Origin of the sequence: Candidatus Brocadia sinica JPN1 (genome assembly GCF_000949635.1) — a bacterium.
GTDB lineage: Bacteria > Planctomycetota > Brocadiia > Brocadiales > Brocadiaceae > Brocadia > Brocadia sinica.
Map to the genome: position 1 here is coordinate 2,479,220 of NZ_BAFN01000001.1, position 57,671 is coordinate 2,536,890.

The 57,671-nt window shown below is 41.7% G+C and carries 53 protein-coding genes, 1 tRNA gene and 1 pseudogene (2 of these 55 running past the window's edge); 17 read left to right on the plus strand and 38 right to left on the minus strand.

Annotation, left to right across the window (positions count from 1 at the left end):
* The 4 genes from BROSI_RS20525 to BROSI_RS11255 form a co-directional block, all read right to left on the minus strand.
* Window positions 1-369: the 5' portion of a DNA methyltransferase gene (locus BROSI_RS20525; RefSeq protein ID WP_052563894.1), read on the minus strand. It extends 558 nt beyond the left edge of the window; only the first 369 of its 927 coding nucleotides appear in the window; it begins with the start codon at window positions 367-369; the stop codon falls past the left edge of the window.
* Window positions 370-696: 327 nt separating this feature from the next.
* Window positions 697-1,956, minus strand: coding sequence for a response regulator (locus BROSI_RS11245; protein WP_162183241.1), 1,260 nt, complete (start codon window positions 1,954-1,956; stop codon window positions 697-699).
* 57 nt (window positions 1,957-2,013) lie between these two features.
* Window positions 2,014-2,454 (minus strand): GatB/YqeY domain-containing protein, encoded by a 441-nt coding sequence (locus BROSI_RS11250; RefSeq protein WP_052563896.1) that lies wholly within the window; start codon window positions 2,452-2,454, stop codon window positions 2,014-2,016.
* Between the two features lie 3 nt (window positions 2,455-2,457).
* Complete coding sequence (locus tag BROSI_RS11255) at window positions 2,458-2,742, minus strand: hypothetical protein (RefSeq protein WP_052563897.1); 285 nt, start codon at window positions 2,740-2,742, stop codon at window positions 2,458-2,460.
* Between the two features lie 201 nt (window positions 2,743-2,943).
* Here BROSI_RS11255 and BROSI_RS11260 point away from each other — a divergent pair, with 201 nt between their 5' ends.
* Window positions 2,944-3,135, plus strand: a complete 192-nt coding sequence (locus tag BROSI_RS11260) for a thioredoxin domain-containing protein (protein ID WP_052563898.1) — start codon at window positions 2,944-2,946, stop codon at window positions 3,133-3,135.
* 83 nt (window positions 3,136-3,218) lie between these two features.
* Here BROSI_RS11260 and BROSI_RS11265 read toward each other — a convergent pair whose 3' ends face one another.
* From BROSI_RS11265 to BROSI_RS11330, 14 genes are all read right to left on the minus strand, one after another.
* On the minus strand, window positions 3,219-3,977 hold the full coding sequence (locus BROSI_RS11265) for an ABC transporter permease (RefSeq protein WP_052563899.1): 759 nt from the start codon (window positions 3,975-3,977) through the stop codon (window positions 3,219-3,221).
* Window positions 3,978-3,980: 3 nt separating this feature from the next.
* The gene (locus BROSI_RS11270; RefSeq protein ID WP_082059181.1) at window positions 3,981-4,925 is read right to left on the minus strand and encodes an ABC transporter ATP-binding protein; all 945 of its coding nucleotides are present in this window, start codon (window positions 4,923-4,925) and stop codon (window positions 3,981-3,983) included.
* Window positions 4,926-4,951: 26 nt separating this feature from the next.
* A complete protein-coding gene (locus BROSI_RS11275; RefSeq protein ID WP_052563900.1) occupies window positions 4,952-5,998 on the minus strand; it encodes an ABC transporter substrate-binding protein in 1,047 nt (348 codons plus the stop codon).
* A gap of 69 nt (window positions 5,999-6,067) precedes the next feature.
* A complete protein-coding gene (locus BROSI_RS11280; protein ID WP_052563901.1) occupies window positions 6,068-6,526 on the minus strand; it encodes an RrF2 family transcriptional regulator in 459 nt (152 codons plus the stop codon).
* Window positions 6,527-6,621: 95 nt separating this feature from the next.
* Complete coding sequence (locus BROSI_RS11285) at window positions 6,622-8,277, minus strand: phosphoenolpyruvate carboxykinase (protein WP_052563902.1); 1,656 nt, start codon at window positions 8,275-8,277, stop codon at window positions 6,622-6,624.
* A gap of 269 nt (window positions 8,278-8,546) precedes the next feature.
* Window positions 8,547-10,778 carry a diguanylate cyclase gene (locus BROSI_RS11290; protein ID WP_162183242.1) on the minus strand — a complete coding sequence of 744 codons (2,232 nt, stop codon included), beginning with the start codon at window positions 10,776-10,778 and terminating at the stop codon, window positions 8,547-8,549.
* A 209-nt stretch (window positions 10,779-10,987) separates the two neighbouring features.
* Entirely contained in the window at window positions 10,988-12,697 is a 1,710-nt protein-coding gene (gene yvcK, locus BROSI_RS11295) for a YvcK family protein (RefSeq protein ID WP_052563904.1), read from the minus strand.
* A 146-nt stretch (window positions 12,698-12,843) separates the two neighbouring features.
* Entirely contained in the window at window positions 12,844-13,563 is a 720-nt protein-coding gene (nfi, locus tag BROSI_RS11300) for a deoxyribonuclease V (protein WP_052563905.1), read from the minus strand.
* Between the two features lie 128 nt (window positions 13,564-13,691).
* Window positions 13,692-14,219: an SMC-Scp complex subunit ScpB gene (gene scpB / locus BROSI_RS11305; RefSeq protein WP_052563906.1), complete on the minus strand. Its 528-nt coding sequence runs from the start codon at window positions 14,217-14,219 to the stop codon at window positions 13,692-13,694.
* A 28-nt stretch (window positions 14,220-14,247) separates the two neighbouring features.
* A complete protein-coding gene (locus BROSI_RS11310) occupies window positions 14,248-14,976 on the minus strand; it encodes an RnfABCDGE type electron transport complex subunit G (RefSeq protein ID WP_052563907.1) in 729 nt (242 codons plus the stop codon).
* 1 nt (window position 14,977) lies between these two features.
* Window positions 14,978-16,009, minus strand: a complete 1,032-nt coding sequence (locus BROSI_RS11315; RefSeq protein WP_052563908.1) for an RnfABCDGE type electron transport complex subunit D — start codon at window positions 16,007-16,009, stop codon at window positions 14,978-14,980.
* A gap of 175 nt (window positions 16,010-16,184) precedes the next feature.
* Window positions 16,185-17,525, minus strand: a complete 1,341-nt coding sequence (rsxC, locus tag BROSI_RS11320; RefSeq protein WP_052563909.1) for an electron transport complex subunit RsxC — start codon at window positions 17,523-17,525, stop codon at window positions 16,185-16,187.
* A gap of 11 nt (window positions 17,526-17,536) precedes the next feature.
* On the minus strand, window positions 17,537-18,724 hold the full coding sequence (locus tag BROSI_RS11325) for an aminotransferase class I/II-fold pyridoxal phosphate-dependent enzyme (protein WP_052563910.1): 1,188 nt from the start codon (window positions 18,722-18,724) through the stop codon (window positions 17,537-17,539).
* A gap of 92 nt (window positions 18,725-18,816) precedes the next feature.
* Window positions 18,817-19,773: a peptidylprolyl isomerase gene (locus tag BROSI_RS11330; RefSeq protein ID WP_052563911.1), complete on the minus strand. Its 957-nt coding sequence runs from the start codon at window positions 19,771-19,773 to the stop codon at window positions 18,817-18,819.
* A 129-nt stretch (window positions 19,774-19,902) separates the two neighbouring features.
* On the opposite strand from BROSI_RS11330, the gene mobA reads away from it, so the two are divergent.
* From mobA to BROSI_RS11345, 3 genes are all read left to right on the plus strand, one after another.
* Window positions 19,903-20,499, plus strand: coding sequence for a molybdenum cofactor guanylyltransferase (gene mobA / locus BROSI_RS11335; protein WP_052563912.1), 597 nt, complete (start codon window positions 19,903-19,905; stop codon window positions 20,497-20,499).
* A gap of 2 nt (window positions 20,500-20,501) precedes the next feature.
* Window positions 20,502-21,770 (plus strand): imidazolonepropionase, encoded by a 1,269-nt coding sequence (gene hutI / locus BROSI_RS11340; protein ID WP_052563913.1) that lies wholly within the window; start codon window positions 20,502-20,504, stop codon window positions 21,768-21,770.
* A 381-nt stretch (window positions 21,771-22,151) separates the two neighbouring features.
* On the plus strand, window positions 22,152-22,310 hold the full coding sequence (locus tag BROSI_RS11345; RefSeq protein WP_157842496.1) for a hypothetical protein: 159 nt from the start codon (window positions 22,152-22,154) through the stop codon (window positions 22,308-22,310).
* A gap of 115 nt (window positions 22,311-22,425) precedes the next feature.
* Here the strand turns inward: BROSI_RS11345 and BROSI_RS11350 are convergent, their stop codons facing one another.
* Window positions 22,426-23,262 (minus strand): tetratricopeptide repeat protein, encoded by an 837-nt coding sequence (locus BROSI_RS11350; RefSeq protein WP_052563915.1) that lies wholly within the window; start codon window positions 23,260-23,262, stop codon window positions 22,426-22,428.
* 360 nt (window positions 23,263-23,622) lie between these two features.
* Here BROSI_RS11350 and BROSI_RS11355 point away from each other — a divergent pair, with 360 nt between their 5' ends.
* The 3 genes from BROSI_RS11355 (at window position 23,623) to lspA (ending at window position 25,268) form a co-directional block, all read left to right on the plus strand.
* Window positions 23,623-23,817, plus strand: a complete 195-nt coding sequence (locus tag BROSI_RS11355; protein ID WP_052563916.1) for a hypothetical protein — start codon at window positions 23,623-23,625, stop codon at window positions 23,815-23,817.
* A gap of 588 nt (window positions 23,818-24,405) precedes the next feature.
* The gene (locus BROSI_RS11365) at window positions 24,406-24,786 is read left to right on the plus strand and encodes a TraR/DksA family transcriptional regulator (RefSeq protein WP_052563918.1); all 381 of its coding nucleotides are present in this window, start codon (window positions 24,406-24,408) and stop codon (window positions 24,784-24,786) included.
* A gap of 5 nt (window positions 24,787-24,791) precedes the next feature.
* On the plus strand, window positions 24,792-25,268 hold the full coding sequence (gene lspA, locus BROSI_RS11370; protein WP_052563919.1) for a signal peptidase II: 477 nt from the start codon (window positions 24,792-24,794) through the stop codon (window positions 25,266-25,268).
* Here lspA and ilvE read toward each other — a convergent pair.
* The gene (gene ilvE, locus BROSI_RS11375; RefSeq protein WP_052563920.1) at window positions 25,265-26,128 is read right to left on the minus strand and encodes a branched-chain-amino-acid transaminase; all 864 of its coding nucleotides are present in this window, start codon (window positions 26,126-26,128) and stop codon (window positions 25,265-25,267) included. The two genes, lspA and ilvE, sit on opposite strands and share 4 nt — an antisense overlap.
* A 30-nt stretch (window positions 26,129-26,158) precedes the next feature.
* Entirely contained in the window at window positions 26,159-26,860 is a 702-nt protein-coding gene (locus BROSI_RS11380; RefSeq protein ID WP_052563921.1) for an ABC transporter ATP-binding protein, read from the minus strand.
* A gap of 284 nt (window positions 26,861-27,144) precedes the next feature.
* Between BROSI_RS11380 and BROSI_RS11385 the strand changes: the two genes are divergently transcribed.
* The 4 genes from BROSI_RS11385 (at window position 27,145) to BROSI_RS11400 (ending at window position 29,351) form a co-directional block, all read left to right on the plus strand.
* Entirely contained in the window at window positions 27,145-27,609 is a 465-nt protein-coding gene (locus BROSI_RS11385) for a hypothetical protein (RefSeq protein ID WP_052563922.1), read from the plus strand.
* Window positions 27,610-27,915: 306 nt separating this feature from the next.
* Window positions 27,916-28,122: a type II toxin-antitoxin system VapB family antitoxin gene (locus BROSI_RS11390; protein ID WP_052563923.1), complete on the plus strand. Its 207-nt coding sequence runs from the start codon at window positions 27,916-27,918 to the stop codon at window positions 28,120-28,122.
* A complete protein-coding gene (vapC, locus tag BROSI_RS11395; RefSeq protein WP_052563924.1) occupies window positions 28,112-28,531 on the plus strand; it encodes a type II toxin-antitoxin system VapC family toxin in 420 nt (139 codons plus the stop codon). The genes BROSI_RS11390 and vapC overlap by 11 nt, the downstream gene beginning before the upstream one ends.
* 304 nt (window positions 28,532-28,835) lie before the next feature.
* Window positions 28,836-29,351 carry a hypothetical protein gene (locus BROSI_RS11400; protein WP_157842497.1) on the plus strand — a complete coding sequence of 172 codons (516 nt, stop codon included), beginning with the start codon at window positions 28,836-28,838 and terminating at the stop codon, window positions 29,349-29,351.
* A 168-nt stretch (window positions 29,352-29,519) separates the two neighbouring features.
* On the opposite strand, the gene BROSI_RS11405 is transcribed toward BROSI_RS11400, so the two are convergent.
* Entirely contained in the window at window positions 29,520-30,620 is a 1,101-nt protein-coding gene (locus BROSI_RS11405; protein ID WP_052563926.1) for an IS1380 family transposase, read from the minus strand.
* 107 nt (window positions 30,621-30,727) lie between these two features.
* On the opposite strand from BROSI_RS11405, the gene BROSI_RS11410 reads away from it, so the two are divergent.
* Window positions 30,728-31,621, plus strand: a complete 894-nt coding sequence (locus BROSI_RS11410; protein WP_052563927.1) for a tyrosine-type recombinase/integrase — start codon at window positions 30,728-30,730, stop codon at window positions 31,619-31,621.
* A 94-nt stretch (window positions 31,622-31,715) separates the two neighbouring features.
* On the opposite strand, the gene BROSI_RS11415 is transcribed toward BROSI_RS11410, so the two are convergent.
* From BROSI_RS11415 to BROSI_RS11455, 10 genes and pseudogenes are all read right to left on the minus strand, one after another.
* Window positions 31,716-32,690, minus strand: coding sequence for a tetratricopeptide repeat protein (locus BROSI_RS11415; protein ID WP_157842499.1), 975 nt, complete (start codon window positions 32,688-32,690; stop codon window positions 31,716-31,718).
* A gap of 130 nt (window positions 32,691-32,820) precedes the next feature.
* Window positions 32,821-33,687 carry a metal ABC transporter permease gene (locus BROSI_RS11420; RefSeq protein WP_052563929.1) on the minus strand — a complete coding sequence of 289 codons (867 nt, stop codon included), beginning with the start codon at window positions 33,685-33,687 and terminating at the stop codon, window positions 32,821-32,823.
* A 13-nt stretch (window positions 33,688-33,700) separates the two neighbouring features.
* Window positions 33,701-34,402 (minus strand): metal ABC transporter ATP-binding protein, encoded by a 702-nt coding sequence (locus tag BROSI_RS11425; protein ID WP_052563930.1) that lies wholly within the window; start codon window positions 34,400-34,402, stop codon window positions 33,701-33,703.
* A 6-nt stretch (window positions 34,403-34,408) separates the two neighbouring features.
* Window positions 34,409-35,329, minus strand: a complete 921-nt coding sequence (locus tag BROSI_RS11430) for a metal ABC transporter substrate-binding protein (protein ID WP_052563931.1) — start codon at window positions 35,327-35,329, stop codon at window positions 34,409-34,411.
* Window positions 35,330-35,542: 213 nt separating this feature from the next.
* Window positions 35,543-37,213 (minus strand): TonB-dependent receptor, encoded by a 1,671-nt coding sequence (locus BROSI_RS11435; RefSeq protein ID WP_052563932.1) that lies wholly within the window; start codon window positions 37,211-37,213, stop codon window positions 35,543-35,545.
* Window positions 37,214-37,950: 737 nt separating this feature from the next.
* A pseudogene (locus BROSI_RS21405) lies at window positions 37,951-38,968 on the minus strand (NAD(P)/FAD-dependent oxidoreductase).
* A gap of 231 nt (window positions 38,969-39,199) precedes the next feature.
* The gene (locus BROSI_RS11445; RefSeq protein WP_052563933.1) at window positions 39,200-39,739 is read right to left on the minus strand and encodes an ABC transporter permease; all 540 of its coding nucleotides are present in this window, start codon (window positions 39,737-39,739) and stop codon (window positions 39,200-39,202) included.
* Window positions 39,700-39,891 carry an AAA family ATPase gene (locus BROSI_RS21410; RefSeq protein WP_200891813.1) on the minus strand — a complete coding sequence of 64 codons (192 nt, stop codon included), beginning with the start codon at window positions 39,889-39,891 and terminating at the stop codon, window positions 39,700-39,702. The genes BROSI_RS11445 and BROSI_RS21410 overlap by 40 nt, the downstream gene beginning before the upstream one ends.
* Window positions 39,891-40,043, minus strand: coding sequence for an ATP-binding cassette domain-containing protein (locus BROSI_RS20535; RefSeq protein WP_082059374.1), 153 nt, complete (start codon window positions 40,041-40,043; stop codon window positions 39,891-39,893). Before BROSI_RS20535 ends, BROSI_RS21410 begins: the two co-directional genes overlap by 1 nt.
* A 278-nt stretch (window positions 40,044-40,321) precedes the next feature.
* Entirely contained in the window at window positions 40,322-41,542 is a 1,221-nt protein-coding gene (locus BROSI_RS11455) for an IS4 family transposase (RefSeq protein ID WP_052563935.1), read from the minus strand.
* Between the two features lie 666 nt (window positions 41,543-42,208).
* On the opposite strand from BROSI_RS11455, the gene BROSI_RS11465 reads away from it, so the two are divergent.
* The 3 genes from BROSI_RS11465 (at window position 42,209) to BROSI_RS20540 (ending at window position 45,265) form a co-directional block, all read left to right on the plus strand.
* Entirely contained in the window at window positions 42,209-42,679 is a 471-nt protein-coding gene (locus tag BROSI_RS11465) for a cytochrome c (protein WP_052563937.1), read from the plus strand.
* A 143-nt stretch (window positions 42,680-42,822) separates the two neighbouring features.
* On the plus strand, window positions 42,823-43,137 hold the full coding sequence (locus BROSI_RS11470; protein WP_052563938.1) for a hypothetical protein: 315 nt from the start codon (window positions 42,823-42,825) through the stop codon (window positions 43,135-43,137).
* A 553-nt stretch (window positions 43,138-43,690) separates the two neighbouring features.
* The gene (locus BROSI_RS20540; protein WP_200891738.1) at window positions 43,691-45,265 is read left to right on the plus strand and encodes a hypothetical protein; all 1,575 of its coding nucleotides are present in this window, start codon (window positions 43,691-43,693) and stop codon (window positions 45,263-45,265) included.
* Window positions 45,266-45,582: 317 nt separating this feature from the next.
* Here BROSI_RS20540 and BROSI_RS11480 read toward each other — a convergent pair whose 3' ends face one another.
* From BROSI_RS11480 to polA, 5 genes are all read right to left on the minus strand, one after another.
* Window positions 45,583-46,932 carry an MATE family efflux transporter gene (locus BROSI_RS11480; RefSeq protein WP_052563939.1) on the minus strand — a complete coding sequence of 450 codons (1,350 nt, stop codon included), beginning with the start codon at window positions 46,930-46,932 and terminating at the stop codon, window positions 45,583-45,585.
* A gap of 192 nt (window positions 46,933-47,124) precedes the next feature.
* Window positions 47,125-48,369 carry a glucose-1-phosphate adenylyltransferase gene (gene glgC / locus BROSI_RS11485; RefSeq protein ID WP_320408754.1) on the minus strand — a complete coding sequence of 415 codons (1,245 nt, stop codon included), beginning with the start codon at window positions 48,367-48,369 and terminating at the stop codon, window positions 47,125-47,127.
* A 13-nt stretch (window positions 48,370-48,382) separates the two neighbouring features.
* Window positions 48,383-49,717 (minus strand): transcription termination factor Rho, encoded by a 1,335-nt coding sequence (rho, locus tag BROSI_RS11490; RefSeq protein WP_052563941.1) that lies wholly within the window; start codon window positions 49,715-49,717, stop codon window positions 48,383-48,385.
* Window positions 49,718-49,743: 26 nt separating this feature from the next.
* Entirely contained in the window at window positions 49,744-50,355 is a 612-nt protein-coding gene (gene coaE / locus BROSI_RS11495) for a dephospho-CoA kinase (protein ID WP_052563942.1), read from the minus strand.
* The gene (polA, locus tag BROSI_RS11500) at window positions 50,352-53,018 is read right to left on the minus strand and encodes a DNA polymerase I (protein ID WP_052563943.1); all 2,667 of its coding nucleotides are present in this window, start codon (window positions 53,016-53,018) and stop codon (window positions 50,352-50,354) included. Before polA ends, coaE begins: the two co-directional genes overlap by 4 nt.
* A 573-nt stretch (window positions 53,019-53,591) precedes the next feature.
* On the opposite strand from polA, the gene BROSI_RS11505 reads away from it, so the two are divergent.
* Window positions 53,592-53,667 (plus strand) — tRNA-Met (locus BROSI_RS11505).
* Window positions 53,668-53,920: 253 nt separating this feature from the next.
* The gene (locus tag BROSI_RS11510) at window positions 53,921-54,493 is read left to right on the plus strand and encodes a peptidylprolyl isomerase (RefSeq protein ID WP_082059184.1); all 573 of its coding nucleotides are present in this window, start codon (window positions 53,921-53,923) and stop codon (window positions 54,491-54,493) included.
* Between the two features lie 170 nt (window positions 54,494-54,663).
* Here BROSI_RS11510 and BROSI_RS11515 read toward each other — a convergent pair whose 3' ends face one another.
* A protein-coding gene (locus tag BROSI_RS11515; protein WP_082059185.1) for an efflux RND transporter permease subunit crosses the window boundary here: on the minus strand, window positions 54,664-57,671 show its 3' portion. It continues 145 nt past the right edge of the window; 3,008 of the gene's 3,153 nt are visible here — the last part of the coding sequence; its start codon lies off the right edge, out of view; it ends in the stop codon at window positions 54,664-54,666.

Here is a 57,671-nt window from a genome sequence, read left to right on the forward strand (position 1 = left end):
CTTGCCACCCATGCCTTCTTTTTCTAACAAAGAATTTATCACGAGCAGGCTATCGCCCGTAATCAGGCGATTGCTCCAGCCTTCCTTGTGTTTGTAAAATTCAATGGCTTCCCGCAGGGGTTTCTTGTGCTCTTCAAACAAACTCAGTTGCCTCCACCCCCTGCCCCCGCCAGCGGGGGACATTTTTACGGTTTCAATTATTCGCTTCGGATCAATGCGTTCGTGCACATGCAGGCTTACGGTGGGCACTTCAAAGTTGGTATGTTCTGCCTTGCCCGCCCATTGCAGTTGCGGGTCAAGATGGGGGTCGTATTGGTATTTTTTCTTCTTTTGCCCGCCATTATCGGCGTGTGCATCCACCAGGCCCACGGGTGGATATTGAGCCTTTCTTTATCTTTGTGTTCGTATTGTTCGATAGGTTTCGAATTTGATCCTGTATTCTTTTTTCTTGTCATAGATTTCCCGGAGATTACTGTTTCGTATTCTTCAGATTGGTCTGTACTGCATAAAATTCAATGTGCTATGGAAGAACATGTGAAATAAACAACAAGAGTAAGGGGGCAAGTTAAGGGGAAAATGCGTCGTAAAGTATTGATAAGTCATAAGTCAGATCGAAATCGACTTATGACCTAAAGTTTTTTTATCACGTATTTTTTTCACAAAATAATGCCGTGCTGTGCAGAGCGGCAGGCACCGTCAACTTACGAGTGCGAGTATTTCTTTCATGGCAATCGGCTCAGCAAAAAAATTGTCAGCGCCATTTATCAAAAAATCACACCGTTCCTGAAGGTTTTTAGAAGCTACAGCGGTCACGATGTTGGGAAATTTCTTTTTTATGTCCATAAGGAATCGACATCCATCTAAACCCCCAACCTCAGTATCCACAAGGATAAAATCAATTTTATATCTCTTCAAAGCAGCAGTTGCGTGCCCTGTGGAATTAACAAAAAACAATCTTAAGCCCTTTCCTTTGGATACATTACAGAGAAGTTTCTTAAAAATCTCATTCCCGCTCACTACCAATACATTCTGGTTGGCCTGTTGCCTCTTTCTGAGGTGACTGCCGAACATACTTTTGTATAATAATTTTTTCTGTACCGACTCAATGATAATATTCAATTCCCTGTCACTGAAATTTTTTGTCAGGTAATCGCTTACCCCGAAAGACAAAATATGCATCCAATCTTCAATAGTTTCTATTTCAACAATTGATCCCATATCAGGAAACTCATCCCGAATGTCTTTTAATAACTCAAATTCATTAATCCTCACGGTGTCTAAGTCCGAGACAACAATATCACATTTGTTCTTTCGCAATAATGCAATAGCCTGTTGCTTTTTGTTGGCCTCATAAACAATGTATCCCTGTCTTTGCAACAAGTCCTCCAGATATTTGGATCGTGCCTCTTTCATGGACACAATTACTATCTTTACGTCACCCTTCGCGGCCAATTGCTTGTTTATGAGGGTATACTTCTCCCTCTCTTTAATTAACTCGATGACTCTCTCACTTTCAACAGATTGAGCGCCAATCTCATATTTAACACCCGTAGATGTCAGGGACTCAAATACCCTCCTTACTTCAACATAAATTTTCTTCTGAGGATTTTTATAAAGCTGTCCCGAAGTCTTTATCGATGACAGATAAAATTTTATTGTTAAAATATCGCCTGGCGTTAAGGGCCTGTCGATAACAAATCGAATCCCGTGTTTGGAAATATCCTTTATACGAATCGGTATCTCCGGAAATATTTCAGACACCCCTCTTTCCATAACGGAACAAACCCCTTCGATCTCTATATCAAATCGCTTTTCGGCGCGGCGATCATCAATATTGATATTCTTCTCAGGTGGAAATATTATAATCGGTTCTGTCTTTGACTCCTGTAGCACCTCCAATGTCTGAATTAATTCCGAGATAAAACTCTGTGCTGTTTTAAGTTCATCAACTGACAATTCTAAAAGGGGTTCCTTCCAGGGTTCGTTGTACATGGCATTTTATGAATAATTTCATCAACCTTTCAGATTCTCTTTTAAGTACATTTGTACCTTTTTCCCATCTACTGAACTGCCATATTTGCTCATAATCAGCTTCATTGCAGCACCTATCTCTTTCGCAGTAAATTTATTCGTTTCAATGACTTCATTGACAATTTTTTTAATTTCATCATCTGGCAATTGTTTTGGCAAGTATTCCTCAACAATTGCAATCTCTCCATCCAACTCCTTTACTTTATCCGGCAGATGGAGTTTTTCATATTCTTCGCGGGTCTTCTTGAGTTTCTTATAATACCCGCGAACGACCTCAACATAGTCGATCTGGTCCTTTGGTTTACCGGATGTATCTGCAATCTTGATATCGGCAAGCACCATACGCAGCACCGATGTCCGTAATTTATCTTGTGCCTTCATAGCACATTTTAATTCTTCCGTTACCCGTTCTTTTACATTCATGGCTTATTCCTCTTTAAATGAATACCCGCCCACTTTGTGCCCGCAATTAGGGCAATATAAAGGCGTACCCTCGTAATATTTCCCGCAGTACTTACACGGTGTTAAGATTTCTACCTGCTTGGTTTGCCTTGTCCTCATAATCAAATATATCGGTAAAAAGACAATCATCAGCAAAAAAACACCCATCATCCAGCCGGTGGCTGCAAGTGTCTTGTAACCTCTTTTTTTTGCATCCGTGTACACCCAAACGGCTACTCCCGCCGCAATAAGTAATCCGATAAATCGCATACATGTATCCTTTCGAAATTTTTTGTGAAATATAACACATAAGATTTATCCAGTCAAACAATTATCTCAAAAACGTTTGTCTCTGAATGACAAGGAAACCTGAAAAAATTACTCTTGAAAGAATCGTCTCTTTTAGTAAAATAGCAACACTGATTTTTTGCTTTCAGTAATAATTTTGTTGTCCTTTATGGAGAATATTGAATGAAATATATATACACGGCGCCGGACTGTCCAAAATGTGAGTCTTTAAAGAAGAAATACAGGGCTGAAGGAATACAGTTTGTTGAAAGAAATGCAGACCGGATAAAGCAGCCAGAGGACGGAATCGACCAGGAAGCTTTAGTCCTGGCTTCAATGCAAAATATGGAACTACCCGTTGAGGTTAATATCTAATTGAGGTATCGATGCTAAACCTTTCTTTACACCTCGGCTCCGCCCAGTATAACTGCATTCTGAGCAGAGCCGAAAGATTTAACTTATGACTTAACCAATCCCCAACGTTCACGGATGCGCCTTTCCACCTTCATGAAAAACAGCCGGTCGACCAGGATACCGATCATAATAATTACCAGCATTACGGCAATGACCTGACTCATGTCATTTAATTCTCTTCCAATCATCAAAAGGTGTCCCAATCCCAGGCATACGATTAATAATTCACCAGCCATTAACGAACGCCAGGCAAAAGACCAACCCTGCTTCATCCCTATAAGGATATTCGGGAGGGCGGCCGGAATAATTACCTCAAGATACAGTTTCCATCTTCTTGCACCCATAGTCTTTGCAGCACGAATATAAAGCGGAGGCACATTTTTAACCCCGGAATCCGTCCCGGTAGCAATAGAAAGCACCGCACCCATAAAAACCAAAAATATAATCGCCCTATCGTTCAAACCAAACCAAAGCAGGGAGAGGGGTAACCAACAAATGGTCGGCAATGTTTGCAGACCGGAAATCAAAGAACCGAGTGTCTCTTCAAAAATTCGGAATCTGCCGATAAGTAATCCTACAAGAACACCGATACCAATAGAAATTCCGTAACCAATGGCGATTCTTTTCATACTTATTGCTACTCCAATCAGAAGGCTTTGATCATGGAATCCCCGAGCCAATGTCTTACATACGGAAACAGGAGAAGGAAGGATATATTCTGGCCATATCCCCCACAAAAATAATAGTTCCCAAAGGCCTATAAGGAGAAGAAAGAATATCACCCTTTTCAGTATACTATACATTTCTCAAATCCCTCCGCCAATATCTGTCTTTGCAGGCGCTTCCGTTGTGCATTTTATATCACACTCAATACACGAATCTGTATCCATCTCATGTTTCACCACCTTATCAATTTCGGCTTTTAGTTCTTTCATGATCTTCGTGGAATATTCTGCCACGTTTACATCGTTGTCATCCCGTGGCCGTGGTAAATCAACAAAAAACTCTTTCTTGATTCTTCCAGGAGAAGTAGAAAGGATAAAGATACGATCCGCCAAACATACCGCCTCACGGATATTATGCGTAACAAACAGGATCGTCTTCTTCGTCTTCATCCATATATTCTGCAATTCGAAGTGGAGTATCCATCTCGTCTGCGCATCCAATGCAGAAAAGGGCTCATCCATTAAAAGCATCTCCGGATTCATCGCCAGCGCCCTTGCTATTGCTACTCGTTGTTTCATACCGCCGGACAGTTCATGTACATGAGCATTCTGAAATTTTGTCAAATGCACCATCTTGAGATATTCAAGGGCAATATTCCTGCGCTCCTTACCATTTATACCTTTTAGTTTTAAACCGAATTCAACATTTTTTACCACATTGAGCCAGGGGAAAAGGGCTGCTTCCTGAAATATTACAACCCGATCCGGCCCGGCGCAATTAACTCTGCGACCATTGGCCCATACTTCCCCCGAATCAGCCTTTTCAAGGCCTGCAACGATATTCATAAGCGTGGTTTTTCCACATCCGGAAGGCCCAACAAGGCAGACAAATTCCCCTTGTTTAATTTCCAGATTTATATCTTCCAATACATACACACTTCCATTTTTTGATTGAAACGATTTAGACACATGCCGAATGCATAAATCTGATCTTACAACATTATTCACTTGAGATGTTGCCAGTTCGCTATCAACTTTTTCATGATCCAATTCTATCAAATTCTCAATTCCTACGCTTTCCGACATTGTTTACCACCTCCAAATAGCCTCAATTATTTATTATTCACTTTTACCAGGGGCAATGATCTCTCTTTGAGCACCTCGTTGAGTAACCTCAAGTCAACCAACCCGGACAAATCGGGCATTTGATTTCCCAAAAACTTTGCATGATATGCCATTTCTGCATAAGAGAACAGTGACGGGATGATAGGATCGTAGGTAGCCTCCAGTCGTGAGAATGCATCATCAATAACTTCTTTTGGGAGGGACACACCCGAAAGAGCCTTAATCTGGTTACAAACATTCCTCTTTGCCTTTTTTGGGTGTTGATTGATCCAACGGGTTATTTTGACATGAGCTGCCAACCACCGTTTGACCAAATCAGGGTGTTTTTCCAAAAAATTCGTTCCAACAATCATGAGCGCAGAACTAAACCGACCGTCTTTCCATAAAGTTTTTTCATCAAGAAAAACCTCGCCACCCGCCTCTTTAATGAGCCTTGTTCCCCACGGTTCCGGCACCCAGGCGCCATCGATTTGTTTTCGCATAAAAAGATTTAAAATATCAGGATTGCGTAACGGGAGGATATCGACTGTTCCGCCTTTTTCTCTTGGTTTCAGGCCACAATTTCTGATATATCCCCGAAGGGCAATATCCTGTGTGTTCCCGAGCTGAGGCGTTGCGATCCTCTTCCCGGAAAGATCAGCAGCTTTTTTTACCCTGGAATCAGGCCTTACTATAAACAACGACCCACCACTTGCCACACCCGCAATTACCCTTAACGCTTTTCCACCTGACCGCACATATCCGTTGATAACAGGACTCGGGCCGACATATGCAATGTCTATATCCCCAGAAAATACCGCCTCGATAATAGAAGGACCCGCATTAAACAGAGTTGACTTTATCTTGATCTGAGGTCCCAGATATGCCGCAAAGGTACCATCGGCCATCCCAATAACAGCCTGCGCATGGGTGATATTTGGAAAATATCCTACCCGAACAGAGGTATCCGTAATCTTCCGTGAACAGGCATTACCGGTAACAATGAAAAAAAACAAGAGCAACAAACTAACCCGGATTCTCAAAATAGTAACCATATTTCTGAGGTCTTAACAAAGTACAACAAATTCTACCGTCTTAATAGATATTTAACCAAAAAAAATTTATTATATTGAATACGTTAACACGTCATTCGTTCTTTTTTCCAGTGACTCCTTAACACGCTTACACATATCGGCGAAAGTCATTGTATCCAGCACATCTGCAATTGCGTTCCGAATGTCCATCATCACACCTCGTATGACACAGGTTACTTCTTCTGAACATGGCTTGTAAGATATTTTACTCACACAGTCCACCGGTGCAATAGCGCCATCAAGCGCACGGATCACTTCCCCTAATGTAATCAAATCAGGCGACCTTGCCAGTTCATAACCGCCTTTAAGACCTATCTTGCTATTGAGTATGCCTACTTTTCTGAGGGTAAGAAGAATATTTTCTAAAAATTTTTGCGGAATCTTCTCTTTTGCAGAAATTTCCTTGATCTGTACAGCGCCATTTTTATAATTCATGGAAAGATAGATCATCGCCCGTAAGGCATAATCACTTTTTTTAGATAGTTTCATAAATCTTGTCCATCCACAATAACAATATATATAGAAGTTGTAGACATTTTAACAAAACAAAAAAGAATGTCAACTACTTTTTTACACCTGTTTTCTCACATTATTTCTGCCGCCTTAATAATGACTTTGTCCAGCGTGTTAAATTTTTCTATATAAGCAACACGTTCACACCGTAAATCAGATACCTGATTGATAATGCTATCCACTTCATAGAATTTTTCGACATTGTATCTGGACAAATCCATACCTTCAACGAATGCAGGCACTTCAAGATTCCAGTATTTATCTTTAACCCATTTGTTAGTACCCCGCACAATACCCCGGATAATAGCTGACATCTCCGGGATCTCTACCCGTTGCACCTTACGTTTAAAAACTTTAACACCGTTTGGATGGTTTTCAATAATCTCCCCAAGACCTCCTGTATTTAACTGGTAGCATTGAACCTTGCCTTCGTGCCGCTTCACAAAATCATAGAACCAATTTCCTTCATATGATTTGTCCCCTATAATAAACGGATTAGTACCCACCTCCCTGATAGATTCTCCTGCGCGCCTTGGATCACCTGCAGACGTCTCAATGGATTCACCCAGCATGAAGGCGGCTGCCGCCTGTTCCGGTGTGAGTCTGGCGGCAAGGGGTACCACAGTATGGCGGCGAGTAATAAAGGCAACAATTAACTCATCCAGGACATCAACAGGAGGCAGATTGATGTCGTTCGAAATATATGGACTAAGATCCTCCCGGATCATAATTCCCCGTCCGTTGCTGGTCAACGTATCGTTTTCAAAATAGAGATTCCCTTCGTAATCGATCATCACATTTTCAAAGATTGCATCGCGGGATGTTGCAGCCTTGTAAATGACCGGCTGAGTTACAGGGTCGAGACCTTCAGTCTTTAAATAGAACCCACGCTCAGAACCATAGGCGGTACCATCTTTCTTGAGAAAGACCACGTCATCCTGAAGTATTTCAATTCCTTCGTCCTTGTCGTTTAATCCATGGGTATGACAGGTATGTGTTGTTTTCCCGGTGCCACTCATCCCAAAGATAAGCATTCCGTATCTTCTCAGACGCCCATCCGGCCCCTTCGCCTTCAAAATCTTTGAACCCGCATGAAGACCCAGCATCCCCCGCTGTTTGGCATTCCACATGGCCATCCTCAGGAATCCCTTTTTGGATTCACCATAATAATCAGTCCCCAAAACAACCGTCGTGCTTATCTCCGGAAAGACCAGAATTTGTCGTTCACCCTCCTGCCATTCAGGAATATAAAGAATATGCTGTTTCGGTTCGCCATGAGGTTTGACTGGAAAAAGTGTCGCCCATGTCATATAGGCAAGACGGATCATCTCAGGCCTCTGGATGGAAACAAAAATGGTACAATTTGGTGAAAATTCATCATTATTTCCCATGGTTCGATTTATCCGTACAATAGGCGCCAGTTTGACGTATTCTTCAAGAGAACATAATGTTTTAGAAAGATTGTCCATGATCTCCGTTTGCTGCGGATTAAGCGTCTTCTGACGAACAGCATCGCTCCCCACATAAACAGTTACTTTTGCGCTACGGTTCTTGACGGTAGAATGGACAGCCACATTCCCAAATTTGGTAAATGATGCACACCGTTCAGCACTGCGACGCAATGTCCAATCAGTAGAGTTAATAACATTCGGAGCACCTTTTAAATATTCTATAATCCAATTCACTACCTGAAACTCTTTTACGGACGATGGCGTAGGTGATGACATTTCGAATCCCCTTATCAGCCTGTAATGTAATTATTAAATCAAACCTTCGGCAGCTTTTGTGCATCTGCAGGGGTGAGGTTACCGCGCCCCTACAGCCACATTGATTTTTCTAATATTAAAACACAAATTTACCTTCAAAAAGGCTCTGAATCCAACTTAAAATTTTCCCATTATAGTAAATTAAACGAATTATGCAAAGAAAAAACGGGGATCAGTACTATAGGTATATATTTTTCATTTCTAAAATAAACAATACCTAGGATTCAATCTCATTGAGAAGATTTGCAACAGCAGACCTTGTTTCGGCCGGTTCTCTTTGCTGCATATAACGCTTCATCTGCCCTTTTTACAAGGTCTTCTGCATTATTCGCATCTTGAGGAAAGCATGCAACACCAATACTGACTGACAATTGGGACCTCATCCCGTCATGTTTAAACGGGTATGCATAAATGGTAGAACGTATTCGTTCGGAGAGGGTAACCGCAGGGAGTATATCTGTCTCCCTCAATAGTACGGCAAATTCCTCCCCTCCATAACGGGCACAGACGTCGACGACCCGAACGTGCGCCTTGATTAGATCGCCAACGGTCTTCAAAACCTGATCACCTGTCTGGTGCCCGTATGTGTCGTTAAAATGCTTAAAATGGTCTATATCGATCATTAAAAGCGAAACCGGATACTGGTAACGTTTCGAACCTTCAGTGTTTTCATCCAGCCTCCTGTGGAATTCCTTATGATTTACTAAATTAGTAAGTCCGTCGGTAATCGCAAGCTGTTGGACTTCTCCGTACAGTTTTGCATTTTCTATTGCAACAGCCGCTTGATAAGCCAGGGTAAAGAGAATTTCTTCATCCTCCAGGGTAAATCGCTCATCGTTGACCTTATTTGCCAGGAACAACCCGCCTATGACCGTATGGTTCATTTTAATCGGCACACCCAAAAGCGTATCGATAGGAGGATGATTTACCGGCAAACTTGCATGATATTGGTCATTTGCCACATTATCCAGCCGCAGGGACATACCTTTCGATAGCACCCTCTCCAAAAACCCACAAGACCGCACCATGGCTTTAGCGCCCTCGCTTAGAGCTTTCGACAGCGCCATCCCTCCAAACCCACCCTTCGATTGACCTTCACCACAAACCGCTTCCGATGGATTCGGCAGAGAAACCTTGAAATGTTTTATCTCTTCACCGCCCTCATCTGACAAAAGAAGAGCACTCATTTCGGCATTAATCAGCCTTTTGGCAATATTGGCAATGTCCTGCAATAATCGATCAATCTCAATATGGGAATGTACCTCTATCGCCACATCATTAAGATACTTGAGCTGTTCAATCTTCCGCTTAATAGAGGCAATCATGACATTAAAGGTTCTTCCTAACTGTCCAATCTCATCACCATGCGTAAAAGGGACTTCTTTGGTAAAATCACCCCTGGCGATCTCTTTCGATATTGAGGTAAAAACATTGATACGTTTTGTTCCCAATCGTCCAACGGCGATAGACACTCCCGCAACGACACAGGCTATAACACCAGCAATACTTAAAACATAAGACATATGGCTTTTCACAGGCTCAAGAAAGGTCGCTTCGGGTATCGTGCCAATAATCCGCCATCCGTTACTTGTAACCCTGAGCACCGAATGATAGGTAGACGTTCCCACTACCAGCCGATGCTGGAAATAATGGGGAGGTGACACCTTAGTTACCGCATCCATTACCTCTGGTATATCAGTAGAGATTATCTCTTTTATATCAATTCCATATCGGTCTCCCCTCAGGATCTGTTCTTTGGCTTCTGGCTTTATAGGCGCCCATGATTGAAAAACCAAATCCCTTTTTGCGGAATGGGCAATACGCACCCCATCCGAATTTGACAGCATTACCATATTTCCTACACCTATCCGTCCATTCTCATGTTCAACAATCTCCCATAATTCCTCAGCCCTGCACTGTAGCGCCAGAACTCCGGATATTTTATCTTTATCATAGATGGGTACGCTAAAATAAATACTGGGCACTCCCCCATCCATGCATGGCGCCGAAACATAGTTTGTTCCATTCATGGCCTCACAGAAAAAGGGTCTCGCAGCGTAGTTCACGCCCGTCATATTGTTTGTATTCAACACTACATGCCCCTCACTATCGAAAAGCAAGGCGGCTAAAAAATCAGGGTCGATACGTAATCTGGCCCGGAAAAAAGCGGTGGTTTGAAAAAAGAGATGTGGCTGTTTCTCTCTGGATGCCTTCAGGATGCGAATCAACTGAGGTATCTTGAAAAGCCCATTAATATGCTTGAACTTAAAGTTTATGAAGTTATGAATGGCCGCCGAAGTGTTTTTTGTTTGGACATCAAGGAGGTGGATCGTCTGTTCCGTCAACTTGATTTTCGCTGACCGATAAAACCCGTATGTTACGGTAAGAAGCGGCAGGATAGATACCAGCAGAAGAACGATAAGAAGTTTTGTACCAATGGGTAGATTTTTGAATAGATTCATGTATAGGTAAACATGTATCACACCTCTAATCCCCCCCCCGGCCATAAGTATCAACTTAGGACTTCGGCAAATTGGGGCTTTTACAATATACTGTGCCCTTTTCTGTGTGATTGCAAGATGAGGGATATTTTCTGTATGAGGGAGTGAACACTGATGAAGTATTGTAATATACTGATTCCAAAATACTCTGTGCAAAAGGCTAGCAAATCCTATACCTGACTGGCGCCTGTCGTTAATAACGGCAAATTTGCATATACCCTGCAAATTGAATCGGCGAGCTTGTCTGGATCATGCCTGAGCAAATCTTGTTTTTCCCAGAGGATACGCTTCTGGCTAATGTCTTCGACCAAGTCTGCTTTTTTGACATTAACGTTCAAATTATAAACACCATCGTCCATAAAAACCACCCCCGCTCCTTCTTTTTGGTATCTATTCAGGATGTCCTTGCGGGGAATATTATTATTCACAATAACATAATCCAGTACGCCTTCCCCAAGGTATTTTATAATAGCATTAATGTGATGAGAAACTTTATAGTGATCAGTTTGGCCTGGTTGGGTAACAATATTACACACGTAAATCTTGGTAGCCTTACTGTTCCGAATGGCATTTCGAATGCCTGAAACTAAAAGATTCGTTATAATACTCGTATAAAGACTGCCCGGGCCTATTACAATGATATCGGCTTTCAGAATTTCTTCTACGGCTTCGGATGGAGACGCCACATTGTTATCTTTTAAAAAGACGTCCTTAATTGGCGGCTTTCCTACTGCACGCACATTAAATTCTTCTTCTACATAGGTTCCATCTTCCAGTTGTGCACAAATGTGAGTATTGTCCAGGGTCGAGGGGAGCACCTTTCCCCGAATGTTTAATATCTTACTGGCTTTTTTAATGGCTTCTTCGAAACTGCCCGTTATATCCGTTAATGCAGTCATCAGTAAATTCCCAAGACTCATACCCTCCAGTGAACCCCTATTAAACCTGTACTGAAACAACTGGTATAGTTCCCGTTCTTGTTCTTCCGTTTCAGAAAGCGCTACCAGGCAATTTCTTGCATCGCCTGGCGGGAGTATTCCGAATTCCTCTCTCAAAACGCCAGAACTTCGCCCTGAATCGGTGACTGTTACCACAGCGGTGAGATGTTTACTGTACGTTTTTGAACCTTCGAGCATAATAGGAAGCCCCGTGCCTCCTCCGATAGCAACAATCTTCAGTCTTTCAGGCGTTTTTCCCATATTGTTGAGTTGGAGAATGGTAGGAATCTGGAAAATGCGTTTGACCTTATAGTCTGGCTTGTCACACTCATTTACCACAGGCTCACACTTAAATCTTCCATGTAACATCTGGATGGTGGTCATCCCAAGCAATTTGGCAATCCGTAGCTCATCCCGCGCCCTGTCACCCACCATGATGGTCTCCCTTGGATTAATATTATACCTTCCGATAAGGTCACGAATGCAATCGTCCATGAGAAGGCCGATTTCCTGATCATTGATTACAATTTCATCAAAGTATGGTTTTAATCCAAGGATGTTTATCTTTTTTTCCTGTCGTTCATGGACACCAACGGATAGCAGAAAAAGTTTATAGCCTTTATCCCTCATTTCCTTCAGCGTAGGAATAACATCTGGAAACGGTTTAATCTCAGAGACTTCGCTACTATTGTATGCCTTATAGGCAATGCTGACTAATTTGTCATCGGCATGATATCTGTTCACGATTTCGTTAAATACGAGATAGTACGGACCGTGCCTGTCGGTAAGCTCCTTTTGTAACTGATAGACATCTTCTTCGGTGCAAGGCAGTCCAGCCTCGACCATTGCCCTGGCAGCGCGCCGCCTGGATGCATCAATAAGTGAACCAGTACAATCGTACAATGTATCGTCCAAATCAAAGATCACAGCCTTTATTTTCATATATAATACCCTCGATTAAGTAAATACTTTTATACTGTTCAGTCAATTGAAGCTAAGTGAGCTTTGCCCATAACAGAGATATTAAAACAACCTGCATTCATGCTTGTGTGTTAGCATTATACATTGTACATTTTCTTTTAAATCATTCAATTATATTGTTCATTTACAGGAGCAGCTGGCACATGTATTGCGAGTTTCCTCCTCACTTTATTTACCAGCAAATGGGCATGCCGTATTGGTTCGGGGATACGATATCCACGGCAGGTCTTCAAAGCAATACGGATTGCAAACGGCAGATCTGCCTTGTGGCCAGGGGATACAAAGATTGGATTGGTGTTTGCTTTCGTCCTCAGTACAGCGCCAACGACTTTGTTCTTATAGAAGAGTTTCGAATATTCACCCGCAATATTTTTGACACAACGGTACTCACCCACCAGTCGGCTTTTTGCACATCCGATGGAAGGTGTATCAAGGATCAGCCCCATATGTGACGCCAGTCCAAAATAACGGGGATGGGCAATGCCCTGCCCATCAAAAAGGATAACGTCCGGATTGTTTCTCAGTTTTTTAAATGCCTTAAGCAGGATGGGCGCCTCACGAAAAGAAAGAAGACCGGGAATATAGGGAAATCCCGCCTTGCCCACAGCCGTACTTTCCTCAATCTTTTCCAACTGTTTACCAAATGTAAACACAACTACGCCAGCAAAGAATCGATCGCTGTGCTTGTCGTAAGAAACATCTGCACCCGCTATGGTACAAATTTTTCCCGTAGTTTTTTTTAAGATTAACAGGTCTCTTAAAGTATCCTGTATCTGGACAGCCTTTTTGTAGTCTACACACCATGGATGTAATCGGTTGAATTTCACCTGACAATACCTGCTTGCTCAATCCAGAAATAAAAGAATTCAGATTTACGATTTTTAATCTGCGGCTGTAGTAAGGACTGCAGAATAAATCATAGCAATTTTATAATACCGTGCTAAACTACTAGTTATTATGGCGCTTCCAATTCTTCAATCTTAGGCAGGTCTTTAATATCATTCAACCCGAAATATTCGAGAAACTTTTTTGTGGTGCCATAGAGCAGGGGGTGCCCTAATGATTCGTCCCTCCCCACAACTTTAACAAGGTCTTTCTCCATGAGCAGCCTGATAATTTGACCTGATTGAACTCCACGGATGGCCTCCAGATTTGCCCGTAAAATTGGCTGCTTGTAAGCAATTATAGCAAGTGTCTCAAGGGCTGCTTGCGAGAGTTTCGTTTCTCCTGTCTTTTTTCGCAACTTCGCTATCCATTCATAATATTCAGGTTTAGTAAATAATTGATACCCCCCTGCAATTTCTTCAATCTGAAATGCCCTGCCCTGCATATCATAATCATTTTTTAACTGTGTAATTGCTTCCTGAATTTGAACACTATCAACACCTTCGATAATGTCTGTGAGTTTACGGAGGGTAATGGGTTCTTCGGCTGCAAATACCAAGGATTCAACGATGGGTTTGATTTCTTCAATTCTTTTCATATACCACGATACCGTTGATTTTTAAAAACTACTTAATTTCCCAGACAGGAGTTTGAACAACACCCTTTATTTTATCAATGGCATTCTGCACTGCATTAATAACCGCTTTTGTGGATATGGTAGCACCTGTAATAGCCGTAATCTTTTCTTCATCTTTCACCTTTGATACGACTAGTTGGTTATAGGTTTTATGCTTGAATTGCTCTTGAAACCAAGGTAGAGGTTTTTTCTCTTTTTTTAATAATCCAAATTTTTTTATTCTCTCAGGCTGCCCGTAAATTGGCAATTGCCAGGATTCTTCGCTATTCAAATCAATTGTTTTCAGTTCCTTGCCAAAGATTACACTCCACAATGTAGAGGTACTTTCAACCTCAGTCATCTTTGTACCGAGCCCCGGGGTTTCGTTTTGTGCGAGTATATTGATCCCGATAATCTTTTCAAGACCGGGATCAGTTCCCACCATGACTTTAATCTTACTCGAGTACCCCTGGGCCTCTCCGCATGCTGCATAACCAATAAGCTGCCCTGCTTTGTTCAGCCCCTTATAGACACGGTCTTGATCTGCTATCTCCGATGGTGTTACCTCCATCGGAGAACCTTCCAAACCGGGAAGCACAATATACAGCGCCTCTGTACGAACTGCCAAGTCCTTCCTTTTGATCGTGTCTTTGGTTAGTAAAAAAACCGATGACACCCCAAGCGAGGCCAAAAGAGAAACCATCGTCAGAGTAATCGTGTATTGTGCCTTCTTTTGCATATTAAACCTTTTTCACGCTGGTTCCATAGAGTCGAGGTTTCGTAAATCGATCAATCAGGGGTGTCGCTGTGTTCATGAGCAATATGGAATAGCATACCCCTTCTGGATAACCAGAATACAAACGGATCAGCACCGTTAGCACACCGGCGCCAACTGCAAAGATGAAAAGCCCTCGTTTTGTTAAAGGAGAGGTAACCATATCTGTAGCCATAAAGAATGCACCCAAAAATAACCCGCCTGCAAAGATATGATAAAATGGGTCATTAGCCCATGGCATTACGATCCGTGAAGGTAAAATTAAGACCATAACAAAGACCGTTGCTATATAACAAACAGGGACATACCACTTGACGCAATGCCTGTAAATCAGATAAGAGCCACCCAGCGATAATGCGATCACGGAAGTTTCCCCTATACAACCTGGAACATTTCCCATCAATAATTGAGTAAGGCGATATGTCTCTGCCCCTGCTTCTTTTGCCAGCGGAGTCGCCCTTGTGATAGCATCCACCAGTTTGCCTTCTGGATCGACCTTAGTAATACTATGAACAAGATTGCCAATTCCGTGTTGCAGGACGCGCCAATCTGAATTGATAACGGCAGGATACGCCACCTGCAAAAATGCGCGTGCTGCCAGAGCAGGGTTCCAGATGTTGTTTCCTAAACCACCAAAGGCGTGTTTTACAATGGTAATTGCAAAGAAAGACCCCACTACAGGGACATACCAGGGAACGCTCGGCGGCAATGTGTATGCCAACAGAATCCCGGTAACAACAGCACTGCCATCTTTGATGGTATTCACAATTGGCTGTTTTCGTAACAGTAAAATAAATATTTCAGCAACAACAGCAGCGATACAACTTAAAAAAACAACGTAGAGGCAGTAATATCCAAAGGTAAAAATACCGGCAACCCCGGCAGGAATCAGTGAAAACACCACAGCCCACATAATCCTGGGGATACTCTCCACATCACGGATATGGGGGGACGCACTAACAATTAAGGTAGTATTACTTTGAATCTGGTTCGACATCGAAGTTTTTTAAAAGACTTAACAATCCGTATTTATCCTTGCCCATAAAAATTACCATCTATAAGTATTACACCGTAAAACTTCTTTTTTTAACAAGTTTTTTTACCTCCCCTTTGTCCCCTCCTTGCGAAGGGGGGAAATAGGAGAGGCTATCTTTAGATGCAGCTGTGCTGCGTTATGCTTTTACCTTCTGTTTGGCAATCTCGGCTTTTGCAAATTTAATACTATGAACAATTGGTCTTTTCGCCGGGCAAATATAACTGCAACAGCCGCATTCCTTGCACTCCATAATGTTATTTTCCAGCGCCAGGCTAAACTCTTTTGCTTCACAGAGGATACTTAACACGCTGGGATTAAGCCCATAGGGACAGCTATTGATGCAACGCCCACATCGGATACAGGCGTGGGATTCCCACTTTTGAGCGTCTCTTAACACAAGAATACCGCCCGTTCCTTTGATAGTAACGGCGGTGTCTATATTCCCCTGTGCAACACCCATCATGGGACCACCAAAAATAATCTTACTGACATTCGCTGTAATCTTTGCCTCTTCTAACAATTGTCTTACAGGCGTCCCCAAACGCACCCAAAAATTTTGCGGGTTTTCTACCCCATTTCCCGTAACAGTGACTAATCTTTCGATCAATGGCTTTCTGAATTTCACCGCCTCATACACAGCAAAGGCCGTTCCCACGTTGATTACAATAGCGCCTACCTCTAAGGGCAACTGAGTCGGTTTAAATTCTCTGCCCAATAATGCTTTAATGAGCTGATGCTCCGCCCCCTGTGGATACTTTACCTCCATCAGGTCTACTTTTATATGGGGCTCATTTGATAAAATATCTTTAAAGAGGGTATAAACATCAGCCTTATTTGCCTCGATGCCGATATGTGCCTTTTTACATCCTACACACCTCATAACCAATTTCAAACCCTGGATAATTTCATGAGGTTTATCTAACATAAGCCGATAATCACAGGTAAGATATGGTTCGCATTCTGCACCGTTCATAACGACCGTATCGATTGCTTTATCTTTGGGAGGGGTGAGTTTTACGTGGGTAGGAAAAGTTGCGCCACCTAAGCCTACAATACCTGCCGATTGGATGCGCTTTCTGATCTCATCAGGTGTAACGAGATCGATATCAGAAGCAACATTCACACCTTCAATCCAGGAATCCTCCCCGGAATTTTCTATAATAACGGCCGAAGACCTTATTCCTGTGACTGGATGTGGCCAGGGAACAACATCAATGACTTTACCAGAAACAGAGGCATGCACGTTTGCAGAAACGAAACCCTGTGCATCGCCAACCAACTGTCCTTTTTTGACAATATCTCCTTTTTTGACAATTGGTTTGGCTGGAGCACCGATGTGCTGACTCATAAACAAGTATACGGTTTTGGGGAGTGGGATGGATACTTCTTTCTTATCCTGGGTAAGAACCTTCCCATCTTCGCTTGGGTGTATACCGCCGACAAATGTTTTAAATTTTGATTTAACAAAGGTTATCATTGGCTCAGCGGCTATCTCAATGCACGATCAATCTGGCGTACGGCCTGTTTGAGGCGTAGTTCATTCTCCACAATTGCCAATCGCAAATATCCCTCACCATGTTCCCCAAAGGCAGCTCCAGGAGCGACGGACACCTCTGCTTCATTCATGAGTTTATAAGCAAAATCCACCGAACCCATAGATCGCCATTTTTCTGGAATGGGAGCCCATACAAACATAGATGCCTTTGGTTTTTTGACGTTCCATCCGATACGATTCAGTCCGTCACAAAGCACATCCCTTCTGTTCTGGTAAATTTGCGCCTGCTCCTGTGTGTATTTATTACATTCCCGGAGTGCGATGATGGAGGCTATTTGTACGGGTTGGAAAATACCATAATCGTAATATCCCTTAACTTTTGCCAGAGTACTGACAATCTCTTTGTTTCCTACGCAAAACCCAAGCCTCCAGCCAGCCATGTTAAATGATTTAGACATGGTATTAAATTCCACACCGATCTCTTTTGCGCCTTTGACTTGTAAGAAGCTAGGCGGCTTGTACCCATCAAATGCGATTCCGCAATATGCAAAATCATGGACAACAATAATATTATGTTTCCTCGCGAAGGCTACAATCTCTTCGAAAAAACTCAATTCGATGGTAGCAGCAGTGGGATTATGGGGGAAATTTAAAATAAGCATCTTCGGGTGCGGCTTAAGACTTTTGACCGTACTGATCAGGTTTGGCAAAAACTTCTCATCTTCCGTAAGTGGTACACTGACGACATTGCCACCGGCTAAATTTACAGCATGGATATGAATGGGAAAGGCGGGATTGGGTACTACAACAGTATCGCCTGTTTCCAATAACCCCAAACACAGGTGAGATATCCCTTCTTTTGATCCGATAGTGCAAACTACTTCTTCTGGGTCAAGGATTACATTAAACTGCTTTTCGTAATATTTGGCGACTTCTCGTCTGAGATTGAATATGCCATTGGCCGAAACGGTATACCTGTGGTTCCTTGGATCCTGTACAGCCTCGCACAATTTCTGAATTATTGGTTGAGGTGTAGGGTCATTCGGATTCCCCATGCCCAAGTCAATTACATCAATATTATTACGTCGTTTTTCGTATTTTAAGGCGTTTAATCGTCCGAACAGATAAGGAGGTAATTGCTTAACTCTATTAGCGACATTAATCACAAACTCTTCTGACATTGCATCCTTTTCTCTAGAATCAATACTGTTCAGTTACAAAAGAACCTTTTCCATAATTATAGATCATTATACAGATAACAACTGTTTGAAATTCAATCGCTAACCAAATTTTTCGTAATCGAAGCATTTTCTATCAAACTAATCAGCCAGGGACCTATTCTTTCTTTGTACTGTTGATTTCTGACGATCTTTTCCAATTCTCCCTTGACCGCCTTAAAACTCTTATTACTTGCAGGTTTCCTGTCAAGAATTTTAATAATATGGTAGCCGTAGTCTGTTTTGATAATGTCACTGAGTTCACCAACCTTCAAGCGCGCCACGTCTGCACCCAAACTGTCTTTTGGGCTAAAAGGCTGCATCTTTCCGCCCCGGACAGCAGAGGCGCGGTCGACAGATTCGTTTCTTGCAAGGGTAGCAAAATCGGCACCGGATTTTAATTTTTTGAGCGCATCTTCGGCCTCCCTGCGGGTTCTAAAGACTATCTGGCTGGCCTCAATTTTTTCGCCATACTCTTCATCGTATGCCCTCTGCAGTTCTTCGTCTGTCACAGCAATTGTTTTTGTCATGAGTTTTTCAGCAATAAGTTCAACCTCAGCTTGTTTTCTCATCTTTCTGGAGAGCTTTTCTTCAAGTTGCGTAATACTGCTGCCGATCTTGACTAACTCTTTTTCCAGGTCTGCCCTGTCTTTTATCCGATATGTGCGCATTAAGCCTTCAACTTCACTGTTAACAAGAATCTTTAACTTCTGTTCCACTTCACTATTTGAAACACCAACCCCTTCTTTTTCCGCCATTTGATAGATCAGCGTCCTTCGGATGAGCACATCTAACGCATCTTCTCCATACGTATCAATCAGCAGGCTATAAAGATCTTGTCTTGTAATCTTTTGACCATTTACGATTGCCACAATATTTTTATCGGTAATAACCGGAGATTCGCTCTTCGTTGATTTAACAGCGTTCGTTACCTCGCCAAAGATCGTTTGTGTAAAAAACGTATCGGCAGAAAGCATCAGAGAAAAAAGGGTAACAGCTACACGGATTTTCATAAGAGTAAACATTGTAAAGGAAAGAGAGTTATAGTGAATATAAAAATATATAAAATTGATTTTGAATTATATCACAGTTAAAATTAAGGTGTCAATGTTTTTTGGCTTAATACCTATGGGAGATAGTAAGTGACAGCGATTATACTGGCAGGCGGGAAAAGCCGCAGAATGGGTTTTAATAAAGCATTTCTTCCGTACGGAGACAAAACATTCATCGAACATCAAATAGCAAGATTGAATAAAATCTTCGATGAAATCATTCTATCCGCAAACGATGCCAGGCTGTATGCCCATCTGAACCTACCCATTGTATCCGATATACTGCCAGAGAGAGGCCCGCTCAGCGGCATTTGTGCGGGTCTCATACGTTCTACAAGTTTTCACAGCTTCGTAATAGCCTGTGATATGCCTTTTATCCACGAAAAGATAATCCTTTATCTCAGGGAACAGATCGGTGGCTACGATGTGGTCGTACCACAGACAAGTCGAGGGCTAGAACCTCTGCATGCCTTTTATTCCAGGAATTGCATACAGCCAATGTATCGTTGTCTGAATGAAGGGCGACTGCGAATCATCGATTTTTTTTCAGAAGTAAAGGTAAAAATTGTCGATGAGCAGGAATTCAAGGAACTGGATGTACCCACACAGCCACTTGTCAATCTGAATACCCCGGAAGAATACCAGAAATACTGTGACTATAAGGCGCCAAATCAAAGGGAATCATGAACATGTTGCCCGATTTATTTGTGCAAAATATTGGTCAATTGGTGACTGTTGCAGACGCATCCCAAAAACCGAAAACATTTCATAGGATGGATGAAATCGGGATTATCAAGGATGGCGCTGTTGTTATAAGAGACGGATATTTTATTGATATTGGTACGACCAGGAAACTGAAAAAAAAGTATCACAGGAAGGATACAAAAATCATAGATGCTGCCGGAAAAGTTGTTTTGCCCGGCTTTGTGGATTGTCATACCCATACCATTTTTGGCGGTGACCGTACGGGAGAGTTTATCCAGCGTATTCAAGGAGAGACCTATTTAGAGATCCTTAAAAAGGGAGGAGGAATATTAAGTACCGTTGAAAATACCCGTAAACTAAAAATCCAGAACCTTGCTGAACTATCGAGAAAACACCTCGACACCATGCTTTTACATGGTACAACTACCGTGGAAATTAAAAGTGGATACGGACTCGATATGAAAAGTGAACTCAAAATCCTCAAGACCATACAATATCTGCAAAAAACACATCCTATGGATATTGTAGCTACCTTTCTCGGCGCCCACGTAATTCCTCCCGAATATAAACACTCCCCAAATAGCTATGTTAATTTAATATGCAATATGCTGCCGAAAGTAAAACCTTATGCAACCTTTTGCGATGTTTTTTGTGACGAAGGTGCTTTTAGTGCAGAACAGTCTGAAAGAATCCTTAAAACAGCAAAAGCGTCAAGTTTTAGGTTAAAGATACATACCAATGAATTTAAAGATATCGGTGGTGTGTCATTGGCTATTCAACTGAATGCAATTTCAGCAGACCATCTTGACAATATCAAACAGCGTGATATAGTAAGGCTAAAAAAGAGCAATATTCTTTGTGTTTTATTGCCGGGCGTACCTTTCTTTCTGATGAAAGATACTTATGCACCAGCAAGGAAAATGATAGAAAATGGGGTGCCCGTTGCATTGGCAACTGATTTTAATCCAGGTACATGCCCCAGTGGTAATATGCAAATGATAATAACCCTGGCATGTCTCAAGATGGGTATGACACCTGCCCAAGCAATTAACGCTACCACGATAAATGCAGCGCACGCTATCGGAGCAGCACACCGGATTGGAAGCATAGAGGTTGGAAAACAAGCGGATATGATAATTCTTGATATCCAGGAGTACACTCAATTGCCTTACTATTTTAGCATAAATCACGTGAAGACCACAATAAAGAAAGGCAAGATAGTTGTAGAAAATATGCAGTTAATAGATTCATAATAAAAAAACTGTGCTTTTCATTCCGTAATCTTATTAGAATAAATAATTACAATATTATTATTGTATATATCCTTTTTTGGTAACGTGGAGGTCATTTATGGGAATAAAATGTGATGTGAGACGCAGGAGAGTAATTTTAGTTCTTTTCATATGGACTTTTTTATCAATTGGAACATCTTATGCTCCTGCCGATGAAAAGAAAAAACAGAGTCGGTAGTCCATGGTGTAACAATCGTATCCCTGGATGCGCCTTTACGAGCTACTATCGGAAGAAAAATTCATATTGAAATCGTTATTGGAAATGAAAGGGCATCGAAGGCAACAACGATATTGACGGTAACATGTCCCACAACAAAACAACAAATTGGCAGGGAGGCTGAAATGCTAGAAGGTTTGACGTCACAGAAAATCGTATATGCCTGGAACACCGAAGGATTAAAAGAAGGAACTTATATCATACGCGCAGAATTAGAGAAGGTACCCGATGAGACTGTTATCGATGATAATGTAAGGCAGATAGAAATACTTCTACAGCAATAAATGAAATTAATTTATCAACCCTTCTAGGGAGAAAATTTTTGGATTAGGCCAAAGAAGGGAATTCCTAACCAGAATATTTTTTTGCTAAATTTGTCAAAAAATTCTTTTTAAAGAACTAATTATTTTGCCCCTTTAACCGTTCATATTCAGCAAATTCCCTGTTGGCGTCCGATATCATACCTTTCTTTTTGTAAGCAAGGCCAAGATTGTAATGAACATTGGCCACGTTGGGTTCAATGGCTGCAACTTTCTGAAATTCCTTTATTGCCTGGTCATACATACCTTTCTTGCCGTATTCAATTCCCCTCTCGTTAATCTTTTTTATATCTAATCCAGTTCCCTCAGCTCCTTTTTGTTCTTCCGTTGCTTTTACTTCCGGCGCTATGGGAGGATAGGATTGCACAATGGATGTGGTCTTTTTCTTCCCGGCGCCGGAAATATTTTTGCCAGATGCTTTTTTCGCTATACTCTTAGACTTGGCACCGGCTTTCTTTTGTGTTGTTTTTGTAACCGACTTTTTCTTGGCTACCGGCTTTGGTTTTTTAGAAGTTTTTGCCACGTTGACCTTGCTAGACAATTTCTTATAAGCAACTTCCAAAGATGCAGCCTTCTTTTTCAGCTTGACATGTTCTTTTTCCATGGCAGATTGTTTCGTCTTTATTTGGGCATATGCTTTATTCAACTTATCCTTCTCTGATGCGAGCATATTAACCCGGCCTTCAAGATTTTGATTCATGGCCTCAAGATTGTCTGATTTTTCTTCCAATCCCCCGATAGTGTGGCTGAGTCCACTATGGAACTTATTAAACGAGCTCTTCCGGAATCTTTCTTCATGTTTCGTATATTTATATAAATTTTCTACCCCGTGGACTATTTTGCTGTCTACAGTCAATATTAACAAGATAAAAAAAATTAATAGCTCGATATATTTCAGTTTAGGCAATCTTCGCACTATTTCTTCCTCCTGAGTAAGATGGAAGGCAAAAAATATACTTACGGTTGTCGTGTTTGCTATGCAAACAACAATTATGCTGTAGTAACTTTATCAAAATATTCTATAATGTTGCAATCAGTTGTGGAAATCAAATAGTCGCTTAATCATTTTATTATTTGAGGATAATAATACACCTACAAATAGATTTTGCAAGTAATTTCGGATATTTTTAGAAAAATTTTCGTTATGCATATCTATCATAAATTCAACTGTATGGCTTATAAAAAGGCACACTATTTTTTACATTGACTTGTTCTGTGTTTATCAGGTAGAATTTGGTTGTTCTTATTTCTACTACCACTTAAGGAGTATAAGTAGATGAAAAATAAAAAAACCAATAAGAAGAGTATTTGTTTTGGATGTAATTATGCAATTGTTTTGGATGGCAAAGATGTATTTTGTAACATCCTTATGCGTGATGTGGCATACAAGTCTTGCACGGCCTTCGAACGAAATTGGCAGATAAATGATATTGTTCCGGAAAAAACGAAGGAAAGAAAAAAGGGGCATTAAAAAATTGTAGGGTTAGTCAGTTATATTCAAACAAAAAGCGGGATAATGTTATATAACATTATCCCGCTTTGCTTTATAGAATTTGTTTTGCGAACAACGATAGTTACATCATTTTGTAAACCAAAGCTATTATCCTGAAAGGTTTTTATCGTAAAACTTTCCTCATTCAAAGGATCGCCACATTCCGTAACCTCTGAGCCAAACTCAAAATTTGAAGTTCGTCTTAAAAGTGACACCTTCATAACTGGACTCCCCAAGGCTCGACGGCAAGTTCCCCTTTTTCCCGAACCCTTCTTCATTCATTGTAACGTCTACAGTTCCACATACATCTTCTTTAACTTCTTTTTCCTCTATTTTTATTTGAATAACACGGTCTCAAATTTTATTGACTAGTTTTTCATCATATGCTAAAATGCTACGACTTTGGAATCGAAAACAAGGAGTCACAGGCAACGTCACGATCTTTTTAATATATTATATTAAGTCAAGCCTTCCGATTGTGTCGTCTTTCGGGCACGCGTGATGCGCGAACGGGTATAGAGTATCTTTAGATGGGTTATTTTGCAATTTTATTCATGGAGAAGAACAATGAAAGAAGAATTTGCTCAGTTTAAAAAGCTCCTCCTTTCTTTAAGAGAAAGGCTCGTCGGGAAAGTGGATTCCATGCAAGGGGAGGCATTAAAAAGATCCAGGCAAGATGCGTCTGGTGATTTATCAAATGTTCCAATACATATGGCAGATGTAGGTACGGACAATTACGAAAGAGATCTTATGATTGAGCTCATTCAGAGCGGAGAAGAAAGTCTACGTAATATCGATGCTGCTTTGGAAAAGATCGAAGAAGGTACTTTTGGCATTTGTGAATTATGCGGAAAAAAGATAAACAAAGACAGACTGAAGGCTGTCCCCTATGCAAAACTTTGTATAGATTGTCAGCGGGAAGAGGAAATGGATAGCGTTTTAAAATAGGTTTTATGAAAAATCCTGTTACATTTGCTATCGTGGCTGTATGTGGTGTTATCGTAGACGTTGTATCAAAATGGATCGTATTCTCAAAATTAGATGAATTTGAAAAGATAAGTTTAATCCCTGGATTAATCAATATATTGCAAAGTAAGAACGAAGGCGTTATTTTTGGGCTGTTCCCCGGCAAAACCAACGCCTTCATTGTTTTTTCATTCATAGCAATCGCCGCTATTATATATATTTATATTAAGGCGGATAAATCTCTTTTTGTGTCAAATTTTGCTTTGGGTTTTATTCTGGCAGGTGCAGCAGGAAATCTCTGGGACAGGATATGGTATGGATATGTAAGGGATTTTATAGATTTGCATATTGGAAATAAATATCATTGGCCTACCTTTAATATTGCTGATGGTCTGATTTGCATTGGCATCTCTATTATGGTTTTTGCCTCATTCTCTTCTCCAAAGCTAAACGAATCCGCCTAAAAACCGTTCCGTGTAAGGTCTCGATACCTTTTTAACAAGTCAAGAGTGATTTTTCCGGGCTTGCCAGTACCAATTACTCGCCCATCAATTTTCACAACAGGAATGATTTCCGCGGCTGTCCCGGTTAGAAAACATTCATCAGCAATGTATAAATCATAGCGAGTCATTAATTCCTCCTTGACCTGAATTCCCATCTTGGTGGCCAATTCCATTACGACGTTTCTGGTGATGCCGATTAATATTCCTGCACCCGCTGGAGGCGTTAAAAGGGTATCGTCTTTAAAAATAAAGATATTGTCACCCGCACATTCCGCTACATAACCATCTTTGTTGAGCATTAACGCTTCCCCAGCCCCGGCTTGTATTGATTCAATCTTTGCCAAAATGTTATTCAGATAATTGAGAGATTTGATCTTGGGGTCAAGAGCAGAAAAATGGTTCCTAATCGTAGCAACGGTTACGATGTCGAGTCCCTTTTCATAAAGCGCTTTTGGATAAAGCTCAATCGTATCCGCAATAATGATGACCTGCGGCATTGAACACTTGTTGGGATCTAATCCGAGTTTTCCTACCCCTCTGGTAACAACAAGGCGTATATAGGAATCTGCCTGATTATTGGCCTCCATTGTTTTTTTTATGGCATCAGCCATCTCAGCCTTTGTTATGGGTATCTTAAGAGCAATAGCCGTTGCAGAGTTGTAAAGTCTATCCAGGTGTTGGTCCAGCGTAAATATCTTTCCATTATAGGCACGTATTCCTTCAAACACTCCATCCCCATAAAGCAACCCGTGGTCAAAAACCGATATTCTGGCCTCTTCTTGAGGAAGTATCTGGCCATTTATATAAATCTTCAATCCCATTGCTATATTTTTTACTCCTTTCTCTTCCTTCTATTCTAGAATGCATCCATCAACGATTCTTACAACTCGTACGGCATGTTTGGCTATTTCTTCATCGTGTGTAACGATCACAACTGTTTGATTTTGTGTCTTATTCAGATCCCATATCAATTCTCGGATTTCATGGCCTGCCTTTGTATCCAGGTTACCCGTTGGCTCATCGCATAACAATAATTCAGGGTTATTAATCAGCGCCCGTATAATAGCAACCCGTTGCCTTTCACCACCAGAGAGCTGTGAAGGCTTGTGCGTCAAGCGATTCCCCAGACCAACCCTTTCTAGCAACGAAGTTGCCCGATCTTTGTAGTTTTTATTTATCGCCCTCCATCTTGAAAACCCACTTCCAATTAAGCCGGGCAGCAAAACATTTTCCAAGGCAGTAAAATCAGGCAGTAGATGGTAAAACTGGAAAACAAAACCGAAAATACGGTTACGCATGTCTGCCTGTTTCTTCGCATTTAACTGAGTCAGATTTATTCCTTTGTATATTACAGAACCAGTGGTTGGTGTATCCAAAATCCCCAGAATATGTAACAACGTACTTTTCCCGGCACCTGAGGCACCCACAATCGCTACAATCTCACCCTTTTCAATGGATAAGTTAATACCCTGCAAAACAGGCACTGTGCGCTCACCATCCGTATATTCTTTAACTAAATTTGTAGCCTGTAAGAGTCTATAACTGTTTGTCATAACCTGAAATGCACATGATATACAATAAACAATTGTTGTAAAAATTGTAGGCTGAAACTATATCATACCTGTAAGTATTAGTCAATTATTTATTTAGGATTTTTCAAGCTTTTTTATGTGTTTTTATCTTTTTTGATTTCTTTTGATTCTACCAGTATTTTCAAGGCTTTCAAGACATTTTCATCATTGCTTAACAGTGCAGATTTTTTATCGGTTTTTATATATAGGTTCAGAGAAAGTACGACGAGAGGTTTCATTAATTATCAATTCGGAGGTATAATTCTATGAAAAAAGACAATCCAAAACAAGAGGCATACACAATTTTACGGAGCGCCGGGAAGTCAATAGAGGAAGCTTACAAACAGGCTGGCTATGCGGGAAAGCCTGGAACTAAGGCTGCGTATGCACTGGAAAGGCGGGTCAAGTCCTACGATTTAGTTGCCCCCGATATGCTTAAAATGGGACACAATGTTGCAAGACTCACACTCAGGATGGCACAAGAGGTGCTTAAAGACAAAGAGAAGCAGAAGCTATCCAAGAAAGAGGAAATATGCTTGAAAGAAGCGCACGAGATTTACCGAGAGCAGCAGCGCCGTGAGTCGTCTATTATCAATAGGCATCTAAACATCAATGTGAATGCCGAGACTGAATTGGTCGACCTCAGCGCATACCGTGATTATCCTGGTGAGGGTGGAGAGGAAAATATAGAGCAAGTCATAAATGCCGAATTTACACAACAAGAAGGATAGTTTTTCAGCATACCACTGTCTTCGATTAAAGGGCGTGGAACGCACGAAATGATCGCAACGATTCCCACTAGGCGGACATCCTTTTGACACCCCCACCCCCTATTAAGGGGCATGTGCCGTTTCTAGTAATGAGACCTCTTCGTGGTTGCGCAGAATTTTCTTGAAATCACACATCATTTATAAAAAAGCCTTGATAAACCAAATTTTTTGAGTATAGTGTCAAAATAAACGCCGACATTATGCCTATTGTGCTATAATATTTGCATATTTGACAGACAGTTTTTAACATAAAATGAGAGGTGATAAATGCGTACAACAATTGACATAGATGATGAGCTTTTAAAAGAGGTCATGGAAAAATCAGGCGCAAAATCAAAAAAGAACGCTATAGTTACAGCGATGAAAGACTATCTAAGGTTAAAGAGACGAGAGGAACTGAAAAATCTTATAGGTAATTTCGATGAATTTAATCTTGACCTGAAAGACCTAAGAAAGATGCGTAATGAAAGATAGAATCCTGATTGATACATCTGCATGGATAGAAAGTTTTAAGAAAACCGGGAATAAAAACCTACAGCAACTAATAATCAAAACCCTTGATTCCTCCCATGTTGCAACAACAAACATCATTATTCTTGAACTATTGCAGGGATGTCGTGATAAAAAAGAGTATCCCGAGATGAAGTTACGATTAGAGTCACTTGAATTATTACCCGCAAATGGAAAAGTCTGGGAAATGGCGTACAATGCTGGCTATAACCTTAAGAAAAATGGCATTACTATTCCCACGATTGATTTAATCATTGCCTCGATTGCTAAGGCTTATAACTATACCCTCATTCATCATGATAGGCATTTTAGATTAGTGACAAAACACCTCGAATTATCAATCATAGATTTCATTGATGAATTTAAGATATAACAAGAAGTAATTGCTTTGGCAAAATTACTTATGGTATGATTATTTCATACCACAATAGGAGGTGTATTTATGACAGCTACAACAATCAAAAAGACTATTTCCCTTCCAGAGAACTTGGCAAGAGAGGCGAAAATGATAGCCGAAGAAGAAGGGGGAAGACCCTGAGCGCAGTAATTCAAGACGCCTTAAGGATAACAAGAAAAGAAAGGTTGAAAAAGGAATTCTATCGAATCCAGGGTTATTGGAGTCGCTCGGAATTAAGGTAATTTTAAGTAGCGTGTGTTATAAACGGTGTAATGAGCTTGTGCTTGTTATACCGCTTTTTTGTTTGTTGACGTCATTGGCAAATACCAGGCCATATGGTAAAAAATATTCAGGGCAAGACGAACAAAATCCTCTTTATGATGCGCTGGATATTGAACCTATCCTACCGTATTACTCCGTGTCGGACATATACGAACTCTGGCTACCAACCCTCACACAGGAGAAAATGAAAAGTAGCGATCTCTTAGACAGAATATTCGTTACCTATGCCATTAAGAGGGCGTTAAACCAAGATAAAGAAGCCATAAATAAATTGTGTAGTCTTTTTCAAGATATTGCCGAAAAAGTAGCTGAAAAGATGGCGAAAAAAAGAGGGCTTAAAAGGCACATCGATGATATAAAACAGGAAGCAAGAATTCTTTTGTGGTCGATGATTAAGGGATTCTCGCCCAAACAAATCCTTGATGGTCTCACTCACAACGTTAATTTTAGCATCCCTAACCCGCATTTCTCACAGAGGGTAATTTGTAATATCAAAAGGTTTCAAAATACATAATGAGTTTGGTATCCAAGACTGATTTTTCTGCTTTTATGCATCAACATTGAATATCCTCATCGTTTTATTGATAAAAACCCGGGAGATGCTATCAAAAGGCGTATTTTGGGCGTAGCGCTCCCGTCCGGCTTAGCAATCATACTTACAATGGTAAATTTTTTCTGAACTTCAAAAGAGCATTGGATACGCTTTACGAATGTTTTGAAAAGCGCGCTGAAAGACTTCTTTATAGGGATAAGCACTGGACAGGCAAACTGCGATTCTCCTTACACTCACCTTTACCTGTGCGCCAATCTTGAGCAGTTTTGTTCGGATCGTGCTGCACTGTGCTTGTGAGAATTCTGTTGAACAAAGCCCTATCCGTCTTAATTCGTTGAGTAACACATAAGCCACTGACGAGAACCACAGCCTCAGTTGATTGGCACGCATCGTCTCTGTACTTGTCCGGTCGGCAAACAAATGTAACTGCTGTTCCTTGATCCTGTTTTCCATCTCCCCCCGTGCACAATACTCTTGCTCGTAAAGACTCCTGGCATCTTTCTCCTCCGATTTTAGTGATGTTACTACAAACCGGGGATTTGGCCCCTTCTCTAAATATTCCACCTTGCCCACTACCCGACGACCCTTGGACCAACTCTTCACCGTTTTATAGAAAAAATCTTTATACACCCTGGATGCTCTTCCTGTCTGCTCATATTGTTTTCTTGCCTCTTCCATTTCGCCTTGTATCTCTTCTTGTAATCGAGAATTCCTTGCAAGCCCAAAGAGATAGTCCACATGGTTTGCTTCACACCAACTCATGATTTCTTCCCTCGCAGACCCCGAATCACCCCGCACTACAATTTTCACCTCAGGCCATTCGTGGAAAAAACGACCTTCCTGGCTCCCGTGTATCGGATCATCCGTCGCATCCAAATCCAAAACACTCTTGCTTCGCCTATCCTGCCCTGTCGGGTCTTTCTTCTTGCACAAAACTGCCAACAATGGGTCTATCCTCAATTGATCATGATCATTCAAGTCCTCATATCCTAACGCTATCCCATATATCCTCTGTGATAATAATTCTTCTACTGTATGCTCTATTGCGTCCTGATCCCGATAATTGGTAAAACACTTTGAAAACTCTTTCATGAAACCTCTTGCCTGTTCTAATCCTCTCAGTAACAGGCCTCCGGCGTCGGTTGTTATTTGCCCTCTATTAAATTGCGATATTACCTTCCTTCCGCTTAACCCTTGATACTCTATTGCATCTTTACACCCTGTTTTCACCTTCAACCCTCCTCTTGCTATGTATAATCTGTTCTTTACAAACATCTTATACCATAAATATCGAGGGTTGTCTAACATATCGGTGAGAAATCCGGGTTAAAGTCACGGTGGAAGCCTATTCCAGAAAGTATTTAGAGTATATCAAGGGGAGTGTGCCAGAAAACACTTTTGTGAACCGTCAAACGGAGGTGAATGCCATTGCAAAACATCTTGGAGGCTTCGAGGTATCTAAACTTAATGCTGTCCTGATACAACGATTCTGCACGGATATTGTGCAAAAAGATGGGGCAAAGGCTTCTACCGTGAATCAGTATTGTTCTGTCTTAAGGCTTATCCTTGATATGGCTGTACAAGAGAAGGTAATTAGTGGTAATCCCATGCAGGGTTTTAAACGGTTAAAAGTAGATGAGACTAGCAAGAGGGTATTAACCAATGAGGAAATTAAGCGAATCCTTGGTGAATCTGTATTGCCTATGGGACGGGAACGCATGGCGATTCTTATAGGGATGTTTACAGGACTTCGGCTCATGGATGTCATGGCTTTAAAGTGGTCAAATATAGACTTCCAGAATGCAACGCTTACGACCATTGCACAGAAGACAGGGAGGGTTGTCGCCTTGCCGTTGTCAAGTTATCTGGTGGGAGAATTAAAGAAGTATAAGGAATCGGTAGGCGATGCAAAGGAACACTTATTTTACGATGGGGAAGTGAATCATAAAATTGCTGGCGAGTGCAGTAATCATTTTATAAGGGTGTTTAAGAAGATGGGGCTATCTGGTGTTTCATTTCATTTATTGCGACATACCAACGCAACTTTAATCACCGAGGTTGTTCAAGACGTTTCTGTCGCATCAAAAATGCTCGGCCATACAAATTTAAATACTACTATGACCTATGTCCATAGAGACCTGGACGACAAGAAAGAAACTGTTGAAAAATTCACCAAACATGTTCTAAGCTTGAAAGAGTACGAACTACGTACGATTTATAAAACTGCGTAATTTTATAAGTCTTTACTTATCAATGCGTTGTGGAATACCCAGATATTTAGGAATAAATACATTGATGTCATATTTCTACCTCTATGCTTGAACTTTATTTCTCTTTTTTGGCCTTTTTTTTGTATAAAGTGAAGTAGCCCTCTGCATCTTTCTCCATGCCTTTAGCCTTGTATGCGGTTCCAATATCATGGTAAATTTCCACGTTATTCGGATCGGACATTACAGCCGTCTGGAATGCGTTAATTGCATCATCGTATTGTTTTTTCTTCATGTAATTTTTGCCAAGCCGATATTGGGCATCTGCATTGCTTACATTAAGTTCGACCGTTTTATTATAATATTGGATGGCTTCATCTACCTTTCCTGTTTTATCGTGCAATAAGGCAATATTATAGAGTGCATTTTCATGTCTTGGATCAATTTCCAGCGCCTTATTATATTCCATCAAGGCTTCCTTATCCATTCCTTTCATCGAATAAACAATACCCAGGTTCGAATGGGCTATTGCAAGATTTGGGTCTAGTTCTATGCGTTTCTTCAATGTTTGTACTGCTTCATCGTATTTACCAATCTTTGTATATGCAATACCCAGGAGAGAATAAGCAGAACGATATTCGGGATTGATTTGGATTGTTTTATTAAATGCCTCAATTGCTTTGTCAAAGACACCTTTATCAAAGTATACCGAAGCAAGATTGTAATGTGTATCGGCGTCTGCAGGCTTTTTTTCTACAACCTTCTGAAAGGCTTCAATGGCATTGCCATACATCCCCTTTTGGGCGTATGCCAGACCAAGGTTTTTATATACCTCTATGTTATCGGGGTTCTTGGCCAATGACTTCGTATACATTTCAATTGCTTCGTCATAAAGGCCATACTGCGCATAGTTCAAACCTTGTTTATAAAATTCGTTAGCAACGTCAATCGGGAATGCAGTCGTATCTCTTTTTATTTTATCGTTACTTTCGGTTGTAACGATACCCTCTTTAGAAAAACAATAGGTTGGATGCAATATCGTTATAATTGCAAGGCTACAAATTGTTGTACATACAAACTTTTTCCTATTCACTATATTTTCTCCCTTGTGTTTAATTAAAAAATAGAACTGAAAAAATGAAGAATACAAATTAAAAAACAAAAGCATAATTAAAATCTTTGCTCTATAGCGAATTATATCCGTGGGTGGATAGTGATTCAACTTATCTTTTAAATCGGAAAAGCATTTTCCCGAAATAGAGCAACACTAATATAACACAGAGGAGTGCGACATCGGTCGGACCCGTTGGAAGGTCAAAGCGGTATGAAATGTAAAAACCAGCAAAAGATGCGATAACCCCAATGATTGATGAAACGATGCAGAAAAGAGGGACACCGCGCGTGACCATTCTCGCTGCAACTGGCGGTATCAATAAGAAGCCAAATATAACCAGTGGGCCGACGGTCATAACTCCGAAGGATATAATGATACCGATAATAAGATAAAGCATGATGTCCCATAGGATAACCTTTTTCCCAATGGTAGTCGCCATATCAATGTCATATGATACCAATACAAAATTACGATGAAAACCGATTAAAACAATAAAGATCGTGCCGTAGATAGCAAGCATTGACCATAGATAAATATCCGGGATAGAAATAATCTCTCCCGTAAGCATGGAAAGCACTTCTGATTTTCCATAAGGATTCCAGGAAACAAACAATATAGAAACCGCTCCTGCTATCGCATAAGTAAACCCAATGCGGTTTTCAGTGAATCCTTTCCGCCTTCGTTCGAGAATGGCCAAAACAAAAATGGTAATGAGCGTAAAGACTACAGAACCTGTCAATGCCATGACTTTTTCGGATTCCATATGGTAGAAAAAATGCCATCCAAGGGTATGTAATAGAAATGCAAAGGCGACACCTGCATTTGATACCTGAGGCAGGGCTATACCCAAGAGAATCATACGACGTAGCACAAAAAAAATGCCTACTTGTGGACACACAACCCCCACGATCAACCCTGCATAAAAGGCGTTTCGTAAAAGAAAATGTGGACTAAGTATCTCTAAAAGTTGTTCCATTTATAAATTACCCTTAAGTTGGTATTTCATCGATCCTTGATAAAGAAATTATCTCTTCCAATGAGCCAAGTACTACTTTATAGTGATGGATATGGATTATTTTTTTTACCCAGCTTGGAATATGATGAACCTCATGGGTAATCATCATAATCGTTAATTGGCGCTTTTTGTGCAGTTCAGAGATAAGTTCTATGATCTTTTTTTGAGCAAGGACATCAAGCCCTGTAATTGGTTCGTCAAGCAGCAAAACATTTGGTCTTGTTGCCAGTGCCCGTGCTATAAGTATACGCTGTTTCTGTCCCCCGGACAATTCGGAAAAAAAATCCTTTTTTAACTCCAGCATCCCAACATCTTTCAAGCATTGTTCTACCAAGGAACGATCGGTTTTGGAAGTGGGATAAAATGGTTTGCTCTGCCCGAAAGTGCCCATCAATACCACTTCTTCCGCGGTAAATGGATATATTTCGTCTAAGTGTTGACGCTGTGGTACATAACCAAATCTTGGAGTATAATCGTCACCATAAGCGATAGTTCCATGAATAGGAGGAATAATATGTAGAATAGTCTTAAACAGTGTGGTTTTACCACACCCATTTGGTCCGAATAAGACGGCGAATTCACCCTTTTTTAAAGAAAAATTAATGTCACGAAGAATAGTATTTCCACTATATCCAATAGCTACGTCTTTTAAGGTAATACAGTTTTCAGTATTCATACCAGGTCAGGATTTGGTTTTGAGTGCCATTACAATCTGATTAATAGTATAATCAAAAAGGGATAGGTAGTCTTCTATTTCTTTTTGACCTCCGACCATAATCGGTAAAACAACAACCTTTGCCCCTGTCCGTTCAGCAACAAATTCTGGGATTTTGCGTTCACGAAATTGTTCAATAAGAATAAGTTGAACCCCTTCATTTTTCATCATGGGAACAAGGTTATTTATATGAGCGGGGGAAGGAGGGATTCCCGGTTTGGGTTCAAGCGCTCCCGCCACATTCAAACCAAATCTCTGTGCAAAGTAAGGAAATGTCTTATGATATGTCACAATTTTTGTACCGCGAAAGGGTTCTAACATTTTTTGCCACTCGGAGAATTTTTGATCCAGTCTCTTTGTAAAATCCTTTAAGTTGTCCTTGTAGTAGTTACAATTTGTTGCATCGATTTCGCATAACCGATCGCAAATGTGTGTTGCAACAATCTTTCCGTTTAGTGGATCCAGCATAAAATGGGGGTTACCAAACGGATGAATATCTCCCGCGGCGCGGGTGACAGAAGGATCGGGCACTTCCAACGTTTGAATTCCCGTTGATGCGATGAGATAGCCAGGATTTCCAACAAGGATCTTTTGGTTCCGTGCACCGATAACTAAGTTCGGCAGCCAGCCGATTTCCAACTGCAAACCTCCCTCAATAAGCATGTCCGCCTTGTTGAGCTTAACAATAAAACCGGGCTTTGCATCCACAAAGTGGGGATCTTCCGTAGGTTTTGCAATATTGGTTACTTCCACTTTATCCCTTCCAATTTCCTTGGCCAGGGAGCCCAGATCAGAAGTCGTTGCAACGATATTCAATTTTGCATGGGCAACGGATACCCAACTCAGTGCGAATAACAAGGATAGACATAATTGGTATTTTATTTTCATAAATTATACTCCTCTTTGCAAAGCGAACATAAAGGAATTTTCCTTTTGGACTCAAACCAGCGGTTAGAGATACCTAAAAGGTACAATATATAGGTTGTAGTGGGAAAACTTGCAATTTAAATTTAGGCTTTGTGACAGGATCGCTTGCCCTAACCCATCCTACGCATTTTTTTATCTTTAATCTTTCTCTGCGCCCTCTGTGGTTAACAGTTTTTAAAATTTATGTGCCCCGTGTGAACCCAGTAAGAATTCAAATTGTAAAATTACTGAATGCTCCGAACTATCATTTCCCAGTATATCATCATAATTATATTGTAGCCTGATCTTCGAAAATTCCGATGGATAAAACGTGAGATTGGGCGAAAGCCGCCAGCGTTCAAACCCTAAAGGATCTGTTGCTCCCTGATCTCCATCCACATAATCTCCCCGGAGTCCAGCTACCCATCGTTTTTTAAATCCCCACAGAATCTGAGAATACGCACCCCAGTTATCCAGCACTTCATCGGGGAGGCCGGCATTTATGTCTTCACCGGCCTCAAATCGCCTGCCCATAACTTCTGTTTGCCACGTTACAAAGGGGAAGCCTCCCGCAGCATATTTTGATTTCCATTTCCAGAACATATCGAGGCCATAAATGATGGTGTCTTTATCCGTTCCCGTAGAATTTGGCCCAAAGGCCGCCGAGGCACCCAATAAAATGGTCTGTTCCTCTGTCAGATCAAAAGAGGTTGCAATACGGGGAACATAAAGCAGGTCTTCCATAGCGCGCACACGCGTCTCGACTGCCTCACGACCGAACAGTCCCATCCCATCTTCCTCAAATCTGAAGCTGCGTACCGTTTCTCCCTGGCTATCCTGCACGGTAAAGTATAATTCCGTATAGTTGCTCGTGGGGGCCAGCCATGAAAGACGAGCGCCAGGATTTCTCAACCCATCAGGACTTAAAAATCTGCCATTGACTAATGGTTGGTCTGCAAAATCCCATACGTGGGGATGGAATTGGTTCAGCCTTCCGAATTCCGTAAAAAAGGTACCTGCTTTTACCTGTAAATTCAGAGGTAATGACATTGAAGTCAGGTAGGCTTCTTCCACCTCCAGAAATGATTCTCCATCTTTATCGATTTGAAAAATAATATTAGATTGCCCCCTGAAATAAGGATCCACTGCCCCCTCAAATACAACTTCCAGGTTTTGTACGGTAAATCCACGTTGTATGGGGTCGTGTCCACCCGTTTCAAGAATTTCCAAATCTTCCGCGGTAGAACCTGCCGCAGCAAATAACCCATCAAAGGAGATATTCGCGTAGCTCCTTCCCAGGCTCCATAAAGTGATAGGTTGTGCAGGGGACCATGTACTGGGTTGTAATCCTACAGGTTGGTTAGCTGCAGTTGTATTCAGCGGTGGTGAAATAGACTCTGCCATTGTTTGAGGTGACGAAGGAGGGGTTGTAATCGTTTCCGTCTGTGGCAGCATGGGTTCTTCTGTCACAGAAGCCTCCGGGGTTTTTGTATCCACCTTAGCAGTAGTTAACCTCTCCTCTCCTAATGGTATTTTTTCTTTTTCGAGTGCTGCTTTTTCTTCCTCAAGGATGGCGATTTTATCTTGCATTTCCTTAAAACGGCTATCATAATCCCGTTTCATATTTACAAGCAGCTCCTTCATACCCTGCAGTTGTCCAACGATCTCATCAAATTCGTCCTTACTAATACTAATTTCTTTTGTACCTTCTGCAGTTTCTTCTTGTCCTTCTGTGATGCTCGGCAGTTGAGAATCTTTGTCGGTTGTTGACGTTACTTCTCCATATACTGTGGGAGGTGTGAACAGCAATTCGCTCCTACTTGCAATGAGTATACATAGGAGTAATATATAACTTAGCAATCTCATACTATTCTCCTGTAAAACGCCTCGAATGTTGCATAGAAATTTCAAACTTTTTGGTAAAGGAAACCGCGACACACCCCCGGCCCCTCTTGATAGAGGGGAGGTTGTAGTTATCCCCTCTAAAAAGAGGGGATAGGGATGTGTAATTGCTTTGAACACAAAGGAATGCATTTTTAGAGAGCGACAATACCTCTCATGTGTACCTTTGTGTTTTAATGGCCTAAATTATTTGGTTAAGCGGAAAAACAGGAGGAAGAGGGAGGTGGACGGATGGTAAATTTATGGATGGATAAAGATGGAAGTATTGGATTGAAATTTCTCGGAGAACTAACGCAGACAAAATCGAATTGTTTATCTACTGTTAAAAATTGTACTGCGGATGATGGGGTCTTCAACCACTGACAGATTTGACATGTTTCGGAGTCGTGTTGATAACCGTTTCTTGAAACCTCAATGTGTGAAGTATGAGAGGTATCAATCGTCTTCCGGGCTACAGGAGGCTGTTTGTGATTACAATGCTGGGTGTTTAAAAAACTATTATGAAAACCTCCGAGTGTTAAACATAACACCAAATAGGGGAGAAGAATCGAAACAAACAGGATATTTGTTCGATTTTTGTTTCGGATAAAATACTTCATTAGTGGCATATGTGCTGGAAGAAAATGTTGTTTTGGCCTTAAACTGATTCAAGGCATGCTAATACCTTTTTCACGGTAAGTCAAGTGAAAATCTAAAAAGTTTTAGGGTTTCCCTCTCAGCATTCTGTTCCAGTAAAACCATGGTAAAAAATATTTCTTGAGCAACCACATGCTGTATCTCTCCTTTGATGGATCCAGAGGAAATGTAGGGGTCGGTTTTTTATTGTAATCAAATTCTGTTAAGAGTAATTTCCCATAGCCGGTTGCTATTGGGCAGGAGCCGTAGCCATTATATTTTGTCGAGTTCGGGATACTACCATCTTTCATATACTGCGATAAATTCTCCACAACTACTGGCGCCTGCTTTCTGACCGCAGCGCACGTATTTGCATTAGGGGTGCCTGATGCGTCCCCCAATCCAAATACATTCATATATCGTTTGTGTTGCAAGGTATCTTTGTCTAAATCAATCCATCCCGCCTGATTTGCCAGGGGACTTTCTTTGATGAAATCAGGTGCTGACATGGGGGGAGTGACATGAATCATATCATATTTCATCGTTACTTCACTTACCGGCTTTCCTTCTGAAATAATCGCTGGCTAAATACATGGCTTTTTGTGCGGCGCCTCCACACTTCATGGGTGTATTTGGCTGAGTAAAAATGGCAGTTCCGCCCTCGAAGTTTTTCATGCATTCATACGTATAGGGAGCAGAATCAGGACTATAATTGCTGCACACACCATTTTTGCCCAGAGATTCATTTAATCCACGAATCTTATGCCAGTTGATCTGAATGCCGGGACAGAGGACTAAATAATGGTACCGAATCTCTTCGCCTGATTTTACTACTACTCTATTTTGATCGGGTAAGAGTTTTGCTGCGGTGTCTTTTATCCACCGGGCATTTGCAGGAATAACATCCCCTTCATTTCTCTCGATTGCCTTTATATTGAAGATACCGGCTCCGACAAAGGTCAGACCGGGCTGATAGTAGTGTTTTGAGGAAGGTTCAATGATAGCAATATCTAAACTGGTATCTTTCCTGAAAAGTGTTGAGGCAACGGTAATGCCTGCCGATCCCCCTCCAACGATTACAATTTGATGATGTCTGATCCCCATACTTTTTCCTTAAAAATCTTTACCTGCGGTTTAGCTTTACAAAGGAGTCAAGTTTTAAAAAGAATTACTGAAACCACAGATTGCACAGATTCCGCAGATAAAAATCTCAATAACCTGTGGAATTTAATGATCCAAAATCTGTGTAATCTGAGAAATCTGTGGTTCCAAATGTTTTTTATTGGTCTGAGGCTTTTGCCGCGCTGGATGTTTAACTCGATAATTCCCTCTTGGTCACGACATCCTGCCTTTCAATATCCACGCAGACAATCCGAGGAATACGAGCGCAAAGAGCAAAAGAACCGCCAGACTTTCTACAGGACGAAATATTTCTGGTTGATGGCCAAGAGAGGTTTTTATGCAATCAACGCTGTAAGTGAGGGGCATGAAGTAAGCTAATGGTTTGACAGTAGCCGGCAGATTGGATACAGGGATAAATACCCCGCTTAAAAAGATCATGGGAAATCTGAAAAGATTTGCAAGGGTCTGTGCCTCGAAAACCTGTTTTACCGTGACAGAGACAAATGCCCCAAGCGCTGAAAATGTGAAGGATGAAATAACCATAGATGAGACGAATACCACAGGATTCGTGATCTGTAAAGGGAATATGAAAGACAGACCGATAAGCATTGCTGTCGTAATGGTAATGCCGAAGAATGCGCCCCCGGCAATCTTCCCGGAGAGAATAACCGTCACAGACACAGGATAGAGCATCAGCCTTTCCAATGCCCCGGTCATCCTCTCGAAGGTGATGACGATCGCCTCCATTCGCATAACCTGTCTGCTTTCTCGATATAGTGTGTAGTGAGAAGTATAGCGATCCCTTTATTTTTCAGGGATTGTATTATTTCCCTTAGCGCCCTTGCACTCATAACATCGAGTCCTGTTGTCGGCTCATCAAGGAATAATACCGACGGGTCATGAATTAACGATGCTGCAAGTGTAACGTTGTTTTACCGGCGCCATTAGGTCCGAGGAGTCCGAATATCTCGTCTTTCTCTATTGAGAAACTTATACCATCAAGGGCCGGGAATCTATCATAACTTTTTGTAAGTTCTCTTACAATGACTGCATCCATGTGTCTTCGTAGTGGAAAAAATTGCCAGAGGCCTGATTTAAATGTTACAAGGAATTTCAATTCTTTTTTCGTTAAGCAATGAATAAACACACCCCTTGCCCAATACTGTTCGGCACGGTGATTGAGAAGTGATCAAGTGGTATAAATAACAGAGTAGTTCTTCAGAGAAGGAGCAGAGAAAAGGAATGGTGAGTCAGTGCTGGGAATGCCCTTGAAAAATGAAGACGTACCTCTCCCTTGAGAGGCAAAAGGCGACACTGTCCCCTATACCGCTATTGTTATTTTTGTTCTTTGGATTTCAGTTTTTCGATATGTTCTATGAGTTCCTCCAGAGTAGCCCAACCCTGAAAGTATAGACAGATCATTTCGAAGGTGCGTTTGGTCGGCTTGCGACCTGTCCATAATCGGATCAGCAGACTGGCAATCAAAGCACAATAGACTTGAATGGTAATCCCATTTTCTGAGTGCGCCAGGAGATGCTTACATCCTAAAACGCATTTAAACCATCGGAAGAAGAGATCGATCTGCCAGCGATACCGATACATGAGCGCGATAAGTTCTGCCGGCAAATCCATAAGGTCAGTAACGATGAGCAAGGTTTTGCCAACCGATGGAGTCCTGAATGTTTTCTTGCTGGAAAGACGAGATTTACGTGAGAAACCTGAAAGTGCTCGTTCATCATGATAGCGAAGCTGTATAATTCTGACAGGTCTTGAGAGCTCATTGCGCGTGTTTGTGCTTCCAAGCCAAACGACCCTGTCAAATTCAATTCCTGCTTTGCGGTCAGTTTCACTCAGGGCACGTTCCTGGATAAGCTTATAAGAGGCATTATCATGAAGTCGCACAAGAAATGAACTGGATCGTTGGAGAATCGTGTTGAGGAAGCGGTACTTTCTATATCCGGCATCCAGGCAGTAGAGTTTGCCAGGCGATAACATGGACTCAAGCTGGGCGATTTCGCTCTTGTTGGCATCGGTAACATGGGCTCCAAGAGGAATACCTTTGAGGATATCGAATTCCAGGTGCATCTTCGCGGCACGGTGGTCTTCGTCCATCCACAATGCCCAGAGCATCTTTGGGAGGGCTTTTATCAAGGTGCCATCGACAGCGACTATTGTCATGTCAAGGTTATTGAAACGCTCTTGGAAGGGAAGTCGGTTTACATCATGTGCGAGTTCATTGATGATATGAGTCAAGAGTTGTGGGTCAAAGACATGATTGGCTTCTGATAAACTACCGAGGCTGGTACGTTTGACACCAAGCTTATCCTGGATATTCTTTAGTGTGCTGGCATGTTGGATTGATCGTAGTCCAGTGAAGGTCGGATTGAAAAAATAGAGTAAAAGGAGACTCGCATAGTGATCGTAATGCAGTTTTCTGTTATGGCAATCTGCATAAGAGTGGAGTTTTTCGAGAAGAGGCTTGAAAGATTTGAGCAGAGAGAGTCTTTGTATCGTGTTTATTTGTTTGATCAAAGTATCAGCACGTGTGTCATTCATATGGGTAATTAATACCACGTGCAGGAGAGGAATGCAACACAAATTATGTCGTAACTATATAATAAGTAATAATTTATGAAAATTCAAAATTTATGACACCAAAAATATTTTCCCTTTTTTCCTGTGAGTTAAGAGACGGAAAAAAGTACTGTTTAAAGAATTCTTTTTGTCATAGGGAATAGAGTGGATTGGAAAAAACCATACATATTTTCACTGGAGATGATTGTGGTGATGGCTTCAGATGTTTATATTCTCAAACACCGTGCCGAACAGTATTGGCCCTTGCCCCTCTCAAGAGGGGAATTTAAGAAGTCCCCTCTTGGAGGGAACCCACCCCCTAGTCCTCTCCAGGGAGGGGATTTAAGGGGTGGGTAAAAAAGTGAAGTAGGATGGGTCAAGCGAAGCAGACCCATCGACTGTTAACTGAGAATATAAGGGGATAAAAAATTTGTCAATGACTTTAGACAAATTATTCTATTTTCTTGGATTTATTTTGTTGCATAAGTATTCCCACGTTTTTCCTTTCCTGAGTCTAATTTGTTATGTCGTAAGACATTATATGATATTTGCGAAATTTAACCACAAAGGAATTTGTTTTGCGCAGTTTGGTTCCATATAATTACATGATTATCCTATAACTTTTCTTTTTTGAAAGGAGGATTATGTATGAAGAAGGGCATTCTCTTAGGTTTTGGTCTTGCTGGAATAGTGGGGCTGACGAATATGGTTTTTCATTCTGTAACCATGGCAGAAGAAGGCAAGCAAGTGCGTGTTAACTTACCCATCAAGAGACTTACCAGCGAGATGGAAAACAGGGTAACGAACATGATCGAAGGGATATTAGAGGGTAATTTGGATTACGTGAAGCAGGAGGCCGGTGCCCTTCCCGACTTGGGCAAAAAGATACTCGATAACTTTTTCCCGAGAGGTCAATGGTTTATGCAAGCAGAAGTCTTGAATCCTGAGGAGACCAAAAAACGAAGAGAGGTTTTTACTTCTTATATGAACAAGATGGATGCACAGGTGAAAGAAATTCAAAAAGCTGCGGATTCAAATGATGAGGGAGCTACATTAAGTGCCGTTACGGATTTGATAAAAAAGACGTGTCTCGAATGTCATAAGCAATACTTGAAATAACTACCGAGTGGAAATTATTGATTCCAATCGTAGAGATTGATCGGGTACAAAGGCACATGCAGATGATTACACAATCTGCATACACCTTTAAGGTTTTGAAATATGTTGCAGAATTTTATTCTTAGAGTGGAAAGGAGATATTCATGTGTAAGAAATTTATTATAGCCCTTGCTATTGTACTTGCCATTGCATTTACCGGTGGGGTCGCCGGCCTGCCTTATCAGACGGTTTTTGCCCATGGGCATGGACACCGCGGTTGTGGGGATTGTGGGCATTATGTATGCCCGGGTGATTGCGGGAGATGTGATGAGTGCATAGCAAGGCGAAAGGCTGCAAAGGAAGCCGCGAAGAAGTGCGAAAAATGTGGACATCAAGAGTGTCCTGGTAATTGCAATAGATGTGTCGATTGCCTGGAAGAAAGGATAAAGAAATTGGAAAAAGAGTTAGAAAAGAAGTAAGAGTTCAACTGAACGCAGAGATCGCTAGGGTCGACGAGATTGTGAGAGAGAAAGAGATAAAATTACGGGAATTTTATCTGTTTTGTCTTTTCCCCGCAATATCAAATCCTCCTTCATCCACCCAGGTTGAATAACGCCTCCCCCTTTATCCTCCTCAAGGGTCATAGGGGGAGGAACAAGGAATTTCGAATTATGAGCTTCACCATAATTGGGAACGGATAATGTACAGCAGCGGATGAGTTGCCCGTCAATATTTTCCCGCCATGATTTTGGGCAAGGATTTTGCCATACGAAAAATTCTTACGGCAAAATCTATGAAGCGTTCTTTAAGTCAAATATTTTCTTATCCTTCGACATTCATTATTCCTTGTTCGATATTCGATATTGGAATCCTTATAATAAGTAAATTTTAACATTCCAGTGAAGATCAATTCTTCACTGGAAATTTTTTTTATAATAATTTATAACTTTATATAAAGTTAGGAAGAAAAGGATTGAGGCGAAATAGTCGATTCACGTGGAGTATTTGTGAATATTACCGGGAAAGAGAGCCATGTATGATCTGACAAATTTTACCATCCAGGACATGACCCAATGCGGAGATGCACTGGAACATCTTGGGTATAAATCGAAAAGCTTAGAGGAACTGGCCGATTCTGTGGTTCGCTATTTCTACGACCACCTTATTGACAGGCGGACAAGTGAGAAGTCCTCTGCACTGGTACGCTTTTTCATGACATATCCATACGAAAGTCTTGACGAGGAATTGCGCCAATTAGCCAACAAGATGCCGGGAGGACTGTCTTTGACTAAGACTACGAGTTGCGTAGTCCTCCTGGCAACGGTGGGGGCGCAACCTGACTGGAATTCAAAAAAGCTTTCTAAAGGACACCGGGTTATTCCCCTGGTAGATAAGCAAACGGTGGACCAACATCCGATGATCGCCCAATTGGTTTATCAGTTAGGGATAGATATTGACACGGTGCTCCATCCTCGCCCTACACTTGAGACTGAGCTGGAAAGTAAGATTTTCAATGTGTTTCATGTGCCCGATGCCCTGGGAAGCCCCCATATTCCGGCCCAGGATGAATTTGTGATTCCTTTTGGAATTAAATCGGCGTTGGGATTTGGCAGTATGTTACCTACGGGGAATTTGTTTACGGTAGTTCTATTTTCGAAAACGAGGGTTCCGCGGAATACGGCAGAGATGTTCAAATATCTTGCCCTGAATACAAGGATAGCGGTATTGCCCTTTGTATCAAAAAAAATCTACGTAAACGAGAAGACCGTGCTTGACGAAACCGAGAGGCTCAGGTCGATCATTGCCACGCAAACGAGTTTATTGAGTGTATACAAGAAAACCGCTGTTAATCAGTCCAGACGTCTGGAGGGCTTTTCATTAAAATTTACACTGTCTCTGGCAAAATTTACCAAAAAGGCCTGGCTCTACATTTCTTTGATAACCGCATCGTCATTCTTTTTATATGTTTTTTATGCGACACATATCGAGTTTATGTTGCACGTGGCAGCGATACCACTTGAAATATTGCTGGGTGCTTTATTGATAGAAAGGCTTTTAGAAAGGAAAGAAAAGGCAGAAAAATTTAATCAATTGATGTACATAAAGAGTTACCTGTATCGATCAGAGATGCGTAACCTTTTTATCACCAATTTTAGTTCATTAAAATTTCCGGTAATTACCATGTCGAAAATCAAAAATGCAAGTTTGGAAGAATTAAGGCACATGCGTGACGATGCGGATCACCTGGAATATTTTTCGTTGGACGCAATGGAATTGGTAATTCGGGAGTATGTTTCGGCCTATCATGTATTTCGTGACTTCATGGATCGGGCGAGCACGTATGGCATGGATACTCTTTTCCAGGATATGATTTACATTTTACATTTCATTCAGGATGTTAAATTGTTTAAGCAGGAAAACCCTGATACATCTTTCATTTATGAAGTGCAGAAACATCCTTTCTTAATGGAAAAAGTAAAAAAGGTTTTAGGGGATGGTACCCAGAAATTTCTGGATTATATGATTGAGCTAAAAGAAAAAAAGCCAGAGCTGTTCTACGACCTCTTAACCGACTATGAATTATCATCACGCAGAATAACCCGATAATCACGAACGAATGAAAAGCAAGGTATCCCTTGTTATACACAGCCTCATTAATCAGATACGAATATGTCATTCCCCCCGGAAGCGGGAATCCAGAAAAAATACTGGATTCCGGGTCAAGCCCGGAATGACAGGCAGTTGTAGACTCATGTCGCTATGTATAGTATCAATTTAGTTTTTTGAAAAAAATACCATGAAAAGCTCCGTTAGGAGTAGCATATTAATAGAAAAATAGAGTAGAAAACTGGATTTCCGTTTTCGCAGAGCTTTCCCCGTACCTGATACGGGGAATGACAACTTCCTTTTGTCGTCGACTATAACTATACGGTAACACGTCTCCATCTCCCTCTTTTGTACAGGATGTATATTGCAATGGCACGGCAAATCCAGTCCAGCGCTGCTCCAAACCAGACACCGGCTAATCCCCATCCAAGTGTGATACCAAACAAATAAGCCATTGGAACATGTAAGCATAAAGTGCCTACAATAGTAATGATCATAGGACTTATAGTATCACCGGCACCACGGAGACCGCCGGCATAGACCATATATACAGCTAAAGCGGGTTGTTCGATGGCGGCGATCATTATACATGCCACGGCCAGCGAAAGTACCCTGGAATCCGGTTTAAAAATCATGGCCATTTGTTCAGGGAACAGAAGAAAGATTAAGGCGAAAAATCCCATTAAGCCAAGGGCAAAATAGCAACTGCGTTTCATGCTGAGCAATGCCAGGTCTACATTCTTTGCACCAAGACTTTGTCCTACCAAAGTAGCAGTTGACACCGCCAGGGCGAATCCCGGCATGAAGGAGATCGACTCGATACGAACGGCAATCTGGTGTGCTGCCAGTGATACTGTTCCAAGAATAGTAACAATTTTGGTAAAGAACAGAAATCCCATCTGTGTTAAGAAGGCATCAATGGTTGCAGGGATAGAGATACGAAAGATCCTTTGTAAGGATTCGATATGTATCTGAGCTAAATGGCGTATACGGATATGTAAGATACACTTTCCTGCAAAGAGTTTTGTTAATAGTAGGCATATTCCGACAGTGTACGCAAGAGCTGTTGCCCATGCCACTCCGGAAACACCCAATTTAGGAAAAGGTCCTATGCCAAAGATTAACAACCAGTTAAACAGGATGTTGATGCAATTGATAATAAGTGTCACCTTCATCGGCGTCTTCGTATCGCCAGATCCACGCAGGACGCCGCTGCATGCAAGGATAACGAGGCGAAATACCAGGAACCCTCCAACAATCTGGAGATAACCCGTGCCAAGTTCCGCAACGTTGGGCTCTGCGCTCATGAGAACCAAAATTTCCTTTGCAAAAAATAGTAAAAATGGTGTAGCAACTATACCCATAATGAGGGACATAAGGATTGTCTGCGCTCCGACTATCTGTGCTTGATCTTTTTCCTTTGCCCCGATGTGTCTTGCAACAATACTGGCCGAGCCGACATTGAGTGAAGAGAAGATCATGGAGATAATAAAAAAGAGGGTACCTGCCAGGCCTACAGCAGCAATGGCATCTGTCCCCAGGCGTCCTACCATAATCGTGTCTGAGATAAACACACTCATATGTAGGACATTTTCAATGGCTACCGGGATGCAGAGCTTAAAAATATTTTTATTAAGATTTTTTTCTGTGAGGTCGAGCAGACGCATGGAAATTATCGGTTCTTTTGTAAAAAATAACAGGTGTGGTAATGAGTTATCACAAGGGATACTTTTGTGAATTGTGTGAAGGAGTATAACCGCCGTAAACCTGCTTAAATAAAATAAAAATTCCTATACCATCACGATAGCCAAAAAAGTCGCAGAAATGTTCAGTTTTTCCAATTGATCTTTTGACCATATTTAGAGCAAAGGTAACATCTTGGGAACTACGATAATGCCTTTTTCAGTAATGGTAAACTGCCTGGCATCTTCTTCCGGATTATATCCGATTTGTTTTCCATCCGGGACTATTACAAATTTATCAATGATAGTATTTCGAATTTTGACATTTTTACCGACCCTCACTCCCTCCATGATAATTGAATCGTAGACTTCGGAATGATTTTCGATCCTCACATTTGGTGAAATAACCGACCTCTCCACATGGGCGCCACTGACAATACAACCATTGGAAACCAGAGAATTCAGGACTGTACCGCATTTTCCACCGGGAAATAATTCTGAAAATACAGTCTTTGCGGGAGGAAACTGTTTATGATACGTACGAATCGGCCAGGACGTGTCGTACAGATTAAAGATAGGGTCTATCTGGATAAGGTCCATATTCGCATCCCAGTATGCATCAAGCGTTCCTATATCTCTCCAATATTTAACGGCCTTATTGTTTTTATCATTAAATATATATGCAAACAAACGGCCTTCATGAATCATCGAGGGAATAACGTTTTTCCCGAAATCATGGCTGGTATCTTTTTTGGCATCTTCGATTACCCGTTTTACCAATACCTCTGTATTGAACAGATAAATTCCCATAGACACCAGCGCTATGTTGGGATTTGAGGGCATTGATTGTGGATGATCCGGTTTTTCCACAAAATCCACAATTTTTTGATCGTTATTTATACTTACGTTCCCAAAACGATTCGCCTCGTTTAATGGCACTTCAATACAGGGCACCGTGACGTCCGCTTTCTTCGATTCGTGAAATTCTATCAATTCACGGTAATCCATTTTATAAATGTGGTCACCTGCTAAGATCAAAACCTTTTCTGGTCGTTCTCTTTCCAACACATAGATATTTTGATATACGGCGTCAGATGTACCCTGGTACCACAAATCACTTGTTCTCTTTTGTGGTGGTATACCTTCTATAAACTCGCCTAATTCATAATTATTTATATTCCACCCAATTCTTAGATGTCTATCCAGGGAATAGGATTTGTACTGCGTTAATACGCAAATCTTCTTCAAGCCGGAGTTAAGACAGCTACTCAAGGGAAAATCAATAATACGATAAATACCACCGAAAGGGACTGCCGGTTTTGCTCTGTCTCTTGTCAGGGGATAGAGTCGTTCGCCCTGCCCCCCTGCCAGTAACATCACAAGTACTTTTCTGGACATTTCATGTATAAAAAGATTGGATATATTGAAAAAATAATTATGTGATGTTCATTGTCATAAGGAATTCTGCATTGGTCTTTGTCTTTGCCAGTCTGTTTTTGAGCAATTCCATAGCCTCTGTGGGGTTCATTTCGTTGAGTACCTTTCGAAGCATCCACATGCGTTTAATCTCCTCTGGATTTACAATTAACTCTTCTTTCCGTGTACCGGAACGGGTAATGTCAATGGCCGGGAATAATCTGCGATCTGCTAATTTTCTGTCCAGATGGAGTTCCATGTTGCCTGTGCCTTTAAACTCCTCAAAGATGACTTCGTCCATCCTGCTTCCGGTATCAATCAATGCCGTTGCAATGATTGTAAGACTGCCGCCTTCTTCAATATTTCTTGCTGCGCCAAAAAACCTTTTCGGTTTTTGGAGTGCACTGGCATCCACACCGCCGGAAAGGATCTTTCCGCTATGAGGAACTTCGGTGTTGTATGCCCTTGCCAATCTGGTAATAGAATCGAGTAAAATGACGACGTCTCTGCCGTATTCTACCATTCGCTTTGCCTTTTCAATCACCATTTCAGCCACCTGGATATGCCGGCTTGCAGGTTCATCGAATGTGGAGCCAATGACCTCGGCTTCAACAGACCGGTCCATATCGGTTACTTCCTCTGGTCTTTCGTCGATTAAAAGGACAATCAAATATACTTCAGGATGATTCTTGGTAATACTATTGGCGATTTTTTGTAGCAGCACGGTTTTACCCGTTCGCGGGGGCGCTACGATTAAACCTCTTTGGCCTTTTCCAATAGGGGTAACCAGGTCCATAATCCTTGTTTCCAGCTCTGTTGAGCTTTTTTCTAAAAAGAGTCTTTCGTGGGGATGCAAAGGAGTCAGGTCGTCAAAGACAATCTTTTCACCCATAATCTCCGGATTTTCAAAATTAATAGCCTCTACCCGCAGTAAGGCAAAATACCTCTCCGTATCCTTTGGGGGCCTGATTTGCCCGGATACTACTGCACCTGTCCGGATGCCAAATCTACGGATCTGAGAGGGGGAGATGTAGATGTCATCCGGACAAGGTAAATAATTATAATCCGGTGACCGTAAGAAGCCAAATCCTTCCGGAAGTACCTCTACAACACCTTCTCCGTACATAAGCCCATTCTGATTGACCCTTTCTTTTAGAATTTTGAAAATCAGGTCTTGTTTCTTCAGTCCGGTATATTCTTTAATACCTTCTCTTTTTGCGGTTTCCTGCAATTCCTTAATGGTCATTTTTTGCAATTCTGTAATATGCATCTCACCTCGTTTGATTTCTTCGTACTTTTCATTTGTTTCCTGATCTACAACCACAGGTTCTTTTTTACCGTTTGTTACTGCCATAAATATTTCCTCCTAGAATTTTAAAATTAATTATTTTCTATATACAGTTGCCAGAATTCTCTTATCTGTCTGAAAGTGTTATCTTCCGTAAAGTTGTTATCAACAACATAATCTGCCTTTTTTCTCTTATCTTCCAAAGTCATTTGGAAACGCTCCCTTCTTTCCAATTCATCATCCTGCCAATGCCTGCAAATTTTACTTCGGCTTACTCTGTGATCTTTCCCCGTGTTTACAAAAACAATAAAATCACATATCAATGAAAGATCGGATTCCTCCAATAGCGCTGCATCAATCACCATGGCTTTCCTACGTCCCCGTTTTTCTATCTCGGTGATCCTGGATCGTATCTGTTCGATGACAATCGGGTGTAAGATGTTGCAAAGGTCGTCTAAACAGGTCTTGTCCTGAAATACAATCTCCGAAAGCCGGGAACGGTCGATCTTCCCATAGTTGTCTTGTATGGTTATGCCGAACCTTTTGATGATTTTCTCTTTCACCTCTTTTGCCTGGATGAGCCTATGGCATATCTCGTCGGCATCGATAATCTCCGCTCCCAGCGAGGCAAGCATACGGGCAACCGTACTTTTTCCGCTTGATATGCCGCCTGTTATGCCAATGATCTTTGGTCTCGTGCTCACTCTGCTTCCATCCAGTTTTTCCCGATCTTTACGTTTACCTTGATTGGAACGTTCAGGGTAACCGCATGAACCATTTCCGCCTGCACCATGGAACGTGTCGGTTCTAAAGTATTTTCTTTTACCTCAAAGAGTAATTCATCGTGTATTTGAAGCAACATCTTTGCCTCGTATTCAATATTTTTCAACCGTGCGTGGATTTTATTCATGGCAATCTTTATCAAATCGGCAGCAGAACCTTGAATAATCGTATTGACTGCGATGCGTTCCGACAGGTTTCTGCGTTTTTTGTCTGTGGAATGAAGATCAGGTATAGACCGTTTTCTGTTAAACAATGTCTTTACGTAACCACACGCCCTCGCTTCTCCTATGACATTGTCTCTAAATCTTTTTACACCCTGATATAAACCAAAATAGGCATTGATGAACTCCCGCGCCTCTTCCAGAGATAGTCCAGTATCTCTGGAAAGCCCAAATTCACTCAGTCCGTAAACTATTCCAAAATTGACCGCCTTTGCATTGCGTCTCATTTCCGGAGTTACGTGTTCCAGGGGAACACCATAAATAGCAGAAGCAACAGCCGAATGGATGTCTTTGTCCTGATGAAATGCCGTCATCAAAGCCGCATCCTTGGAAAAATGTGCGAGGATGCGTAACTCGATTTGCGAGTAATCCGCCGATAAAAATACCGTGTCCTTCTGAGAAGGGACAAAGGCACGGCGGATTTGCTTTCCAGCATCTGTCCGGATCGGAATATTCTGAAGATTCGGTTCGCTGCTGCTGAGACGTCCTGTAGCTGTTACTGTCTGATTAAATGAGGTATGCACACGACCGGTGTTTGGGTTTATCATATCCGGCAAGGCATCGACGTACGTATTCTTTAATTTTGTAAGCTGTCGGTATTCAAGTACTAACCTGGGGAGGGTGTGTTGCCAGGCAAGGGTCGTCAGCACGTTTGCATCTGTCGATAACCCTGTCTTGGTACGCCTTAACTGTGGCAATTCGAGTTTTTCAAAAAGGACATCACTCAGCTGTTTCGGAGAACTGATATTAAACTCATGTCCGGCTGAGGTATAGATTTCCTTTTCAAGCTGTTGTAATTTTCCGGTCAAATTGCAGGACATCTCCTTTAAAACAGGGGCGTCCAGACATATCCCATTCCATTCCATTTCAGCCAGGACGTAAATTAAGGGAATCTCTACATTATGAAGTAAAGGTAACAATTCTTCTTCTTTGAGACGGGATTCCATGTTACTTGCTAAACGAAATGTAATATCCGCATCCTGACAGGCGTATTGACAGACCTTAGCAACATCTACCCGATCCATTGTAATTTGTTCTTTTCCGGATCCTATCAACTCTGATATGGTTATTGTTTTATATGATAGATATTCAAAGGCGATATCGTCCAGATTATGGTTCCTTTTTATTGGATTAAGAAGATAGGAAGCAATCATGGTATCAAATGCAATTCCCTGTAAGAGAATAGTATTGTTTCTGAGTACGAGGAGGTCGTATTTAATATTTTGCCCAATTTTCTTGACGCTTTCATCTTCTAAAATGAGTCGGATTTTTGGAAATACTATATTTTTATTTAAATGTTCTGTTCCTTCCGGTGCCATCAAAGGTATGTAATACGCTTCTCTTTCCTGCCAGGAAAAAGAAATACCCACGATCTCTGCTTTGAGGGGTTCGGTGCCGGTCGTTTCTAAATCTATGGCAAATACCCTTTGTTCCTTTAATTGGTCAAGGAATTCATGAAATTTTTCGACCGTATTTATAAGGTGGTATCGGGTTTCTTCGGTCTTCGCCGTTGCAACCATATCCGTAAGAAGGGTATTAAATCCTAATTTCCTGAATAGTTTTTTTAATTCTGTATTTTTGGTATCATTTATCTTGCAGGCATTCATATCAAACGGTATAGGGATGTTATTGTAAAGCTTCAGGAGTTTCTCAGAAAGCCTGGCCTGGTCTGCAAATACCCTTAAATTTTCTTGCCTCTTCTTTCCACTAATGTTGTTGATATTGGCAAGAACGGACGCCAGCGAACCCCATTTCCGGATAAGCTCCAGCGCTGTTTTGTCGCCAATGCCCGGCACTCCAGGCACATTGTCTGAGGCATCTCCTGAGAGGGCAAGGACGTCCACTACCTGCTCTGGCCGTATGCCTTTTTCTTTGAAAAGGACTTCCCGATCAATCATCAAACCTTTCTTTGCATTCAATATTTTTACACATGGACTTAATAATTGTTCCATATCTTTATCTGAGGTTACTATGACAATTTCGACAGGTTTGTCGGATAGTAATTTTACCAGGGTACTAATTACATCATCTGCTTCATATCCCTTGGCTGCGTAAACGGGAATGTTATGCGCCCTGACAACTTTGTAAATCAGAGGAATTTGTACCTGTAATTCATCAGGTGTCGGTTTACGGTTTGCCTTATACTCACGGTAATTATAATGTCTGTGGGTAATCCATTTAGTATCGAAAACCACAACTATGTATTCCGGCCGATGCTCCCTGAGCAGCTTTTGCAGCATCCTCGTGAATCCGTATACTGCATTTGCTGGTTTTCCATCGGGCGTTGTAAGTCTTGCCGTGATGGCATAAAAAGCCTGGTAACAGTGTGAATGACCATCGATGATAAAGAATCGCTCTGACATTCTCGGTTAGCGATGTAAAGCCTTGCGTACCATCAAACCAGTGATTTGCTCAGGAGCATCAGTAACAGAGACAGGCAATTGTTAGGCAAGACAGGTTGCGGAGATATACCGTAAAATTTATTTATAATTTATGTTCTTAAAACTGGAGAAAATCAAGATATTATAACTCTGCAATAAAGATGCTGAAACTGTTATTTAAAAATGTTGGAAAATACCAGAACAAACTTAGGAAAGATTAGCTTACCACTATGCTAACTTTAGGCTGGATAACCTATCATTAACCAAAAAATTATTATGGATAATTTTTATAAATAGTAACATCGTTGAAAATTATTGTCAAGCTAAATAATAAATTTTATCTTGTCTGTGTTTGGTGCAAAACTCGCAGGATTTCGCCCGATTTATATCGGGATTCAGAATCCGCAGTATATTTCAGGAATATTCCTTGAAAATATTTGCGGGAGGTGTTATCCTTTGTCCATTGATAAAGATTCTTTTAATGACTTTAAAGAACGAAAGTTGTCTTAAGTTCCCATTCTTGAATAGTTCATTTCGAAAATACTTGAAACGGGTGGCGGTGTAGCTCAGTTGGTAGAGCAGCGGACTCATAAGCCGCGCGTCGGGGGTTCAATTCCCTCCACCGCTACCAAAATCAGGTAGTCCAAAGCCCGATACTCCGGGGGGGCATTTTCTTGAACGCAAATTCATTAACATGGGGATATCCTCATTTGTATAGCCGTAGATACTTGCTTCCTTTTTTAGAAAGTTTTTCCATAATATGCTGTAAAGCAAACTTGCGTTCGCTTTACCTCAATCACCGTTTGTAAGGGTGTAAAAAAGGTTAATGTGGTTACGGCGTTGCTTCGTTAAGAATTTTGCATAAAACATAATGGAGGATTACTTTGAAAAAAACCTTAGTTATACTTATCATCGCCCTATTTTGTGTCGTGCAATCTGCCTGGGCGAATTCGCAAAATCCCCGTATTCGGCTGGAAACCAATAAAGGTATTATTATCCTGGAGCTTGATGCAAAGGCAGCTCCAAAGACGGCGGAGAATTTTCTCCGCTATGTCAAGGATGGATTTTATGATGGCACCATCTTTCATCGGGTGATAAAAGGGTTTATGATACAGGGTGGAGGCTTAACTGGTAATATGCGGGAGAAATCTACACGTGCACCGATAACCAATGAGGCTGATAATGGGCTCGAAAACCGCCGCGGTACGGTGGCTATGGCTCGCACCATGGATCCCCACTCCGCCACAGCTCAATTCTTCATTAACACCGTGGACAACGCCTTCCTTGACCACAAAGGGAAAACTACCAGCGGCTGGGGCTATTGCGTATTTGGTAAAGTCGTGAAGGGTATGAATGTGGTGGATACTATCGAAAACCTGTCTACCGCAACCAAGTCTGGATTTCAGGATGTCCCCACTTCTCCTGTCGTTATTGAAAAGGCAATGACGGAGGAATAAGTTTACGTAAAAAGGGATATCTCTGTAAGATTCAGGTATTGGTTTATAATTTGTTATAAACTACGCGTGTATGTGCAAGTTGTACCGTAGCCGTACCTGGTTAAATCGCATGAGGAATAACAGGCTGAGAAATACCCTCTTTACCATTCATGATATGCCTTTCTATCTTTTCAATGGTATTCTGAAACCTTCACCATCTCTCCTGGCTGTTGTCCTGTCATCTCCTTCCCTGAGGATAGCTGAAATATTTTTCGAATTTTTTCCTGAAAGGTGTCCATGTAGGTGTAAAAAACAGGGGTGAGGTAAAGGGTGACAATCTGTGAAAAAAGCAGACCGCCTACCATGACAAGACCCAGGGGACGGCGCGCCTCTGCCCCTGCGCCAAAGCCAAGGGCTATCGGTAAAGCGCCCATGAGAGCTGCCATGGTGGTCATCATGATGGGGCGGAACCGGATCAGACACCCCTCATATATTGCTTCTAAAGGGTTCTTGCCCTCGTCTCTTTGTGCTTCCAGGGCAAAATCGATCTGCATAATGGCGTTTTTTTTGACGATCCCTATTAACATGATAAGACCCACAAAGGCGTAGACATCCAAATCCATACGGAAGATGAAAAGGGTTAAAAGTGCACCTAAACCAGCAGAAGGAAGTCCCGACAGGATGGTTATTGGGTGGATGAAGCTTTCATAAAGTATTCCCAGTACAATATAAATGACCAGAATGGCCATACCTAATAACATTCCCAGACCCTCTATCGACGATTGAAACTCCTGGGCTGTTCCCTGAAAACTGGTATTGATGGCAAGGGGCAAGGTCCTGAGTGCAAGTTCGTTAACCGAGGTAACGGCCTCGCTTAGGGAAACCCCGGGTCTGAGGTTAAATGAAATCGTGACGGCAGGGAACTGTCCCATATGGTTAATTGTCTGTGGGCCTAGATTCTCAGTCAGTGTTGCTACCGCATATAAAGGAACTGGGAGCCCATTCGATGAGTTTACATAAAGCATACGCAGGGCATCCTGATTTATTTGATACTGCGGGTCTAATTCCATAATGACCTTATATTGGTCATTGGATGCATAGATTGTTGAGACCCATCGGTTGCCATAGGCGCTGTAGAGCGCACTTTCAATTTGTCTCGCTGTTACTCCAAGTGTTGAAGCCTTATCCCGGTGAATTACGACGTTTATCTGCGGATTCCTGACCTGCAGATCACTAGTTACATCCTGCAATATCGGCAGATTCTGCATTTCAGCTTCGAGGATTGGGGCATAGTGATACAATTCTTCAATATCCGGACTTTGTAAGGTAAATTGATACAGGCTTTTTGTCAGTCGCCCCCCGATACGAATTTCAGGAGGGTCTTGCATGAAAATTCTGATACCCGGAATCGTGGCGAGCTTTTGACGCAATTCCTCAATTACCTGTACAGAACTCAGACGGCGTCCGGGTCGTGGTTTTAAATGGATAAACAAGACGCCCTGGTTGGGACTGGCTGCAGCGCCGGAACTACCAACACTCGAATAAAAGCACTTAACATTTGGATCTTCGTGGACTATATCTGCCACGGCCTGCTGGAGTTGTACCATCTTATCGAAAGAGGTTCCCTCTTGCGCTTCTGTAATGGTGAAAATCGTTCCCTGATCCTCGTTTGGAAGGAATCCTTTGGGAATTGTTGCAAAAAGATATCCCGTAGCCAAAAGGATGACGCCGGAAGCTGCCATTGTGGTCAGACGATACTGTAAAGCCAGCCTGAGACTCCGGTCATAAACTTTAAGCATAGTATTAAAGAAATTTTCAATAATCATGTAAAGACGTCCGTGTTTCTTCTCAGATGGTGGACGTAAGAAACGACTGCAAAGCATAGGCGTGAGACTGAGAGAGACAAAACCCGATATCAGGATTGCCACACAGATTGTAACGGCAAATTCCCGGAATAATCGTCCGACAACACCTCCCATAAACAGCACGGGAATAAAGACGGCTGCGAGTGAAAGTGTCATGGATAAAATAGTAAAACTGATTTCCCCGGACCCTTTGAGCGCCGCCTGAAGTGGCTTTTCTCCCATCTCCATATGACGGACGATGTTTTCAAGGATGACAATGGCATCGTCCACCACGAATCCTATTGCAAGAATCAAGGCCATGAGAGAGAGGTTGTCCATGCTGTAATTCATCAGATACATCACTGCAAAGGTACCCACGATGGATAGTGGAAGCGCCAGACTGGGAATCATCGTGGCGGAAAAATTGCGCAGGAAAAGTAGTATGGTCATAACAACCAGGACCAAAGTCAGGATCATGGTAAATTTGACTTCATGGATCGATTTCTGGATTGATTCAGAGCGGTCATAGAGAATATGCATTTCGGCCGAAGGTGGAAGATGCGATTGGAAGACGGGCAGGAGTTTTTTGACGGCGCCCGCCACTTCGACTGCATTTGTTCCCGGCTGGCGCTGAACTGCCAGTACGACAGCCCGCTGGCTTCCGTTTTGGTCCATGTACCAGGCAGCGGCTTTATCATTTTCAACGCTGTCAACGATCCTTCCCAGTTCTTCAAGATGTACTGGTGAACCGTCACGATAAGTTACAATAACGGAACGGTAGTCGCTGGCTTTAAATAATTGTCCGGTAGCAAGGATGGTAAATGCCTCGTGGGTTCCCTGCAGGGTTCCTGTGGGCAGATTTACATTTGCATTGTGCAGCGCCTCTTCTACTGTATCGATTCCAATACCCCTACTGGCAAGGGCATGGGGGTCAAGCTGAACGCGAACGGCGTACTTCTGCGGTCCGTAAATCTGTACCTGAGAAACCCCGCTGGTCATGGAGATACGCTGCGCCATCATGGTGTCCGCATAATCGTGCAGTTCCCAGAGAGGTAGTGTCCGGGAAGTCAGGGCAATATACAAGATAGGCTGGTCAGCAGGGTTTACCTTCTTGTAGGTTGGAGGTTGGGGCATATCCTGAGGAAGAAACGGCGTGGCTTGGGTAATGGCAGTCTGTACGTCCTGAGCTGCCGCATCAATATTCCGGTTCAGGCTAAACTGAAGTGTGATCTGAGTGGAGCCCAAAGAACTGGTGGAAGTCATGGAGTCTAATCCTTCAATAGTTGAAAACTGCCGTTCCAGGGGAGTCGCGACAGATGAAGACATGGTTTCAGGACTGGCGCCAGGAAGGCTGG

Coding starts and splice junctions, on each gene's coding strand:
- BROSI_RS11250 (WP_052563896.1), bottom strand. CDS start 2,454: ATGAATGTAAAAGAACGGGTAACGGAAGAATTAAAATGTGCTATGAAG.
- BROSI_RS11255 (WP_052563897.1), bottom strand. CDS start 2,742: ATGCGATTTATCGGATTACTTATTGCGGCGGGAGTAGCCGTTTGGGTG.
- BROSI_RS11260 (WP_052563898.1), top strand. CDS start 2,944: ATGAAATATATATACACGGCGCCGGACTGTCCAAAATGTGAGTCTTTA.
- BROSI_RS11265 (WP_052563899.1), bottom strand. CDS start 3,977: ATGTATAGTATACTGAAAAGGGTGATATTCTTTCTTCTCCTTATAGGC.
- BROSI_RS11270 (WP_082059181.1), bottom strand. CDS start 4,925: ATGTCGGAAAGCGTAGGAATTGAGAATTTGATAGAATTGGATCATGAA.
- BROSI_RS11275 (WP_052563900.1), bottom strand. CDS start 5,998: ATGGTTACTATTTTGAGAATCCGGGTTAGTTTGTTGCTCTTGTTTTTT.
- BROSI_RS11280 (WP_052563901.1), bottom strand. CDS start 6,526: ATGAAACTATCTAAAAAAAGTGATTATGCCTTACGGGCGATGATCTAT.
- BROSI_RS11285 (WP_052563902.1), bottom strand. CDS start 8,277: ATGTCATCACCTACGCCATCGTCCGTAAAAGAGTTTCAGGTAGTGAAT.
- BROSI_RS11290 (WP_162183242.1), bottom strand. CDS start 10,778: ATGAATCTATTCAAAAATCTACCCATTGGTACAAAACTTCTTATCGTT.
- yvcK (WP_052563904.1), bottom strand. CDS start 12,697: ATGAAAATAAAGGCTGTGATCTTTGATTTGGACGATACATTGTACGAT.
- scpB (WP_052563906.1), bottom strand. CDS start 14,219: ATGAAAAGAATTGAAGAAATCAAACCCATCGTTGAATCCTTGGTATTT.
- BROSI_RS11310 (WP_052563907.1), bottom strand. CDS start 14,976: ATGCAAAAGAAGGCACAATACACGATTACTCTGACGATGGTTTCTCTT.
- BROSI_RS11315 (WP_052563908.1), bottom strand. CDS start 16,009: ATGTCGAACCAGATTCAAAGTAATACTACCTTAATTGTTAGTGCGTCC.
- rsxC (WP_052563909.1), bottom strand. CDS start 17,525: ATGATAACCTTTGTTAAATCAAAATTTAAAACATTTGTCGGCGGTATA.
- BROSI_RS11325 (WP_052563910.1), bottom strand. CDS start 18,724: ATGTCAGAAGAGTTTGTGATTAATGTCGCTAATAGAGTTAAGCAATTA.
- BROSI_RS11330 (WP_052563911.1), bottom strand. CDS start 19,773: ATGAAAATCCGTGTAGCTGTTACCCTTTTTTCTCTGATGCTTTCTGCC.
- hutI (WP_052563913.1), top strand. CDS start 20,502: ATGTTGCCCGATTTATTTGTGCAAAATATTGGTCAATTGGTGACTGTT.
- BROSI_RS11345 (WP_157842496.1), top strand. CDS start 22,152: ATGCTAGAAGGTTTGACGTCACAGAAAATCGTATATGCCTGGAACACC.
- BROSI_RS11355 (WP_052563916.1), top strand. CDS start 23,623: ATGAAAAATAAAAAAACCAATAAGAAGAGTATTTGTTTTGGATGTAAT.
- BROSI_RS11365 (WP_052563918.1), top strand. CDS start 24,406: ATGAAAGAAGAATTTGCTCAGTTTAAAAAGCTCCTCCTTTCTTTAAGA.
- lspA (WP_052563919.1), top strand. CDS start 24,792: ATGAAAAATCCTGTTACATTTGCTATCGTGGCTGTATGTGGTGTTATC.
- ilvE (WP_052563920.1), bottom strand. CDS start 26,128: ATGGGATTGAAGATTTATATAAATGGCCAGATACTTCCTCAAGAAGAG.
- BROSI_RS11380 (WP_052563921.1), bottom strand. CDS start 26,860: ATGACAAACAGTTATAGACTCTTACAGGCTACAAATTTAGTTAAAGAA.
- BROSI_RS11385 (WP_052563922.1), top strand. CDS start 27,145: ATGAAAAAAGACAATCCAAAACAAGAGGCATACACAATTTTACGGAGC.
- BROSI_RS11390 (WP_052563923.1), top strand. CDS start 27,916: ATGCGTACAACAATTGACATAGATGATGAGCTTTTAAAAGAGGTCATG.
- vapC (WP_052563924.1), top strand. CDS start 28,112: ATGAAAGATAGAATCCTGATTGATACATCTGCATGGATAGAAAGTTTT.
- BROSI_RS11420 (WP_052563929.1), bottom strand. CDS start 33,687: ATGGAACAACTTTTAGAGATACTTAGTCCACATTTTCTTTTACGAAAC.
- BROSI_RS11425 (WP_052563930.1), bottom strand. CDS start 34,402: ATGAATACTGAAAACTGTATTACCTTAAAAGACGTAGCTATTGGATAT.
- BROSI_RS11430 (WP_052563931.1), bottom strand. CDS start 35,329: ATGAAAATAAAATACCAATTATGTCTATCCTTGTTATTCGCACTGAGT.
- BROSI_RS11435 (WP_052563932.1), bottom strand. CDS start 37,213: ATGAGATTGCTAAGTTATATATTACTCCTATGTATACTCATTGCAAGT.
- BROSI_RS11445 (WP_052563933.1), bottom strand. CDS start 39,739: ATGCGAATGGAGGCGATCGTCATCACCTTCGAGAGGATGACCGGGGCA.
- BROSI_RS20535 (WP_082059374.1), bottom strand. CDS start 40,043: ATGGATGCAGTCATTGTAAGAGAACTTACAAAAAGTTATGATAGATTC.
- BROSI_RS11455 (WP_052563935.1), bottom strand. CDS start 41,542: ATGAATGACACACGTGCTGATACTTTGATCAAACAAATAAACACGATA.
- BROSI_RS11465 (WP_052563937.1), top strand. CDS start 42,209: ATGAAGAAGGGCATTCTCTTAGGTTTTGGTCTTGCTGGAATAGTGGGG.
- BROSI_RS11470 (WP_052563938.1), top strand. CDS start 42,823: ATGTGTAAGAAATTTATTATAGCCCTTGCTATTGTACTTGCCATTGCA.
- BROSI_RS20540 (WP_200891738.1), top strand. CDS start 43,691: ATGTATGATCTGACAAATTTTACCATCCAGGACATGACCCAATGCGGA.
- BROSI_RS11480 (WP_052563939.1), bottom strand. CDS start 46,932: ATGCGTCTGCTCGACCTCACAGAAAAAAATCTTAATAAAAATATTTTT.
- rho (WP_052563941.1), bottom strand. CDS start 49,717: ATGGCAGTAACAAACGGTAAAAAAGAACCTGTGGTTGTAGATCAGGAA.
- polA (WP_052563943.1), bottom strand. CDS start 53,018: ATGTCAGAGCGATTCTTTATCATCGATGGTCATTCACACTGTTACCAG.